Source organism: Streptomyces sp. LaPpAH-108 (genome assembly GCF_000373625.1).
GTDB lineage: Bacteria > Actinomycetota > Actinomycetes > Streptomycetales > Streptomycetaceae > Streptomyces.
Genome location: NZ_KB891999.1, coordinates 282,733 through 336,911 on the forward strand (window position 1 = coordinate 282,733; position 54,179 = coordinate 336,911).

General features: G+C 72.2%; 57 protein-coding genes, 1 tRNA gene and 3 pseudogenes (2 of these 61 only partly in view). 33 read left to right on the plus strand and 28 right to left on the minus strand.

Going from position 1 to position 54,179, the window contains the following annotated elements:
- Positions 1–216, plus strand: partial view of an MDR family MFS transporter gene (locus tag B079_RS0130095; RefSeq protein WP_018549573.1) — the final stretch only. The gene continues 1,260 nt to the left of window position 1, outside the view; 216 of the gene's 1,476 nt are visible here — the last part of the coding sequence; its start codon lies beyond the left edge, outside the window; the stop codon is at positions 214–216.
- A 51-nt stretch (positions 217–267) separates the two neighbouring features.
- Here the strand turns inward: B079_RS0130095 and B079_RS0130100 are convergent, their stop codons facing one another.
- Complete coding sequence (locus B079_RS0130100; RefSeq protein ID WP_018549574.1) at positions 268–1,050, minus strand: cobalt-precorrin-6A reductase; 783 nt, start codon at positions 1,048–1,050, stop codon at positions 268–270.
- Positions 1,051–1,097: 47 nt separating this feature from the next.
- Here B079_RS0130100 and B079_RS0130105 point away from each other — a divergent pair, with 47 nt between their 5' ends.
- Both B079_RS0130105 and B079_RS0130110 read left to right on the plus strand, forming a co-directional pair.
- The gene (locus B079_RS0130105; RefSeq protein ID WP_199779989.1) at positions 1,098–1,895 is read left to right on the plus strand and encodes an HAD-IIA family hydrolase; all 798 of its coding nucleotides are present in this window, start codon (positions 1,098–1,100) and stop codon (positions 1,893–1,895) included.
- Between the two features lie 26 nt (positions 1,896–1,921).
- Positions 1,922–2,212 carry a hypothetical protein gene (locus B079_RS0130110; RefSeq protein ID WP_026249223.1) on the plus strand — a complete coding sequence of 97 codons (291 nt, stop codon included), beginning with the start codon at positions 1,922–1,924 and terminating at the stop codon, positions 2,210–2,212.
- Positions 2,213–2,225: 13 nt separating this feature from the next.
- Here the strand turns inward: B079_RS0130110 and B079_RS0130115 are convergent, their stop codons facing one another.
- Together B079_RS0130115 and B079_RS34490 are read right to left on the minus strand one after the other, a co-directional pair.
- Positions 2,226–3,077, minus strand: a complete 852-nt coding sequence (locus tag B079_RS0130115) for a sulfite exporter TauE/SafE family protein (protein ID WP_026249224.1) — start codon at positions 3,075–3,077, stop codon at positions 2,226–2,228.
- Positions 3,078–3,181: 104 nt separating this feature from the next.
- Positions 3,182–3,541 (minus strand): annotated as a pseudogene (locus tag B079_RS34490) (DUF4291 family protein).
- Positions 3,542–3,609: 68 nt separating this feature from the next.
- Between B079_RS34490 and B079_RS0130120 the strand changes: the two are divergent.
- Positions 3,610–4,122, plus strand: a complete 513-nt coding sequence (locus tag B079_RS0130120) for a DinB family protein (RefSeq protein WP_026249225.1) — start codon at positions 3,610–3,612, stop codon at positions 4,120–4,122.
- Between the two features lie 7 nt (positions 4,123–4,129).
- Here B079_RS0130120 and B079_RS36495 read toward each other — a convergent pair.
- The 3 genes and pseudogenes from B079_RS36495 to B079_RS0130140 all read right to left on the minus strand — a co-directional run bounded on the left by B079_RS36495 (position 4,130) and on the right by B079_RS0130140 (position 7,546).
- Positions 4,130–4,897, minus strand: a pseudogene (locus B079_RS36495) (helix-turn-helix domain-containing protein).
- A gap of 1,252 nt (positions 4,898–6,149) precedes the next feature.
- Positions 6,150–6,338 (minus strand): annotated as a pseudogene (locus tag B079_RS33095) (DUF4291 family protein); the annotation flags it as partial.
- Between the two features lie 20 nt (positions 6,339–6,358).
- Positions 6,359–7,546: a thiolase family protein gene (locus B079_RS0130140; protein ID WP_018549582.1), complete on the minus strand. Its 1,188-nt coding sequence runs from the start codon at positions 7,544–7,546 to the stop codon at positions 6,359–6,361.
- Between the two features lie 123 nt (positions 7,547–7,669).
- Between B079_RS0130140 and B079_RS0130145 the strand changes: the two genes are divergently transcribed.
- Entirely contained in the window at positions 7,670–8,521 is an 852-nt protein-coding gene (locus B079_RS0130145; protein WP_018549583.1) for an alpha/beta hydrolase, read from the plus strand.
- A 72-nt stretch (positions 8,522–8,593) separates the two neighbouring features.
- Here the strand turns inward: B079_RS0130145 and B079_RS0130150 are convergent, their stop codons facing one another.
- A complete protein-coding gene (locus tag B079_RS0130150) occupies positions 8,594–9,484 on the minus strand; it encodes a Cof-type HAD-IIB family hydrolase (RefSeq protein WP_018549584.1) in 891 nt (296 codons plus the stop codon).
- Positions 9,485–9,700: 216 nt separating this feature from the next.
- On the opposite strand from B079_RS0130150, the gene B079_RS0130160 reads away from it, so the two are divergent.
- The 6 genes from B079_RS0130160 to B079_RS0130185 all read left to right on the plus strand — a co-directional run bounded on the left by B079_RS0130160 (position 9,701) and on the right by B079_RS0130185 (position 14,949).
- A complete protein-coding gene (locus B079_RS0130160; RefSeq protein ID WP_018549586.1) occupies positions 9,701–10,510 on the plus strand; it encodes an SAM-dependent methyltransferase in 810 nt (269 codons plus the stop codon).
- Between the two features lie 38 nt (positions 10,511–10,548).
- On the plus strand, positions 10,549–11,952 hold the full coding sequence (locus tag B079_RS0130165) for a glutamine synthetase family protein (protein ID WP_018549587.1): 1,404 nt from the start codon (positions 10,549–10,551) through the stop codon (positions 11,950–11,952).
- A 3-nt stretch (positions 11,953–11,955) separates the two neighbouring features.
- On the plus strand, positions 11,956–13,128 hold the full coding sequence (locus tag B079_RS0130170; RefSeq protein ID WP_018549588.1) for an amidohydrolase family protein: 1,173 nt from the start codon (positions 11,956–11,958) through the stop codon (positions 13,126–13,128).
- A 16-nt stretch (positions 13,129–13,144) separates the two neighbouring features.
- The gene (locus tag B079_RS0130175) at positions 13,145–13,672 is read left to right on the plus strand and encodes an NUDIX hydrolase family protein (protein WP_018549589.1); all 528 of its coding nucleotides are present in this window, start codon (positions 13,145–13,147) and stop codon (positions 13,670–13,672) included.
- 129 nt (positions 13,673–13,801) lie between these two features.
- Positions 13,802–14,257 (plus strand): Crp/Fnr family transcriptional regulator, encoded by a 456-nt coding sequence (locus B079_RS0130180; RefSeq protein WP_018549590.1) that lies wholly within the window; start codon positions 13,802–13,804, stop codon positions 14,255–14,257.
- Positions 14,258–14,331: 74 nt separating this feature from the next.
- Positions 14,332–14,949: a CBS domain-containing protein gene (locus tag B079_RS0130185; RefSeq protein WP_037802362.1), complete on the plus strand. Its 618-nt coding sequence runs from the start codon at positions 14,332–14,334 to the stop codon at positions 14,947–14,949.
- A gap of 85 nt (positions 14,950–15,034) precedes the next feature.
- Here B079_RS0130185 and B079_RS0130190 read toward each other — a convergent pair whose 3' ends face one another.
- Both B079_RS0130190 and B079_RS0130195 read right to left on the minus strand, forming a co-directional pair.
- The gene (locus tag B079_RS0130190; protein ID WP_018549592.1) at positions 15,035–15,736 is read right to left on the minus strand and encodes a response regulator; all 702 of its coding nucleotides are present in this window, start codon (positions 15,734–15,736) and stop codon (positions 15,035–15,037) included.
- Between the two features lie 165 nt (positions 15,737–15,901).
- Positions 15,902–16,570: a CBS domain-containing protein gene (locus B079_RS0130195; protein ID WP_018549593.1), complete on the minus strand. Its 669-nt coding sequence runs from the start codon at positions 16,568–16,570 to the stop codon at positions 15,902–15,904.
- 209 nt (positions 16,571–16,779) lie between these two features.
- On the opposite strand from B079_RS0130195, the gene B079_RS0130200 reads away from it, so the two are divergent.
- The 3 genes from B079_RS0130200 (at position 16,780) to B079_RS0130210 (ending at position 21,071) form a co-directional block, all read left to right on the plus strand.
- Positions 16,780–17,697 (plus strand): universal stress protein, encoded by a 918-nt coding sequence (locus tag B079_RS0130200; RefSeq protein ID WP_018549594.1) that lies wholly within the window; start codon positions 16,780–16,782, stop codon positions 17,695–17,697.
- A gap of 86 nt (positions 17,698–17,783) precedes the next feature.
- Complete coding sequence (locus B079_RS0130205) at positions 17,784–18,641, plus strand: universal stress protein (RefSeq protein ID WP_018549595.1); 858 nt, start codon at positions 17,784–17,786, stop codon at positions 18,639–18,641.
- A gap of 57 nt (positions 18,642–18,698) precedes the next feature.
- Positions 18,699–21,071: a phosphoketolase gene (locus B079_RS0130210; RefSeq protein WP_018549596.1), complete on the plus strand. Its 2,373-nt coding sequence runs from the start codon at positions 18,699–18,701 to the stop codon at positions 21,069–21,071.
- A 138-nt stretch (positions 21,072–21,209) separates the two neighbouring features.
- Here B079_RS0130210 and B079_RS0130215 read toward each other — a convergent pair whose 3' ends face one another.
- On the minus strand, positions 21,210–21,617 hold the full coding sequence (locus B079_RS0130215; protein ID WP_018549597.1) for an STAS domain-containing protein: 408 nt from the start codon (positions 21,615–21,617) through the stop codon (positions 21,210–21,212).
- Positions 21,618–21,904: 287 nt separating this feature from the next.
- Here B079_RS0130215 and B079_RS0130220 point away from each other — a divergent pair, with 287 nt between their 5' ends.
- Together B079_RS0130220 and B079_RS0130225 are read left to right on the plus strand one after the other, a co-directional pair.
- Positions 21,905–22,978, plus strand: coding sequence for a zinc-dependent alcohol dehydrogenase family protein (locus B079_RS0130220; RefSeq protein WP_018549598.1), 1,074 nt, complete (start codon positions 21,905–21,907; stop codon positions 22,976–22,978).
- Positions 22,979–23,044: 66 nt separating this feature from the next.
- The gene (locus B079_RS0130225; protein ID WP_026249227.1) at positions 23,045–23,740 is read left to right on the plus strand and encodes a helix-turn-helix domain-containing protein; all 696 of its coding nucleotides are present in this window, start codon (positions 23,045–23,047) and stop codon (positions 23,738–23,740) included.
- A 31-nt stretch (positions 23,741–23,771) separates the two neighbouring features.
- Here B079_RS0130225 and B079_RS0130230 read toward each other — a convergent pair whose 3' ends face one another.
- Positions 23,772–24,233: a pyridoxamine 5'-phosphate oxidase family protein gene (locus B079_RS0130230; RefSeq protein WP_018549600.1), complete on the minus strand. Its 462-nt coding sequence runs from the start codon at positions 24,231–24,233 to the stop codon at positions 23,772–23,774.
- Positions 24,234–24,601: 368 nt separating this feature from the next.
- Here B079_RS0130230 and B079_RS0130235 point away from each other — a divergent pair, with 368 nt between their 5' ends.
- Positions 24,602–26,296: a GAF domain-containing protein gene (locus B079_RS0130235; RefSeq protein ID WP_018549601.1), complete on the plus strand. Its 1,695-nt coding sequence runs from the start codon at positions 24,602–24,604 to the stop codon at positions 26,294–26,296.
- Positions 26,297–26,335: 39 nt separating this feature from the next.
- On the opposite strand, the gene B079_RS0130240 is transcribed toward B079_RS0130235, so the two are convergent.
- Both B079_RS0130240 and B079_RS0130245 read right to left on the minus strand, forming a co-directional pair.
- Positions 26,336–26,926: a rhodanese-like domain-containing protein gene (locus B079_RS0130240; protein WP_026249230.1), complete on the minus strand. Its 591-nt coding sequence runs from the start codon at positions 26,924–26,926 to the stop codon at positions 26,336–26,338.
- Between the two features lie 85 nt (positions 26,927–27,011).
- Positions 27,012–27,680: an NADPH-dependent F420 reductase gene (locus B079_RS0130245; RefSeq protein WP_026249231.1), complete on the minus strand. Its 669-nt coding sequence runs from the start codon at positions 27,678–27,680 to the stop codon at positions 27,012–27,014.
- 67 nt (positions 27,681–27,747) lie between these two features.
- Between B079_RS0130245 and B079_RS0130250 the strand changes: the two genes are divergently transcribed.
- Both B079_RS0130250 and B079_RS33100 read left to right on the plus strand, forming a co-directional pair.
- Positions 27,748–28,107 (plus strand): winged helix-turn-helix transcriptional regulator, encoded by a 360-nt coding sequence (locus B079_RS0130250; protein WP_018549604.1) that lies wholly within the window; start codon positions 27,748–27,750, stop codon positions 28,105–28,107.
- Between the two features lie 110 nt (positions 28,108–28,217).
- Positions 28,218–29,510 carry a PP2C family protein-serine/threonine phosphatase gene (locus B079_RS33100; protein WP_018549605.1) on the plus strand — a complete coding sequence of 431 codons (1,293 nt, stop codon included), beginning with the start codon at positions 28,218–28,220 and terminating at the stop codon, positions 29,508–29,510.
- A gap of 61 nt (positions 29,511–29,571) precedes the next feature.
- On the opposite strand, the gene B079_RS0130260 is transcribed toward B079_RS33100, so the two are convergent.
- Positions 29,572–30,042, minus strand: a complete 471-nt coding sequence (locus B079_RS0130260; RefSeq protein ID WP_018549606.1) for a hypothetical protein — start codon at positions 30,040–30,042, stop codon at positions 29,572–29,574.
- 33 nt (positions 30,043–30,075) lie between these two features.
- Positions 30,076–30,651: a hypothetical protein gene (locus B079_RS0130265; protein ID WP_018549607.1), complete on the minus strand. Its 576-nt coding sequence runs from the start codon at positions 30,649–30,651 to the stop codon at positions 30,076–30,078.
- Between the two features lie 204 nt (positions 30,652–30,855).
- On the opposite strand from B079_RS0130265, the gene B079_RS33105 reads away from it, so the two are divergent.
- Positions 30,856–31,212: a DUF6343 family protein gene (locus B079_RS33105; protein WP_018549608.1), complete on the plus strand. Its 357-nt coding sequence runs from the start codon at positions 30,856–30,858 to the stop codon at positions 31,210–31,212.
- 30 nt (positions 31,213–31,242) lie between these two features.
- On the opposite strand, the gene B079_RS0130275 is transcribed toward B079_RS33105, so the two are convergent.
- From B079_RS0130275 to B079_RS0130285, 3 genes are all read right to left on the minus strand, one after another.
- Positions 31,243–31,518: a hypothetical protein gene (locus B079_RS0130275; RefSeq protein WP_018549609.1), complete on the minus strand. Its 276-nt coding sequence runs from the start codon at positions 31,516–31,518 to the stop codon at positions 31,243–31,245.
- 139 nt (positions 31,519–31,657) lie between these two features.
- Positions 31,658–32,311, minus strand: a complete 654-nt coding sequence (locus B079_RS0130280) for a hypothetical protein (protein WP_018549610.1) — start codon at positions 32,309–32,311, stop codon at positions 31,658–31,660.
- Positions 32,312–32,419: 108 nt separating this feature from the next.
- A complete protein-coding gene (locus tag B079_RS0130285; RefSeq protein ID WP_018549611.1) occupies positions 32,420–32,860 on the minus strand; it encodes an ATP-binding protein in 441 nt (146 codons plus the stop codon).
- Positions 32,861–33,096: 236 nt separating this feature from the next.
- On the opposite strand from B079_RS0130285, the gene B079_RS0130290 reads away from it, so the two are divergent.
- Genes B079_RS0130290 through B079_RS0130300 form a run of 3 tightly spaced genes read left to right on the plus strand, consistent with a single transcriptional unit; the run spans position 33,097 to position 35,079 of the window.
- Positions 33,097–33,972, plus strand: coding sequence for a helix-turn-helix domain-containing protein (locus B079_RS0130290; protein WP_018549612.1), 876 nt, complete (start codon positions 33,097–33,099; stop codon positions 33,970–33,972).
- On the plus strand, positions 33,969–34,220 hold the full coding sequence (locus B079_RS0130295; RefSeq protein WP_018549613.1) for a DUF397 domain-containing protein: 252 nt from the start codon (positions 33,969–33,971) through the stop codon (positions 34,218–34,220). The genes B079_RS0130290 and B079_RS0130295 overlap by 4 nt, the downstream gene beginning before the upstream one ends.
- 52 nt (positions 34,221–34,272) lie before the next feature.
- Positions 34,273–35,079 carry an SAM-dependent methyltransferase gene (locus tag B079_RS0130300; RefSeq protein ID WP_018549614.1) on the plus strand — a complete coding sequence of 269 codons (807 nt, stop codon included), beginning with the start codon at positions 34,273–34,275 and terminating at the stop codon, positions 35,077–35,079.
- A gap of 9 nt (positions 35,080–35,088) precedes the next feature.
- Here the strand turns inward: B079_RS0130300 and B079_RS0130305 are convergent, their stop codons facing one another.
- The 4 genes from B079_RS0130305 to B079_RS0130325 form a co-directional block, all read right to left on the minus strand.
- On the minus strand, positions 35,089–35,529 hold the full coding sequence (locus B079_RS0130305) for a DUF6221 family protein (RefSeq protein ID WP_018549615.1): 441 nt from the start codon (positions 35,527–35,529) through the stop codon (positions 35,089–35,091).
- A gap of 258 nt (positions 35,530–35,787) precedes the next feature.
- Positions 35,788–36,960, minus strand: a complete 1,173-nt coding sequence (locus tag B079_RS0130315) for an NAD-dependent formate dehydrogenase (protein ID WP_018549617.1) — start codon at positions 36,958–36,960, stop codon at positions 35,788–35,790.
- Between the two features lie 292 nt (positions 36,961–37,252).
- A complete protein-coding gene (locus tag B079_RS0130320; RefSeq protein WP_026249232.1) occupies positions 37,253–38,656 on the minus strand; it encodes an NAD(P)/FAD-dependent oxidoreductase in 1,404 nt (467 codons plus the stop codon).
- A 317-nt stretch (positions 38,657–38,973) separates the two neighbouring features.
- Positions 38,974–39,975 (minus strand): XdhC family protein, encoded by a 1,002-nt coding sequence (locus tag B079_RS0130325; RefSeq protein WP_018549619.1) that lies wholly within the window; start codon positions 39,973–39,975, stop codon positions 38,974–38,976.
- A gap of 222 nt (positions 39,976–40,197) precedes the next feature.
- Between B079_RS0130325 and B079_RS0130330 the strand changes: the two genes are divergently transcribed.
- Entirely contained in the window at positions 40,198–40,809 is a 612-nt protein-coding gene (locus B079_RS0130330) for a TetR/AcrR family transcriptional regulator (RefSeq protein WP_018549620.1), read from the plus strand.
- Between the two features lie 121 nt (positions 40,810–40,930).
- Positions 40,931–41,491, plus strand: coding sequence for a hypothetical protein (locus B079_RS0130335; protein ID WP_018549621.1), 561 nt, complete (start codon positions 40,931–40,933; stop codon positions 41,489–41,491).
- 194 nt (positions 41,492–41,685) lie between these two features.
- Here the strand turns inward: B079_RS0130335 and B079_RS0130340 are convergent, their stop codons facing one another.
- On the minus strand, positions 41,686–42,732 hold the full coding sequence (locus B079_RS0130340; RefSeq protein ID WP_018549622.1) for an amidohydrolase family protein: 1,047 nt from the start codon (positions 42,730–42,732) through the stop codon (positions 41,686–41,688).
- A 151-nt stretch (positions 42,733–42,883) separates the two neighbouring features.
- Entirely contained in the window at positions 42,884–43,516 is a 633-nt protein-coding gene (locus tag B079_RS0130345; protein ID WP_018549623.1) for a TetR/AcrR family transcriptional regulator, read from the minus strand.
- A 129-nt stretch (positions 43,517–43,645) separates the two neighbouring features.
- Here B079_RS0130345 and B079_RS0130350 point away from each other — a divergent pair, with 129 nt between their 5' ends.
- From B079_RS0130350 to dmpG, 6 genes are read left to right on the plus strand one after another with little or no spacing between them, the layout of a single operon-like run.
- On the plus strand, positions 43,646–45,253 hold the full coding sequence (locus tag B079_RS0130350; protein WP_037802272.1) for a bifunctional 3-(3-hydroxy-phenyl)propionate/3-hydroxycinnamic acid hydroxylase: 1,608 nt from the start codon (positions 43,646–43,648) through the stop codon (positions 45,251–45,253).
- Positions 45,254–45,266: 13 nt separating this feature from the next.
- Positions 45,267–46,142 (plus strand): alpha/beta fold hydrolase, encoded by an 876-nt coding sequence (locus tag B079_RS0130355; RefSeq protein WP_037802275.1) that lies wholly within the window; start codon positions 45,267–45,269, stop codon positions 46,140–46,142.
- Positions 46,139–47,194 (plus strand): VOC family protein, encoded by a 1,056-nt coding sequence (locus tag B079_RS0130360; RefSeq protein ID WP_018549626.1) that lies wholly within the window; start codon positions 46,139–46,141, stop codon positions 47,192–47,194. Before B079_RS0130355 ends, B079_RS0130360 begins: the two co-directional genes overlap by 4 nt.
- Positions 47,191–48,012 (plus strand): 2-keto-4-pentenoate hydratase, encoded by an 822-nt coding sequence (gene mhpD / locus B079_RS0130365; RefSeq protein ID WP_018549627.1) that lies wholly within the window; start codon positions 47,191–47,193, stop codon positions 48,010–48,012. Before B079_RS0130360 ends, mhpD begins: the two co-directional genes overlap by 4 nt.
- The gene (locus B079_RS0130370) at positions 48,009–48,956 is read left to right on the plus strand and encodes an acetaldehyde dehydrogenase (acetylating) (protein ID WP_018549628.1); all 948 of its coding nucleotides are present in this window, start codon (positions 48,009–48,011) and stop codon (positions 48,954–48,956) included. Before mhpD ends, B079_RS0130370 begins: the two co-directional genes overlap by 4 nt.
- Positions 48,953–49,999, plus strand: coding sequence for a 4-hydroxy-2-oxovalerate aldolase (gene dmpG, locus B079_RS33110; protein WP_018549629.1), 1,047 nt, complete (start codon positions 48,953–48,955; stop codon positions 49,997–49,999). The genes B079_RS0130370 and dmpG overlap by 4 nt, the downstream gene beginning before the upstream one ends.
- 192 nt (positions 50,000–50,191) lie before the next feature.
- On the opposite strand, the gene B079_RS0130380 is transcribed toward dmpG, so the two are convergent.
- Positions 50,192–50,265 (minus strand) — tRNA-Pro (locus tag B079_RS0130380).
- A 124-nt stretch (positions 50,266–50,389) separates the two neighbouring features.
- Here B079_RS0130380 and B079_RS0130385 point away from each other — a divergent pair.
- Positions 50,390–51,133 (plus strand): transketolase, encoded by a 744-nt coding sequence (locus tag B079_RS0130385; protein ID WP_018549630.1) that lies wholly within the window; start codon positions 50,390–50,392, stop codon positions 51,131–51,133.
- A 51-nt stretch (positions 51,134–51,184) separates the two neighbouring features.
- Positions 51,185–52,099, plus strand: a complete 915-nt coding sequence (locus B079_RS0130390) for a transketolase family protein (protein ID WP_018549631.1) — start codon at positions 51,185–51,187, stop codon at positions 52,097–52,099.
- A gap of 49 nt (positions 52,100–52,148) precedes the next feature.
- On the opposite strand, the gene B079_RS0130395 is transcribed toward B079_RS0130390, so the two are convergent.
- The 3 genes from B079_RS0130395 to B079_RS0130405 all read right to left on the minus strand — a co-directional run.
- Complete coding sequence (locus tag B079_RS0130395) at positions 52,149–52,508, minus strand: MmcQ/YjbR family DNA-binding protein (protein WP_018549632.1); 360 nt, start codon at positions 52,506–52,508, stop codon at positions 52,149–52,151.
- Between the two features lie 78 nt (positions 52,509–52,586).
- Entirely contained in the window at positions 52,587–53,504 is a 918-nt protein-coding gene (locus B079_RS0130400) for a LysR family transcriptional regulator (protein WP_018549633.1), read from the minus strand.
- Positions 53,505–53,682: 178 nt separating this feature from the next.
- Positions 53,683–54,179 carry the final stretch of a glycine C-acetyltransferase gene (locus B079_RS0130405; RefSeq protein WP_018549634.1) on the minus strand. 703 nt of this gene lie beyond the right edge of the window, so 497 of the gene's 1,200 nt are visible here — the last part of the coding sequence; its start codon lies beyond the right edge, outside the window — the gene reads right to left on this strand; its stop codon occupies positions 53,683–53,685.

Consider the following 54,179-nt stretch of genomic DNA (forward strand, 5'->3'; position numbering starts at 1 on the left):
ACCCACCAGCTCAGCGACAGTCCCACGCCCGCCGGGCAGGCCGCCGGATACGCCACCACGTTCTGGTGGGTCCTGGCAATCACGATCGCCGCCGCCATCCCGACCCTCCTGCTCGCCCACACCGAACACCAAGCGCTACGCCGCGCCCACACCTACAGGCCCGAAGGGGACGTCGATGCACGAACTGGCCCGCCGGGCCATGGATGTTGCCACTGATCTCGTTGTCGACGTCCTGCCGGTTGGAGTCATTCCACGATGCCCCGGCTTCTACCTGAGCTGTTTCGGGAGTTGAACCCGAGAACTACGTAGGCCGAGTGCGCTGAGCCAGTCCAGTGCGCCCTGCACGTCCGGGACCGTCATCGCGTTCTCCGGGAGTGGGGGGCGCTGTACGACCACTACGGGCAGGCCGAGTTGGCGGGCTGCGGTCAGTTTCGGGGCTGTTGCTTCGCCTCCGCTGTCCTTGGTCACCAGGACGTCGATTCGGCGGGTGCGGAGGAGGGTCAGTTCGTCGGGGAGGGTGAACGGGCCGCGGGTCAGGAGGAGTTCGGTGTGTGGGGGGAGCGGTGGGGCGGGGGGTTCCACCGAGCGTATGAGGAAGTGGAGGTTCTGGAGGGCGGCGAAGGCGGAGAGGCCGAGGCGGCCGGTGGTGAGGAAGACGTGGGGGCCGAGGGCCGGGAGGGCGGCTGCGGCTGCGGTCAGGGAGGGGACCGGGTGCCAGTCGTCGTCGGGGGACGGGTGCCAGCCGGGGCGGCGGAGGACGATCGAGGGGATGCCCGTGTCCCGTGCGGCCTGGAGGGCGTTCGTGGTGATCTTCCGGGCGAAGGGGTGGGTGGCGTCGATCAGGGCGTCCACGTGGTGTGCGCGGAGCCAGTCGGAGAGGCCCGCTGGGCCGCCGAAGCCGCCGGTGCGGGTGTCTCCCGTCAGGGGGGCAGGTCGGGTCACGCGGCCCGCGAGGGAGGTGGTGACGCGTACGGCGGGGTGGGCGGTGAGCGCGGCGGCCAGTTCTCGGGCCTCCGTCGTGCCGCCGAGGATCAGGAGGTGCGGGGGCATGGAGCGAGCGTAGGCGAGGGGCGGGCCGGGGCGGTTATGGTCCGGGTATGGCTTCCCTTGCGGACGTGCGGGGTGTGTTGGTCGACATCGACGGGGTGCTGACCGTCTCCTGGCGGGCGCTGCCCGGGGCGGTGGAGGCGCTGCGGGCGGTACGGGACGGCGGGTTCGGGGTGGTCCTCGTGACCAACACCACCTCCCGGACGCGGGCCTCGGTCGCCGCCGCGCTCTCGGAGGCGGGCTTCGCCGTGGACGCGGACGACATCCTCACCGCGCCCTCCGCCACCGCCGCCCATCTCGCGGGTGCGCGGTGCGCGCTGCTGAACAGCGGGGACATCGAGGAGGATCTGGCCGGGATCACCCTGGTCGACGTGGACAGCGACGACGACGAGGACGCGCCCGATGTCGTACTGGTCGGGGGCGCGGGCCCCGAGTTCAGCTATTCGGCTGTGAACCGAGCTTTCAGCCATCTTCGCCGTGGCGCCCGTCTCGTCGCCCTGCACCGCAACCTCACGTGGCACACCGACGCCGGGCTCCAGCTGGACGCCGGGGCGTACATCGCCGGGCTGGAGGCGGCGGCCGGAACCGAGGCCGAGGTCACCGGGAAGCCGTCGGCCGCGTTCTTCCGAGCAGCGCTCGACCGGCTGGGCGCGGACGCCACCGAGGCGGTGATGATCGGCGACGACGTGGAGTCGGACGTCCTGGGGGCGCAGCGGCTCGGGATCACCGGAGTACTGGTGCGGACCGGCAAATTCCAGCCCGACACCCTCGACCGGGCGAGCGGCACCCCCGACCACGTGGTCGACTCGTTCGCGGCCCTGCCCGCGCTGCTGGGGCTGACGTTGTAGCCGACGCGAGCTGAAACAATCCCGGAATGACTGATGCCCCTGCTGTCGAAGTGTCGGCCCTGGCGATCAACGTGCGGGTGCCGGAGGAACTGTGCTGGACCGACACCCGGCGGGGGCAGGAGTTCCGGCTGACCACGTTGAATGTACGGCTGCTGCCGGACGGGAGTCTGGCGGCGAAGGCGTACGGGCGGCCGGTCGACGGCGGGCGCGGGGCGTATGTGTCGTTCGCGGTGCCGGACCGGCCGGAGTTGGCGGAACTCATCGAGCGGGCGGCGGGCCGCGCGGCGGAACTGTGGGGTGCGCACCGGGGGTTGTGAGCCCCGGCGTGGGCTAGCTGAGCAGGAGTTCCAGTGCGCCCACGACGGTCGCCGCGACGACCAGTCGATCGAAGAGTTGCTGGTTGATTCGGTTCACAGCCCATTTGCCGATGAACGCGCCGGGCACGACGAACACCAGGAGCGCGGCGTCAAGCAGCAGCGAGTGGCCGTCGATCAGCCCGAGCGCCGCACTGAACGGCACCTTCGACACGTTGACGATCAGGAAGAAGAACGCCGAGGTGCCGAGGAAGCCGAGTTTGCGGAAGCCCGCCGAGAGGAGATACATCGACATCACCGGGCCGCCCGCGTTGGCGACCATGGTGGTGAACCCGCCGAGCACGCCGTAGGCACCCGCCGTCGTCCGCCCGGCGCGCGTGGCCACCGCCGCCCCGTCGGCCACCGGCCCGTTGGCCCTCGCCCAGCCGTCCGCCGGGGCCCCCGCCCCCACCCCACCGTCCGCCGCACCCTCCGGTTCCGGCCGCGCCGCCGCCCGTCGCCGCCACAGCGTGATGCCCGTCATCAGCAGCAGGATCGCGCCGATCGAGGTGCGGACGATGCCGTCCCCCGCGCGGACCAGGAAGAGCGTCCCCGCCACGACGCCGACCCCGACCGCCGGGAACAGCCGCCACAGCGTGGGCCAGTGGGCGTGCCGACGGTAGGTGAGGACGGCGAGGATGTCGCCCGCGATCAGCAGCGGCAGCAGGACGCCGGTGGAGGCGCGGGCGGGGAGTACGGCCGCGAAGACGGCGAGGCTGACCGTGTTGGCCCCGCTCACCGCGGTCTTGGAGAAGCCGACCAGAAGGGCGGCGAGGGCCAGGGCGGCGAACTCCCAGCCGGATATGTGCCAGAGCGTCATCATGTTCATGCGGAGACCGATGCTATGCGCACGCATCCGGCGCCTCGCAGGCCGCCCGGCCTGCGGACTCCCCAAGTTCGGGTGGGCGCCCGCGCGACGAACGCCTTCGGGGCTCAGGGACGCAGGTGATCCAGGAGTCCGTCGGGCACCGGGTAAGGACGTTCAGGCGGAAGAAGTCGCCGAGCGCGACGCGCGGCGGACAAGGGGCCGCAGCCGCACATCGCGCTCGGGATCCCACTGGACGCGAGCCGGGGCCCGCTTCAACTGCCGCTTCCAGGCTGCCCGGTCGGAGTGCGGTCCGCGCTCGTAGGGGACAGGCACGCTCGCCTCAGCGCCCATTCGAAGCCTTCGCGGGTGATCTCGACCGCGAGAACGGCCTCCTGTCCATCGTCGGCCCCCCATCCGCAGCGATACATCACTGTGCATCTGCCCTGGAGCAAGGAGAGTTGACGATCCATTGCCCAGTGCTGCATCAGGCAACGTTCGCCCTGTAGGGAGGCCCCGCCTGTCGACGGCTTCGGCCGCTGGCGATAATCGACCGATGAGCGCCATCGATCGCCCTATGCCGCCACTGAACGCCGACGAGCGCACGACGCTGGAAAGCTGGCTCGACTTTCATCGCACCACACTGGCCATGAAGTGCGAGGGGCTGGACGACAAGCAGGCCGCCGAGGCGTCCGTGCCGCCGTCCGACTTCACTCTGACCGGCCTGGTCCAGCACATGGCGGAGGTGGAGCGGAACTGGTTCCGCCGCGTGCTCGCCGGAGAACAGGCGCCGCCCATCTACGACCCGCAGGCCGACCCGGACGGCCCCGACGGCGGTTTCGACGTGGCTGAGGGCGCCACCCTGAGCGACGCCCTCGCCACCTGGCACGCGGAGATCGCCCGCGCCCGCGAGCACTGCGCCGACCGTGCTCTGACCGATACGGGCCGCTTCATGGAGCAGGACGTCAACCTCCGCTGGATCTACGTCCACATGATCGAGGAGTACGCCCGCCACAACGGCCACGCCGACCTGGTCCGGGAACGCATCGATGGCACCACCGGCGTTTAGCGCCGGATCAGGCAGCGTCAGCCCTGCCGACGACAGTGCGTAGGCGCTGGTCGTCGGCGTGGCGGTTGCGCCAGGAGCTGTTGGTGGGGTGTAGGCGATTTCGACGTTGTTCGCCGCGGCCCAGGTGCCGACGCGTTGGCACTTCTTGGTGGTCAGGTGTGGGGAGAAGTTGTCGCAGACGATCGCGATACGGACCTGGGGCGGGTAGAGGCTGCGCAGGTAGCGGCAGAATTCCAGGAACTGGGTGCGCTTCTTGACCGGTTTGATGTGGCCGTAGAGCTGGTCCTTGGCCAGGTCCAGGGCGCCCGAACTCGTGCATGCAGGCGTTGAAAGGAGACGCCCTCCTCGTGGAGCAGGATGCGCAGGCCCTCGTGGCTGATGTCGTCGACCACCCCCTCGACGACCAGGAAGTCCGCCGGCTTGGTCAGGCTCCAGGTCGAAAAAATGGCAGGTCGTGCTCGGCCGGCTTGCACTTCGCGATCTGCTTGATCTCGCGCCGCTCGGGCAGGGTGAAGGTTCTGGGCCGGCCACCCTTGTACTTCGGATACAGGGAGTCGAAGCCGTCGGTGTTGAAGTTGTGGATCACGCCCCGGACCTGATCCGCGCTCGCGAACGTCACCTCGGCGATCTTCGGCACGGGCATACCCGGCGCGGACAGCAGCACCATCTAGGCGCGCCGCCAGGTCACCACCGACCCCGTGCCTCTGCGGATGGTCCGCAACAGGCGCTGCCCCTCGTCGGCATCGATCTCACGGACACGTACTCGTTCTGCCACCCGGACAGCCTGGGTGCAAGGCGTCGACTACATGGCGGGCTGGCGTACGGCGCTGGACTCCGCCGACCGGCTCGCCCAGCTCCTGGAGGCGCTCACCGATGATGCTGGTGGTGTGCGGTGAGGGGTGCTTCTGCTGGTGGGCGGCGTGGGTGGGCACGTCGTCGGGTTGAGGGACTTTGGGCGGGAGCTGCCATGGGGCGAGTGAACAGGGGCCTTACGCCCGCCCGGCGGATCGGGCAGGTACTCGACCTGCCCGGAGTTGTGCCCGATGGGCCCCCAGCCACCCACGCCCCAGCCTTCGACGGCCAGTCGGCGCTTCGACTGCTCCGGCTGGCTGCGGTGTGGGGGGTCCGGCGTCCGGCCGGGACCGGCGGTCACGCCGCATGCCTGGCCGGGGCACCCGGGCGGCCCGGCGCGCCGCAGGCGCGCCCTTGAGGAAGTGAAGACTGTCTCGACCGATCGTTCTCCGGGTGCGTGGGCATCTGCGCGGCGAGACGTCGAATCACCTCCTCAAGGAACATCCTCAAGGTCGGCGGCCCAGGCCCAAGACGGCGAGTGTGCCAGCGAGGAGACCGCCGAGTGCACCCGCCGTACTTGTGCTGTCCTCGTTGCCGATCACGACAAGGATCACGTACGCGCCTACCGCAATGGCGATCAGCGCGACGACAGCCCACCAAGGGACATGAGGACCACCCGCCGGGGGATGAGGCTCAGAAGGTCCTGGAGTGAGGTCTAACGGCATTGGCAATTACCCCCGGATTCGCCGGAATTGCTCGAATGCGACGTTTGATGTCTGCCATCTTCCCAGAGGCACGGCCAACTAACTAGTACTGCAAGGGGATTTGAGGTCCACATGACTAGTAAGTCTGGGCTATTGACGAAATGCGCATGTCAGGGCCCTCCACGGCGACTCGGCTCAAGATTGAGTCGAGTCGCCCTCCGAATCGACGGTGATCCGGTAGGTAAGTTCGGCACGGGCGGTGAAGGGGATCAGCGTACGGCGCATCGCCCGCGCCCCCAGTCGTCGGGTCGGTGAGCAGCCGGTCACAGCCGAGCAGCGCGTTCTCCACCTTCAACTCCAGATGGTGGGCGCTGGCTTCGGTGACGTGGGTGCGGTAGGTCGAGCGCAGGCCGGCGCGGTGCTTCTTCGTCCGCTCCCTTCCGGCTGCCTGCCTGGCCCGGAGGGCTCGCCGTGATCGGGTGCCCGGCTGCTGGTCGGTGTCGTCTCCAGCCATGGGGAAAGCTATGAGCACGGCTTGATCCACGTCATGCGGTCGCGCTGCCAGGCGGGCGGGAAGCGGCCCTCCCGGGCTGCGGGCAGCCCGAGTTCGGGCGGGTACGCCTGGTAGACGGTGACCGTGGAGTCGGTGTAGCGGGCGCGGATCTGGTGTTTGGGTTCTGCCACGGTGACAGCGTGCGGACACGGCTCGACGCGCGCCATCGAATTACCGGCGGCGCCCCCTACCCCCGCTCCACCAGCACCGCGCTCCCCTGCCCCACCCCCACACACATCGTCGCCAGCCCCCGCCCCGAGTCCTCCCGCCGCATCCGATGCAGCAGCGTCGTAAGGATGCGCGCCCCCGAGCAGCCCAGCGGGTGGCCGAGGGCGATCGCGCCGCCGGTCGGGTTGACCAGGGACGGGTCGATGCCGAGTTGGTCGACGCAGGCCAGCGCCTGGGCGGCGAAGGCTTCGTTGAACTCGGCCGTGGCCACGTCGGAGATGTCCCAGCCGACGCGGGTGAGGGCCTTGCGGGTGGCGGGGACCGGGCCGAGGCCCATCACGTCGGGGTGGACGCCCGCCGAGGCTCCGGCGACGTAGCGGCCGAGGGATTCGAGGCCGAGGTCGTTCAGCGCCTCCTCGCTCACCAGCAGCAGTCCGGCCGCGCCGTCGTTCATCGGGGAGGCGTTGCCCGCGGTGACCGTGCCGCCGGGGCGGAAGACCGGCTTCAGACGGCTCAGCTTCTCCAGCGAGGTGTCCTCGCGCACGCACTCGTCCCGCTCGACCACGACACCGTCCGGCCGCTCCACGGAAAGGAGTTCGTCGTCGAAGTGGCCGTTCTTCCGTGCCACCGCCGCGAGTTGGTGGCTGCGCAGGGCGAACTCGTCCTGCCGCGCACGGGAGATGCCGTACCGCTCGGCGACCTCCTCGGCGGTCTCGCCCATGGAGAGCACACCGTGGAGTTCCTTCATGGCGGGGTTGACCAGGCGCCAGCCGAGCCGGGTGTCGTAGGTCTCGATGCGGGGCGGCAGGGCCTCGTCGGGGCGGGGCAGGACGAAGGGGGCGCGGCTCATGGACTCGGAGCCGCCCGCGATCACGATGTCGGCCTCGCCGGAGGCGATGGTGCGGGCGGCGGCGGTGACGGCTTCGAGGCCGGAGGCGCACAGGCGGTTGACGGTGGCGCCGGGGACGGTGTCGGGCAGGCCCGCGAGCAGGGCGGCCATACGGGCGACGTTGCGGTTGTCCTCGCCGGCCTGGTTGGCGGCGCCCCAGTACACGTCGTCGATCCTGGCCGGGTCGAGGGCGGGCACGTCGGCCACCAGGCGCCGGATCACCGTCGCCGCGAGGTCGTCGGGACGGATGCCCGAGAGGGCGCCGCGCAGCTTGCCGATGGGGGTGCGGCGGGCGGCCGCGAAGTGGACGGGACGCACGACGGGGACTCCTGACCGAGGGACGACAAACCTTTAATTAACACTGCTAGTTTTGGACTATAGACCGCGCACCGACAGCGTGGAAGGATCCTTTCCACCTTCACCGATGCCGCAGGAGGAGACATGCCCCCCACACCGCACGCCACGGAGCAGCCCCTCACCGGCACCCGAGGCGCCCTCTCCCTGCGCGTCTGGCCGAATCCGGCACCACGGCTGCTCGTCCTGCTCGTGCACGGGTACGGCGAGCACACGGGCCGGTACGACGAACTCGCGGACGTCCTCGTGGGCCACGGCGCGGCCGTGTACGCCCCCGACCTCGTCGGCCACGGGAAGTCGGACGGCGAGCGCGTGCTCATCGAGGACTACGAGGACGTCGTCACCGACGTGCACCGCGCCGCCGAAGTCGCCCGCGCCGCGCATCCCGGGCTGCCGCTCGTCCTGATCGGCCACTCCATGGGCGGCATGATCGCGGCGCGCTACGCGCAGCGGTACGGCGACGGACTCGCGGCACTCGTCCTGTCCGGACCGGTGATCAACCGGTGGGAACTGCCCCTGAGCCTGCTCGCGTACGACGAGATCCCGGACACGCCGATCGACCCGGCGACGCTGTCCCGCAAGCCCGCCGTGGGCACCGCGTACGCGGCCGACCCGCTGGTCTGGCACGGGCCGATGAAGCGGCCCACGCTCCAGGCGATCGCCGGGATGCTGGAGACCGTGACCAAGGGCGGCGACATCGGTCCGCTGCCGCTGCTGTGGCTGCACGGCGAGGACGACCGCCTCGTACCGCTGCGCGACAGCCGCCCCGGCGTGGAGCGGCTGAGCGGCGGACGGCTGACCGAGCGGATCTACCCGGGCGCGCAGCACGAGGTGTTCAACGAGACCAACCGGGCGGAGGTCTTCGCCGACGTGCTCCGCTTCCTCGACGAGGTGCTGCCCGCGGGCGGGCCGGGGGCCGGGTCACCTCAGGAAGGGTGACCCGCGGGTCAGGAGGGGTGCCCCGGCACGTCAGGAGCGGCGCCCCTCACCTCAGCGGGAGCGACCGTCGCCTCAGGACGCGTCCCCGTCACACCGCTCGCCCCGCAGCGGCACCCCCAGAACCCGCGCGATCGTCCGCGGCACCCCGTTCTCGTTGTTGGACGGCGCCGTGTGCCGGGCCCGCCGCGCCACCTCCGGGTGGGCGTTGGCCATGGCGAAGGACCACTCCGCGGCGTCCATCATCTCCAGGTCGTTCAGGTAGTCGCCGAAGACCATCGTCTGCGCGGGCGTGATGCCCAGCTCGCGCTGGAGTCCGCGCAGGGCGGCGCCCTTGTTGGCGGTGCGGTTCATGACGTCGACCCAGTGCTCGCCGGAGACGACGACCTGGTGGGTGTCCGCGAAGTCCGCCAGCGCCGGGGCGGTGCCGTGCTCGGCCGAGCCGAAGTCGAAGAACGCGACCTTGATGATCTCGTCGTCGACGGCGGTCAGGTCGGGGACGACGCGGTGCTCGACGTAGTACTTGCGGACCTCGGCGAGGAACGGCTCGTCGGTGCGCTCGACGTACGCGGCGCGCTTGCCGCAGACGACGGCCCCGCTGTCCACGCCCCGCGCGACCAGCCGCCGTGCCCTGCGGGCCAGCTCCGCCGCCACGGCCCCCGCCAGCGGGTCGGAGCTGAGCTCCACCCCGTCGCGGACCACATAGGTGCCGTTCTCCGCGATGAACACCATCCCCTCGGAGACCTCCGCGAACTCCTTGGCCAGCGTGGCGTACTGCCGTCCGCTCGCGGGGCTGAACAGCACGCCCCGGCGGCGCAGTTCGGCGAGGAGGTCCCACATGCCCCCGGGCATCGCCTTGTCGTCGTCCAGCAGGGTGCCGTCCATGTCGGTGACGATCAGACGTATGTCGGCCGGGCCCGTGGGCGGGACGGGGTCGGTGGTCAGGGACGCGGGCGTGGCGGTCATGTCCTTCTTCCGGGTCGGGGCGCGAACCCTCCCAGTGTCCTTCATGCCGCCGAAGGCCCGGTTCCAGGCCCCGGCCCCGCACCTGTCCCCCGCCGACGTACCGTCCCCCCATTCCCAGGACACCGCGCCCCCCGACCCCGCACAATGACGCCAGGCAGCGTGATCACGAAGCGGCACCGGCCGCTCGGGGAAGCGCACGTGGAAAGGGGCGGAACGGTGGGCGGACACGACGCGAGGACGACGGCGGCCCGGCTGGACACCTCCGTCGCGCACAACGCGCGGGTGTGGAACTACTGGATCGGCGGCAAGGACCACTACGAGGTGGACCAGGCGGTCGGCGAGCACGTCGCCGGGATGTTCCCGGTGATCCGGGACGTGGCCCGCGCGGACCGGGACTTCCTGGGGCGGGCGGTGCGGTATCTCGCCGCCGAGCGCGGGATACGCCAGTTCCTGGACGTGGGCACCGGGCTGCCCACGGTGGACAACACCCACGAGATCGCGCAGTCGGTCGCGCCCGAGTCGCGGATCGTCTACGTCGACAACGACCCGATCGTCCTGGCGCACGCCCGCTCGCTGCTCACCAGCTCCCCCGAGGGCGTGACGGACTACATCGACGCGGATGTGCGCGACCCGGAGACCATCATCGAGCGGGCCGCCGACACGCTCGACTTCGCGCAGCCCGTCGCGGTGATGATGCTCGGCATCCTGAACTTCGTCCTGGACGACGACGCGGCCCGGGACGTCGTGCGCCGGATCATGGCGGCCGTGCCCTCCGGCAGCTTCCTGGTGCTGACCCACCCGACCTACGACGGTGACGTGGGCGGCAAGGGCAACGTGGCCGCGATGGAGTTCTGGAACGCCAACGCCACCCCGCCCATCACCGCGCGCGACCGGGCCGGTATCGCCGGGTTCCTGGACGGTCTCGAGCTGGTCGGGCCGGGGCTCGTGCCCTGCTCGCAGTGGGGTGCCGGGTCCGACGCGACCGCCGTCGTACCGCAGTTCGGCGCGGTGGCCGTGAAACCCTGAGCGCGACCACGCGGGAGCCCGACCGTCGAGGAGTACCCATGGCCACCCTTGCCGACCCCGTGCCCGGCGGCCGTCCCGGCGAGACACGGCGGGCCGCCGCCCTGGCCGCCGAGCTGACCGCGCGGGGCGTGCACGGGATCGTGCTCGCGTACGTGGACACGGCGGGCGTCGGGCGGGTCAAGGCGGTCCCGGTGGCGCGGCTGACGGCGGCGGTGACCCGGGGTGTCGGGATGTCGCCGGTCTTCGACACGTTCCTGTCCGACGACTCGATCGTCACCACCGACGTGCTCGGCTCCCCCGACGGCGACCTGCGGCTCTTCCCCGATCTGGACGAGCTGGTGGTGCTGGCCGGGCAGCCCGGCTGGGCGTGGGCGCCGGTGGACCGGATCACCCAGGAGGGCGCGGCGCATCCCGCGTGCTCGCGGACCTTCCTGCGCCGGATCGTCGCGGAGGCCGCCGAGCGGTACGGCCTGGACTTCCGGGCCGCCGTGGAGATCGAGTGGGCGGTGGGCCTGGACTCGGCGCCCGCCGGGGAGTTCGTACCGGCGGTGTCCGGACCGGCGTACGGCGCGATCCGGCAGGTCGAACTGAGCGATCTGGGCGCCGAGTTGCTGGCGGCGCTCGCCGCGCAGGGGGTGGATGCCGAACAGCTGCATCCCGAGTACGCGTCCGGGCAGTTCGAGCTGTCGGTGGGGGCACTGGACCCGGTGGCGGCGGCCGACCGGAGCGTGCTGGTGCGCCAGACGATCCGGGCGCTCGCCCAGCGGCACGGTCTACGCGTGTCCTTCTCCCCTGCCGTGGTGGCGGACGGCGTCGGCAACGGCGGCCATCTCCATCTCTCCTGCCACCGCGACGGGGTGAACCTGCACACCGGGAGCGAGGGCCGGTACGGCATGACGGCCGGGGCGGAGTCCTTCGTGGCCGGAGTGCTGGCCCGTCTGCCCGCGCTGACGGCGGTGACCGCGCCCAGCCCGGCCAGTTACCTGCGCCTGCGGCCGTCCCGGTGGGCCGGGGTGTTCACCGCCTGGGGCCGGGAGACCCGTGAGGCCGCGCTGCGGATCGTCACCGGCACGGCGGGCCACACCGACGAGGGCGCCAACCTGGAGATCAAGCCCGTCGACCTGGCCGCCAACCCGTATCTCGCCCTCGGCTGCGTCATCGCCGCCGGACTCGACGGCCTCGCCACCGGGCTGCCCCTGCCGCAGGAGATCACCGGCGACCCGGTCCGCTACGACGCGGAGGAGGCAGCCGCGCTCGGGGTACGGCGCCTGCCGGAGTCGCTGACCGAGGCCGTCGAGGCGTTCCGCGCCGACCCGGTGCTGCGGTCGGCCCTCGGCCCGGTCCTCGCGGACGCGGTGACCGCCGTACGGCTCGGGGAGGTCGCGGCGGTGGACGGCCTGGACGACGCCGAGGTGGCCGCCGCGCACCGGTGGAGGTACTGACGGATGACCGCACCCGGACCGGCCCTCCAACAGGCCCTGGAAGAGCTGCCGTTGGTGGACCACCACTGCCACGGCGCGAGCACCCGCGACCTCACCCGGGCCGCGTTCGAGTCGCTGATCACCGAGGGCGAGGCATGGCCCGGGATCTCGCCGTTCGACAGCCCGGTCGGCCTCGCCGTACGCCGCCACTGCGCGCCCCTCCTCGATCTGCCCCGGCACGCCTCCCCCGAGAACTACCTGGCCCGGCGCGCGGAGTTGGGCGCGGCCGAGGTCAACCGGCGCTTCCTGACCGCCGCCGGGGCCGAGGCGTTCTGCGTGGACACCGGGTTCGCGCCAGAGCCGGGGACGTCACCGGCCGAACTGGCCGCAGCGGCAGGGGCTTTGGCCTACGAGGTCGTACGGCTCGAACGGGTCGCGGAGGAGGTGGCCGTGCGGGGTGTGGAGCCGGACGGGTATGCGGAAGCGTTCCGTGCGGCGGCCGAGGAGGCGGTACGGCGGCCGGGTGTGGTGGCGGTGAAGTCGGTGGCGGCCTACCGCACCGGCTTCGCGCTGGACCCGGCCCGCCCTTTCGACGCGGAGGTGACACGTGCCGCTGGGGCGTGGTTCGCGCGCGGCGGCCGGCTGAACGACCCTGTGCTGATGCGGCAGTTGCTGTGGACCGCCGTCGATCTCGGGCTGCCGCTCCAGCTGCACACCGGGTTCGGCGACGCCGATGTGACGCTGCACCGCGCCGACCCCACGCTGCTCACCGACTGGCTGCGGCTGACAGCGGGCACGATTCCGGTGGTGCTGCTGCACTGCTGGCCGTATCACCGCCAAGCCGCCTATCTGGCCGCGGTGTTCGAGGGGGTGTACCTGGATGTCGGTCTCGCGCTGCACTACGCGGGTCCGGCCCGCTCCCGCACGATCCTGGAGGAGGCGCTGGAGATCACCCCGTTCCGCAAACTGCTGTACAGCTCCGACGCCTACGGGGTGGCCGAATTCCACCACCTCGGCGCGCTGTGTTTCCGGCGCGGGCTGGCCGATCTGCTCCAATCCCGGCTCGACTCAGACGAGTTGAGCCTGCCGGACGCGCTGCGCATCGCGACCTGGACGGGCCGCGACAATGCCCGCCGCCTGTACGAACTGCCCGAGCCCGCCCGCGATCCCGGCGGGCGCCCCACCCGGAAAGTATGATCAAGCAATGTCTGACATGACCGAGACCACGCCCGGCTGGCTGACCACGGACGAACTGGAAATGGCCAGGGCCCGGATGCCGATCCTGTATGTCGAGGCCGTGCCGGTGCGCGTGGACGACAGCGGCGAAGTCACCAGTATCGGGCTGCTGTTGAGAATCGGACCGGACGGCACGGTCAACCGGACCCTGGTCTCCGGACGGGTGCTGCACCACGAGCGGGTGCGCGACGCGCTGCTGCGCCATCTGGAGAAGGACCTCGGCCCGGTCGCGCTCCCCCGGGTGCCCGCCTCCATGCAACCGTTCACGGTCGCGGAGTACTTCCCGACGGCCGGGGTCACGCCGTACCACGACCCGCGTCAGCACGCGGTGTCGCTGGCCTACGTGGTGCCGGTCTCGGGCGACTGCCGGCCGCGCCAGGACGCGCTGGACCTGGTGTGGTTCTCGCCGCAGGAGGCCGCGTCGGCCGCCCTGCAGAGCGAGATGCCGGGCGGGCACGGGGTGCTGCTGAAGCAGGCGCTGGCGCATCTGGGCCTGGTGTTCTGAGACGGGAGACCCCGGGCCACCGGATTCGGACGGGACCGAACGGCCCCGGCCGGGTCCGAGTGGCCCGTGGCGGGCTCGGGGTGACCGCGCGAACCTGGAGGGAGAGCAGTCCCGAAGGGAGCCGGTGCGATGACCACGACCACCATGACCACGGCGCTCGAACCCGTGTACCGCGAGCGGCTGATGCGGTTCGCCCGCGAGGTCTCCTTCCCGGCCGGTGCCCGGCTCTTCGAGGAGGGCGGACGCGCCGACCGCTTCTGGATCGTGCGCACCGGCACGGTCACCCTGGATCTGCGGGTGCCCGGCCGCCGTCCCGCCGTCGTCGAATCGCTCGGCCACGGTGAACTGGTCGGCTGGTCCTGGTACTTCGGACCGGGCGTCTGGCATCTGGGCGGCGAGGCGATGAGCCCCGTACGCGCCTGGGAGTTCGACGCGGCCCCGGTACGGGCGCTGTGCGCGGCGGACCCCGAGTTCGGCCGCGCGGTGGCCACCTGGGTCGGCCGAGTGGTGGCCCACCGGTTGCACGCCTCCCGGGTCAGACTGCTCGACCTGTACGCCCCGTACGGCAGCGGGGACCTGCTGTGACCTCGGCGGCGGCGCCCGGGCCGCGTCCGGTGGAGCCGGTGCCGGGAGACGGGCCGTACCGGGTGGGCGACGTGATGACGCGGGCCGTGGTCGCGGTGGGCACCGGCACGCTGTTCCGGGACATGGTCGAGCGGATGGAGCAGTGGCGGGTCGGCGCGCTGCCCGTCCTGGAGGGCGACGGCCGGGTGGTCGGGGTGGTCTCGGAGGCCGATCTGCTGCCCAAGGAGGAGTTCCGCGAGGGCGAACCCGACCGGCTGACCCAGCTGCGCCGGATGGCCGACCTGGCGAAGGCCGGGGCGGTGACCGCCGGGGAGCTGATGAGCACCCCCGCCGTCACCGTGCACGCGGACGCGACCCTTCCGGAGGCGGCCCGGATCATGGCCGTCAAGGGCGTCAAGCGGCTGCCCGTCATCGACGCCCAGGGCGCGCTCGTGGGCGTCGTCAGCCGGGGCGACCTGCTGAAGATGTTCCTGCGCTCGGACGGCGAACTGGCCGACGAGATACGGCGGTCCGTGGTCGACGTGCTCTTCCCCGCGCCGGTCGAACCGGTGCACGTCGTGGTCGCCGACGGGGTCGCGACGCTCACCGGGTGCGTGCGGGACGCGGAGCGGATCGAGCTGGCGGCCCGGATGACGCGGGGTGTGGAGGGCGTGGTGGACGTGGACTGCCGGCTCACGGCCGCACCGGGCTGAACACGCCGAGTCACGCCGTCACACCGAGCCACGCCGCGTCACGTCACGTCGTGTCACGCCGAACCGCCCCGGCCCGCACCGCGGTTCAGTGCGCCGGGCGCTCCTCCGTGCCCTGCTCCAGCTGCGAGGCGATCACGGCCGCCTGGACCCGGCGCTGGACGCCGAGCTTGGCGAGCAGCCGGGAGATGTGGTTCTTGACCGTCTTCTCCGACAGATACAGCCGCTGCCCGATCTCCCGGTTGGTCAGACCGTCCCCGATCAGCGCGAGGATGTCCCGCTCCCTCGGCGACAGCGCCTCCAGCTCCGGCGGCAGCGCGGGCGCGGTCTCGGCGGGGTCGGAGCGCAGCGAGCGCATCAGCCGGGCGGTGGTGGCGGGGTCCAGCATGGACTGGCCCGAGGCGACGGTGCGGACCGCCGAGATCAGGTCGGAGCCCTTGATCTGCTTGAGGACGTACCCGGCGGCGCCTGCCATGATCGCGTCGAGCAGCGCGTCCTCGTCGTCGAACGAGGTCAGCATGAGGCAGGCCAACTCGGGCATGCGGTCGCGCAGTTCGCGGCAGACGGTGATGCCGTCGCCGTCCGGGAGGCGGACGTCGAGCACGGCGACGTGCGGGCGCAGGGCCGGGCCGCGGGCGAGGGCCTGCTGCGCGGAGTCGGCCTCGCCGACGACGGAGATGTCCGGTTCGGAGTCGAGCAGATCGGCCACGCCCCGGCGGACGACCTCGTGGTCGTCCAGCAGGAACACCCGGATCGGGTGCTGCTCGGTGAAGACGCGTGTCTCGGGCATGACGACCTCTCGTTTCCCGGGGCCGGACGGACAGGACCGGCCCACCAGCCGGATCATGACCCGCCGGTCTCGTACAGACTAGGGCCGAACGGTCCCACCTCGCCCCTCACCTGGGGAATCGGGTCCGCTCACCTGAGGAATCGGGTCCGCGCGTCCCCCACGGGTTCAGGTCCGCGCGCCGTCGGTGCGGCCGGGCGCGGGGGCCAGGTCGAACTCGACGTCCACCACCCCCTCGACCGCGCGCACCAGCCGGGCGGCCACCGGGACCAGGGCCGTGTCGCGCAGCGAGCCGGTGAGGGTGACCACGCCGTCGTGCACCTCCACGTGGATCACGGAGTCGGGCGGCGGGAAGATCCAGGAGACGATGTCGTGCCGTACCTCGTGCTCGATGTCCTGGTCGCCGCGCAGGAAGACCTTGAGCAGGTCGGCGCGGCTGACGACGCCCTCCAGGGCGCCCTTGTCGTCCACCACGGGCAGCATCCGCACCCCGGACCGTGCCATGCGCCGGGCCGCCTCCGCGAGCGTGGCCCCGGAGTGGACGGTGACGGCGGGCGCGGACATCAGCTCGGCCGCCGTGGCGCCCTCGGCCTTCGCCAGGTCGGCCGGGCGGCGGCGCCCGGTGTACGCCTCGCCGGGCGCGTCGCGCAGTTCCTCCTTGGGCAGCAGATCGGACTCGGAGACGACGCCGGCCACCTTGCCGCCGACGAGCACGGGCAGGCTGCCGACCTGGCGGTCCCGCAGCGTCCGCGCGATCTCCTTGAAGGACGTCTCCGGGCCGACGACCGCCACGGTGCGGGTCATGACGTCGCCGACGCTGCGCGGGGTTGCGTACATGGTGACTCCGTAGGTTCACGGGGACGGATGCGGACGCCGGGTCCACGGGGACGGTCGCGTACATCGCCTTCCTGTTCCAGCGTGCGCCGTGTCTCCAGCGTGCGCCGGGCCAGGGAAGCCGCCTAGGGCCGGTCGGTCCCGGGCAGGGACCTGCGGCCCCTGATCCGGCGGGCGGGGGCGCCGCGAGGCTGGGGGCGGAGGTGGAGACCATGTCCCGAACCGTCACCGTGGGCTTCGACGGCTCGCCCGAGAGCAGGCGGGCCGCCGACTGGGCGGCCCGCGAGGCCAGGCTGCGCGCCCTGCCGCTGCGGGTCGTGCACGTCTGGGAGCCGGTGCCCGAACCGATGGCCCAGGCACCGCTGCTCGGCACCGAGACCCGGCAGCACTGGAGCGAACGGGTGCCCCGCGAGAGCGCGGAGCGCCTGCGGCTGCGCCACCCGGGCATCGAGGTGGTCGTCGAGCAGTACACCGGGAACCCGGTGGAGATCCTGTGCGAGGCCGCCGCCTCCGCCGAGCCGCTGGTGCTCGGCTCGCGGGGGCTGGGCGGGATCGGCGGCTTCGTCGCCGGGTCGGTCGGCCTGGCCGTCCTGGCCCGTACCGACCGCCCCGTGGTGGTCGTCCGGGCGGACGAGCCGACCGTGGGCCGGCACGGCCCCGGACCGGCGGCGGGCGAGACGCCCACCGCGCCCGTCGTGCTCGGGCTGGACACCGGCGAGCCGGACGAGACGCTGCTGGGGTTCGCCTTCGAGGCGGCCGTCCGCTACGGCGTCCCGCTGCGGGTGGTGCACGCCTGGCGACCGCCGCCCGCGTACGCCTACGAGCTGTCCGCCTACGCCTACGACCTGGCCGGACCCGGCGACGGCCCCGGTTCCGTCGGGGAGCTGGAGTCGGCGGGCCTGACCAAGGTGCTCCAGCCCTGGCGGCAGTCGTTCCCCGGCGTCGAGGTGGTGGAGGAGAGCCGCCCGGGCAGCGCCGCGCGGGTGCTGGTCGAGGCGGCGCGGGAGGCCGCGCTGGTGGTGGTCGGCAAGCGGCTGCGCACCGGACGGCTGGGCACGCACCTCGGGCATGTGACGCACGCGGTGCTGCACCACGTCGCCGCTCCGGTTGCCGTCGTGCCGCACAGCTGACCGGATGGTGACGAGGGACGCCCGGCCGGAGGACGGCGAGGGCCGGGGCCGTGAGCGGCCGTGAGCGGAGGGAGAGGGCGAACACCATGGACCAGCCGATCGTCGTCGGCGTGGACGGCTCGGAGCAGAGCCTGCGCGCCGTGGACTGGGGAGCCGACGAGGCCGCTCTGCGCGGGGCACCGCTCCGCCTGGTGTACGCGTCGCTGTGGGAGCGGTACGAGGGCGCGCTGATCGCCCAGGAACTCCACCGGCCGGTGGACGAGGTGATGGCGCGGGACGTGGTCGGCACCGCCGAGGAGCGGGCGCGGCGCCGTCGGCCGGGGGTGCCGGTCACCACCGACGTGCTGCCCGACGAGCCGGAGTACGGTCTGGTGCGCGAGAGCCGTACGGCCCGTGCCGTGGTGCTCGGCTGCCGGGGGCGCAGCGGGCTCACCGAGGCGCTGCTCGGGTCGGTGAGCCTGACGGTCGCCGGGCACGCGCACTGCCCGGTGATCGTGCTGCGCGGCGGCCACGACGACCCGGAGCGGGCCGGGACCGGGCGGATCGTGCTGGCCGTCGGCGAGAAACCGGCGGGCACGGCCGCCGTGCGGTTCGCGGCCGAGGAGGCCGCGCTGCGCGGGCTACCCCTGGAGGCGGTGCGCGCCTGGCGGCGCCCCTCGGGCCCGCTGCCCGGCCATGTCCCGCACGACGGCGATCCGGAGCGGGCCGCGCGGGACACGGTGGAGGAGGCGCTGCGGGACCTGCCCGCCGGTGTCGTACCGGTACGGCACGTCCTGGAGGGCCCCACCCGGGACGCGCTGCTCGACGCCTCGCAGGGCGCGGTCCTGCTCGTCGTGGGCGCCCGGCGCCGGCACGGCCGTTTCGGCCTCCAGCTCGGCCGGGTCGCGCACGGGGTGCTGCACCGGGCGGACTGTGCGGTGGCCGTCGTACCGGAGCCGGACTGAGGAGCGACGAGCGACGCCCATGCCCGGACCCACGACCGTCGATCCCACGGAGCTTCCATGACCGACATCGCTGAACACCCGCTCACCGACGAGGAGTTGGACACGCTCCTGGCCCACTGGCGGGCCGCCAACTACCTCTCGGCGGGCCAGATCTATCTGATGGCCAACCCGCTGCTGGACGAGCCGCTGCGCCCGGAGCACATCAAGCCCCGGCTGCTCGGGCACTGGGGCACCACGCCAGGGCTGAACCTGGTGTACACGCACCTCAACCGGGTGATCCGGCAGCGCGGGCTCGACGCGCTGTGCGTGTGGGGGCCGGGACACGGCGGCCCGGCGGTCCTCGCCAACTCCTGGCTGGAGGGCAGCTACGCGGAGGTCTACCCGGACGTGAGCCGGGACGGGGAGGGCATGGAGCGGCTGTTCCGGCAGTTCTCCTTCCCCGGCGGGGTGCCCAGTCATGTGGCCCCGGAGACGCCGGGCTCGATCCACGAGGGCGGTGAGCTGGGCTATTCGCTCGCGCACGCCTACGGTGCCGCGTTCGACAACCCGGAGCTGCTGGTCGCGTGTGTGATCGGGGACGGCGAGGCGGAGACCGGGCCGCTGGCCGCGTCCTGGCACTCCGACAAGTTCCTCGACCCGGTGCACGACGGCGCGGTCCTGCCGATCCTTCACCTCAACGGCTACAAGATCGCCAACCCGACGGTCCTCTCCCGCCTCCCGCAGGCCGAACTCGACGCGCTGCTGCGGGGATACGGCCACGAGCCGCTGTACGTCTCGGGCGACGACCCGGCCGAGGTGCACCGCGCGATGGCGGCGGCCTTCGACGAGGCCCTTGACCGGATCAAGCTGATGCAGGACAGCGCGCGCGAGGAGGGCGTCACCGGGCGCGTGCACTGGCCGATGATCGTGCTGCGCACCCCGAAGGGCTGGACCGGCCCGGCCGAGGTCGACGGGCTGCCGGTGGAGGGGACCTGGCGCGCGCATCAGGTGCCGCTGGCCGGGGTACGCGAAAACCCGGAGCATCTGGCGCAGTTGGAGCGCTGGCTGCGCTCGTACCGGCCCGAGGAGCTGTTCGACGCGGACGGACGCCCGGTCGCGGACGTGCTCGCCTGCGTCCCGGAGGGCACCCGGCGGCTCGGGGCGAACCCGCACGCCAACGGCGGCCTGCTCACCCGTGAACTCCCGCTCCCGGCACTGGACTTGTTCGGTGTCCCGGTGGACAAACCGGGGACGACGCTGCACGAACCCACCCGTGTCTTGGGCGACTTGCTGGAGCGGGTCATGCAGGACACGCGCACCCGGCGGGACTTCCGGCTGGTCGGACCGGACGAGACCGCCTCCAACCGGCTCCAGGCGGTGTTCGACGCGAGCGGCAAGGCGTGGCAGGCCGAGGTGCTGCCCGTGGACGAGCACCTGGACCGGCACGGCAGGGTCCTGGAGGTGCTGTCCGAACACCTCTGCCAGGGCTGGCTGGAGGGATATCTGCTCACCGGGCGGCACGGGCTGTTCTCCTGCTACGAGGCGTTCGTGCACATCGTGGACTCGATGGTGAACCAGCACATCAAGTGGCTCAGGATCTCCCGGGAGTTGCCCTGGCGGGCGCCGATCCCCTCCCTCAACTACCTGCTGACCTCGCATGTGTGGCGCCAGGACCACAACGGCTTCTCCCACCAGGACCCCGGCTTCGTGGACCATGTGCTCAACAAGAGCCCCGAGGTGGTCCGCGTCTATCTGCCGCCGGACGCCAACACCCTGCTGTGCGTGGCCGATCACGTGCTGCGCAGCCGTGACTATGTGAACGTGGTCGTCGCGGGCAAGCAGCCCTGTTTCGACTGGCTCTCCCTGGAGGAGGCCCGGGTGCACTGTGCGCGCGGGGCCGGGATCTGGGAGTGGGCCGGGACCGAGAACGGTGGCGAACCGGACGTGGTCCTCGCCTGCGCGGGCGATGTGCCGACCCAGGAGGTGCTGGCCGCCGCCCAGTTGCTGCGCCGCCACCTTCCGGAGCTGGCGGTGCGGGTGGTGAACGTGGTCGACATGACCCGGCTGCTGCCGCACGAGGAACACCCGCACGGGATGAGCGACTTCACCTACGACGGGCTCTTCACCACCGACAAGCCGGTGATCTTCGCCTACCACGGGTACCCCTGGCTGGTGCACCGGCTCGCCTACCGCAGGGCCGGGCACGCCAATCTCCATGTGCGCGGCTACAAGGAGTCCGGGACCACGACCACGCCGTTCGACATGGTCGTCCGCAACGACCTGGACCGCTACCGGCTCGTCATGGACGTCATCGACCGGGTGCCGGGCCTCGCCGTGCGCGCGGCCGACGTGCGCCAGAGGATGGCCGACGCACGCACCCGGCACCACGACTGGATCCGCGTCCACGGCACCGATCTGCCGGAGATCGCGGAGTGGAGCTGGGACAGCTGAGCGGCAGGCGAAGGGGGGGCCGGGATGATCCCGGCCCCCCCTTCGGCGGCAGTTCTCAGTCCAGGTCCGCCCGCCGCAGCAGCCGGTAACCCCGTCCGCGCCACCGGCACAGCCAGTGCCGCAGCCGTCGTCCGGCGTTCATCGCACGGCCCCCTCGCCCGGGGCGCCCGCCGGGACCAGCGCCTCCACGGCGGGCGCGGGCAGTCCCGGCTGTACCTCGAAGGCGCCGCCGAGCCCGGTGGTGCGCAGCAGCCGCAGGAACTCCTCGCTGTCCGCGACCAGCCGCAGCCTGCCCTGCCGGTCCCGGGTGCGGTTGCGGGTCCGGCACAGCACACCGAGCCCGGTGCAGTCGATGAACTCCACGGGCCGCAGGTCCAGCACCAGGTCGGGGTGCTCACGTGCGGTGAGGGTGTCGAGCCGGGCCGTCAGCTCGGGCGCGGTCAGCAGGTCTATCTCGCCGCGCAGGGCCACGACGGTGGCGGGACGGTCCTCCGCTCCCGCTCGGCCGGGCCGGTGTTCCTCGGGCTTCGTGTGGTTCTCGGGCATACGACGAGCGAACCGGATGCACCGGCCCGGGCGGAAGGGCTGTTCGGCCCCTGCTCGCCGTCCGTCCGGGGAACCGCGGGACCACGTCCGGGAAACCGCGGAACCGGGCGGGCGCGAGCCGCCGCGTGGCCGCCCGCCCGGAATGCCGTACGCGCAGGCCGGACCCCGTACAGCCACCCGCGTGGGCCGGACGGCCCAAGCGCGTCGGCCCGTCTCGCGCGAAGGTGGAAGGGCGGGGCCGTTTCCCGGCACCGCGCACCGGGCGACGACGGTGAGGAGCGAGTGGCATGAAGGGCTATGTCTTCGAGGGGCCGGGCCAGGCGTCCTGGCAGGACGTGCCGGACCCCGCGATCAAGGAGCCGACCGACGCGATCGTGAAGGTCGGCGTGGTCACCATCTGCGGCACCGACCTGCACATTCTCAAGGGTGACGTGCCCGAGGTGCGCCCCGGCACGGTCCTCGGGCACGAGGCGGTCGGGGAGGTCGTCGACATCGGCGGCGACGTGCGCACCGTACGGCCCGGCGACCGTGTGCTGATGTCCTGCATCTCCTCCTGCGGGCGCTGCCGCTTCTGCCGCGAGAGCCGGTACGGCCAGTGCCAGGGCGGGGGCGGCTGGGTCCTGGGCCATCTGATCGACGGCACCCAGGCCGAGTACGTCCGCGTCCCGTACGCCGACCTCTCCGTGCATCCGCTGCCCGCCACCGTGCGGGGCGAGGACGCCGTGCTGCTCGCGGACATCTTCCCCACCTCCTACGAGGTCGGCGTGCTCAACGGGCAGGTCCGGCCCGGTGACACCGTGGTGATCGTCGGCGCCGGTCCCATCGGGCTCGCGGCGGTCGTCACCGCGCGGCTGTTCAGCCCCGAGCGGATCATCGTCGTCGACCTGGCCCAGTCCCGCCTGGACGCGGCCCGGCGGCTCGGCGCCGACGCGGTCGTGCTGGCCGACGAGGACCCCGCCCAGCTCGTGGACGACCTCACCGGCGGCCTCGGCACGGACGTGGTCATGGAGGCGGTCGGCGTGCCGGAGACCTTCGAGCTGTGCACCCGGCTGGTACGGCCCGGCGGCCATGTCGCCAACATCGGCGTCCACGGCGCCCCCGCCACCCTGCACCTGGAGGACCTGTGGAGCAGGGACGTGACGCTCACGACCGGCCTGGTGGACACCTACTCCACCCCGACCCTGCTGCGGATGACGGCGGCCGGCGGTCTGCCCACCGGTGAGCTGGTCACCCACACCTTCCCGCTGGACGACATGGCGGAGGCGTACGACGTCTTCGCGCACGCCGCCGAGACGGCCGCGCTGAAGGTGGTACTCGGCGCGGAGCGGTACGAGGTGGTCCCCACGGACTCCGCGGCCTGAGCCGGGACCGAGCGGCCCCGAAGCGGCCACCGCACACACGACCAGGCGAGAGCAGAGGTGACGGACGTGACCGAGCCGACCGGACGGACGAGCACACCCCCGGACACGGCGGCCGTGCCCGAAAAGCCGCAGGGCGATCTGGGCCGCCGCCTCGCGGCCCGGCGCGCGCAGCTCGGGCTGACGCGGGAGGAGGCGGCGGAGCGCGCGGGGATGGTGCCCGGCTATCTCCGCTATCTGGAGGGCCATCCCGAGGCCGCGCCGGGTGCCGAGGTGCTGCTCAGGCTGGCCGACGCGCTGGAGACGACGGTGCCAGACCTGACCGGCGGCACCGTCGACCAGCCGCCGGGCCCGGGACAGGCGGCGCGCGGCGCCCGGTTCGAGCCGATCGGCACCGAGGAGTGCCGGGCGCTGCTCGGCGACCACGGGGTGGGCCGTCTCGCGGTCGTCCCGGAGGACGGCCCCGTGGTCGTGCCCGTGAACTACACCGTGGTGGACAACGCGATCGTCTTCCGGACCGCGGCCGGGGCGACGCCCTCCCTCGCCGACGGCGAGCGGGTGGCCTTCGAGGTGGACCGGATCGACGACGCGTTCAGCCGGGGCTGGAGCGTGCTGGTCCGGGGCGACGCCCGGATCGTGACCGACCCCGGGGAGCGGGACGCGCTGGCCGAGCGCGCGTACTCCGGGCCGTGGGCGGGCGGCACGCGGGACGTGTGGGTACGGCTCGACCCGGACGCGGTGACAGGACGGCGGATCACGGCCTGAGGGGCCGGGCCCGTCGGGCCCGGCCCGCCGCTCAGTCCTCCAGGTCCGGGTCGTCCAGGAGGACCCCGGTGACCAGACCCGGCCGGATCCGCACCGCGTAGTCCATCCCGTGCTGCGGCGCCCACGGCACGAGGAGCGCCCGGATGCGGGCGAGTTCCGCCGGGTCGGTGATCAGATGGGCGTACCCGGTGACCACCACGCTCCAGCCGAGGTGGGTCGCCGGGTCGATGGCGTCGGCCTCGTAGGCGACGACCACCCCGCCCCCGCCGTCCCGCAGCGCCTGCGAGGTGAGCGCGGCGCCCTCGTGGGTGCGGATGACGATGTCGCCGCCGTCCAGCACATGGTTGACCGGGCGGACGGTGGGCAGCGCGTCCTGCGTAAAAACGATTCTGCCGAGGGACACGCTGCCCAGCAGCCGCAGTGCCTCGGCCCGGTCGAGATCGACACGGTGGCGCGCCGGGCGCTGCTCGCAGGGCACGGGTTGCTTCTTCATGGGCACGGCTCTCCGGTCGGCCGTCGGCGCCCGGCGAAAGTGGGGCGGCGCCTCGTGGGCGGAGCGGCACCGCGGGGGATCGGTGCCGCTCCTGGGTCCACTGTGGTCCACCCGCTGCCGCCCTTCCAGTGCCGTTCGGCCCTAGGTTGACGGGCCGGACGATCCTCCCCCTCCCCCACCTGGCGGAGGCCGGGTGCCCTGTCGCACGCGTGCGTCCGCGCGGGGGCGCCGGGTGGTCGCCGGGTGGCCGGTTCCGCGTACCCGGGGCCACCGGGGACCGATACGGTGGAGACGACGACCTGGACGGTGCCGGGTTCGCGCGCCGAGGGACGTGGAGGAACGTGGTGGCAAGCTCCAAGGAGCCCCGCGTGCTGCTGCCGCAACTGAAGCTCGACGAGCTGCTGGAGGAGTTGCAGGCCCGGATCGACGCGGCCAGGGGCACCCGGGACCGCGTGCACAGCCTGCTGGAGGCGGTGCTCAGCGTCGGGCGCGAACTGGACCTGGAGCAGGCGCTGCACTCCATCGTGGAGGCGGCGGCGGTCCTGGTCGACGCCAAGTACGCGGCGCTCGGCGTCATCGGTCCCGACGGCCGTACGCTCTCCGCCTTCCACACCGTCGGCGTCTCCGACGAGAAGATCACCGAGATCGGGCCGTATCCGCAGGGCCACGGCATCCTCGGCGAGCTGATCCGGCACCCCGAGCCGCTGCGCCTGTCGAAGATCTCCGAGCACCCTGCGTCGTACGGCTTCCCGCCCAACCATCCGCCGATGCGGAGCTTCCTCGGGGTGCCGATCCGGGTCCGCGAGCAGGTCTTCGGCAATCTGTATCTCACCGAGAAGCGCGGCGGGGCGGAGTTCGACGAGGAGGACGAGTCGGTCCTGTCCACGCTGGCCGTCGCGGCCGGGGTGGCCATCGACAACGCCCGGCTGTACGAGGACTCCCGGCTGCGCGAGCGCTGGCTGCTGGCGAACGCGGAGATCACCCACCGGCTGATGCTCGGCAGCGAGCGCGCCGAGGCGCTGGACCTGATCGCGGAGCGGGCCCGGGACATCACGGGTTCGGCCCTCGCCGCCGTCGCCATGCCGGTGCAGGACACCGCCTCGCTCACCGTGGAGATCGCCGTGGGCGCGGGCGCGGAGGCGCACCGGGGGCTCGTCCAGCCGCTCGACGAGGGTCTGATGGGGCTCGCGTACTCCTCGGCCGAGCCGGTGACCAGCGACGACATCACGCGGGACGACCGGATAGACACCGATCCGCAGCGTTTCAAGGGGCTCGGCCCCGCGGTCGCCGTGCCCATCGGCACCGGCGAGGGCGGGATGCGCGGTGTGGTGCTGCTGGCCCGCGAGGCGGGGGCGACGCCGTTCTCGGAGAAGGAGACCGAGCTGCTGCAGGGCTTCGCCGGGCAGGCCGCGCTCGCGATGGAGCTGGCCGAACGCCGTCAAGACGCGCAGCAGCTCGCCGTCCTCGAGGACCGCGACCGGATCGCACGGGACCTGCACGACCTGGCCATCCAGCGGCTGTTCGCCACCGGGATGACCCTGCAGAGCGCGGGCCGCTTCATCGAGCATCCCAAGGCCGCCGAGCGGGTGCTGCGCGCGGTGGACGACCTGGACGAGACCATCAAGATCATCCGCTCGACCATCTTCGGCCTGCGCACCCGCGACGGCGCGACCGGCAGCGGACTGCGCGCCCGGGTCGTCCGGGTGGCCGGGGAGGCGGCCCCGGTGCTCGGTTTCGCGCCCGGGGTGCGCATGGAGGGGCTGATCGACACCGAGGTGCCGCCGGGGATCGCCGACGACGTGGTGGCCGTCGTGTCCGAGGCCCTGACCAACATCGCCCGGCATGCCCGCGCCGACCGCGCCGATGTGCTGCTCACCACCGACGGCAGCGAGGTCCGGCTGCGGGTCGTGGACAACGGGGTCGGCCTCCCGGCCGAGGGCCGCCGCAGCGGGCTGCGCAACATGGCCGAGCGGGCGGAGCGGTCGGGCGGACGGCTGGAGACGGCGACGCCGGAGGGCGGCGGGACCGCACTGGACTGGCGGGTGCCGCTCCCCGCGAGCTGACGCCCGCAGCCGAGCGCGGCTCCCGTCAGGGCACGGCGCTCACGCCCGCGCGCGCAGCGCGGCCAGGGCCGTGTCGAGGTCGCCGGTGCGGGGGCGGTTGTACGGCAGCTTGCCCAGGACGACGGCCATGCCGCAGGTGTCGGTGAGCGCGGAGAAGACCAGCCCGCCCGCGATGGCGGCCGACAGCAGCTGGAAGGCGGGGTGCACGAGCCACCCGAGGACCAGCCCGAGCAGCACCAGGGTGCCCGCGGTGAAGCGGACCTGCCGCTCCATGCCCCACACCGCCCTGGTCCTGGCGGCGGGCGGGGTGCTCAGCTCGTACCCCTGCGCGGCCCAGGCCCCGGTGCCGCCCTCCAGGGTCGCGGTCACGATCCCCTGCTCGGCCAGCAGCCTGCTCGCGCTCTCCGCCCGCGCCCCCGAGGCACACACCACCAGCACCTCACCGCTGCGCGCGGCCTGCTCGATCTCGGGCAGCGCCCGCCGCACCTGGTCCAGCGGGATGTTGAGGGCCCCGGGCAGATGCCCCGAGCCGTACTCGCCCGCCGTGCGCACGTCGATCACGATGAACTCGTCCAGCCGCGCACGGACCTGCTCGGTGCCCAGAACGACCGGGGTGGGGAAATTGGCCATGGCCGGAATGTACGGTACGGCGGGCGGGAAAGCGCCCTGGGGCGGGTGCGGTTTCATGGAGCGTTCATGGTCCGGACCTCCGGGGTCACACGGGCGCCGCCCCTTCGGGCACCCCCGCCGCGTACGCCAGCGGTGGCGCGATCGCCTGGGCGTCCGCGCCCTGTCCCACCCATAGCCCGATGAACAGCGCGGCGGTCGCCTCGAGCAGCCCGGCCCGCTCCAGCCCTCCGGCGGGAAACGGCGTGCAGCCGACGTCCCGTACGAGGGTGTGGACCAGGGCGAGAGCGGCCGGGTCGTCGCCGCAGACCGGGACGGCGAGCGGGCGCCCCGCGAAGACGGGCGGGGTCATGCGCCACACGTCCTCGTGGCAGAGGTTGAACGCCTTGACGACCCGGGCACCCGGCGCGGCGCGGGCCAGCCGCCGCGCGGCCGGGGGACCATCACCGGTCAGCAGCCGGAAGCCGGGCGGCCCGACCGGGTTGGAGCAGTCGAGCAGCACCCTGCCGTCGAGGGCGGTACGCAGCCCCCGCGCGACCTCCTCCCCCGCGCCGTAGGGCAGCGCGGCGAGGACCACCTCCCCCGCCCCGGCCGCCGCGGCCAGATCTCCGTGCCGTACGCCCTCCCCCAGACGCTCCGCGAGCCGCCGCGCGCGGCCCGCGTCCCGTCCGCCGACGGTCACCTCGTGGCCCGCCCCAACCCAGTGCGCGGCGAGCGCGTCCGCCATGTTCCCCGTGCCAAGGACCCCGATCCGCACCGGACTTCCCCTTCCCGCAGGTGATTTCAGGGCCACGCTAGCGAGGCCGTCGGGCACCATTCGGTACGTGACGACCGAGCCCTTCCTCGCGGACTGCCGCGCCCGCCTCGCCTTCGACCTGCTGTCGAACACCTGGAACGCGGTGGTGCTCCGGGCCCTGCGCGACGGCCCCCTGCGCCCCCGCGAACTGCGCGCCCGCATCGGCGGGATCAGCCCCAAGGTCCTCACCGAGACCCTGCGACGGCTGCGGTTCAACGGCCTGGTGGACCGGCAGGCGTACGCCGAGGCGCCACCCCGCGTCGACTACCGGCTCACCCCGCTGGGCCGCACCCTCCTGGCACCCCTCGACACCATCGGCGCCTGGGCCTTCGCGCACGGCGACGAGGTGCTGGAGGCGCAGGCACGGGCTGTCGGCGACACCCCCTAGGGCGCGGCACGCCACGCACCACGCGCCCGGGCGCCGTACCCACCCCCGATGAGGCGTTTCCTCCCGGTTCGGGATGAGCTGATGCGCTCGGACCGGGTAGGGGGGAAGCCATGGACAGCTTCGAGGTGGACGCGGCACTGCAGGAGGCGCTCGACCGCCTCACCCTGTTGAACCAGACCGGTGCCGTCCTGGCGAGCACCCTGGACGCGGTCGAGGGACTGCGCCGGGTGTGCCGGGTCCTCGTCCCGGCGCTGGCCGACTGGTGCGTCGCCGACGTCATGGACGAGGCGGGCAGGCTGGAGCGGGTCTGCGTCACCCACCACGACCCGGACACCCCGGTCGCGGGGCTCACGGGCGTGCTGCCCGCCGTACGCGAGGACTCCGCCGGGCCGTGGGCGCGGGTGCTGCGCGGTGCGGACGCGCTGCTGCTGTCCCCCGAGGAGTTCGCCCCCGAGAGCACCCCGAGCGACCCCTTGCACGCGGTCAACTCCGCCCTGTTCCGGCGCATGGGCGGGGCCTCCGGCGTCGTGGCGCCGCTGCGCGCCCGGCGTCGTATTCTCGGCGCGCTGGCCCTGGGCCGCGGCCCGGAACGGCAGCCCCTGGGCGAAGAGGACCTGGATCTCGTGGAGGGCCTGGCGCACCGCGCCGCGCTGTACGTCGACAACGCGCGCCTGCACGCCGAGGTGCAGAACATCGCCGAGCGGCTGCAGCGCTCCCTGCTGCCCACCCTGCCCGTGGTGGACGGCCTCCGGATCGCCGCGCGCTACTCCCCCGCCACCGCCACCGCGCAGATCGGCGGGGACTGGTACGACAGTTTCGTGCTGCCCGGCGGCGACACCGCGCTGATCATCGGTGATGTGACGGGCCATGACCTCCAGGCCGCGGTGACGATGAGCCAGATCCGCAACATGCTCCGGGGCATCGCCTGCGACCGCCAGGAGCCGCCCGGACACATCCTGCGCCGCCTGGACCTCGCCATCGCCGCCCTGAACCCCCACCAGACGGCGACCTGTGTGTACGCCCTGCTCAAGGGCCCCGGCCCCGACGGCCACTACACCCTGGACTGGGCCCGGGCCGGACATCTGCCCCCGCTGCTGGTGACCGCCGCCGGTGACACCCGGTATCTGGAGGCCGCTCACGGGATGGTCCTCGGCGTCGACCCCGAGGCGCTGCGGACGAGCGCCACGAGCGCCCTGCCGCCCGGCGGCACCCTGCTGCTCTACACGGACGGTCTGGTGGAGCGGCGCGGCGAGCCCCTGGACCACAGCCTCACCCGGCTGCGCCAGCACGCGGCGGCCCTGGTCGGCCAGAGCCTGGACGTGCTGTGCGACGAGCTGATGGCGGGGATGGCACCGCACGGCAGCGACGACGTCGCGCTGATCGCCCTCCGCCTGCCGGTGTGAGGCGGAGGGCGACCGGCGGACCGCGCGGACGGACCGTCAGGCGTGGCGCGGCTTGTCACCGTCAGGCGTGGAGCAGCTTGTTGAAGAAGGTGCGGTACTGCTGGAGCGCCACGCGCAGGCCCTCCGTCTCGACCTCCTGGCCCCGGCTCCACTGGGACTCGAGTTCCTTCTTGTGGTCGGCGAAGGTCTCGGCCAGGGACTGGATGACCTCGGCCACCAGCGCGTCGGCGGAATGGACCGCGTCCTTCGGGTCGTCCACGAACGTGCCCTGGATGCGCGTCCAGCGCTCGCGGTAGTCCTCCGCCTCCTTGGGCTCGATCAGCGGCTCGGCGTCGGGCTCGGGCGTCCGCTCGGCCTGCCCGCCGGGCGCCTGTCCCTCGGTCGTCCCGCGTCCGTCCCGTCCGTCCCGCGTGGCGGTGCCCTCGCCGGGATAGGCGGGCGGTGACTCGGGCGCGGCGCGCCGCTCGGGATGCGCCAGGTCCTCGGTGGTCAGTCCGGTGTCGGTGGGGTCGGTGTGGGTGTCGTGCGACATGGCGGGTTCCCTTCCTTGTCCTGGGGCGTGCGGTCAGGCCGCGTGCGGCGATCCCCCGCGCCGGTGCGTGCCGCCCGTGCCGCCGAGCAGTTCCTGGAACAGGGCGCGGTAGTGCACCATGGCGCCGCGCAGTTCCTCGGTGGTCGCATCGCCCTGCTCGTTGCGCCGGCTGATGTCGTGGGCGGCGCGGTACTGCTCCAGGGTGTGCGCGTGGTCCACGGAGAGGTCCTTGAGCCGCTGCTCGAACCCTTCCGTCGGATAGCCGCGGTCCCGCATCAGCTGGGTGACCAGCCGGTCGGCGTCCGTGACGCTGCGGTCCGGGTGGTCCACGAACTCCTGCTGGGCCTTGTCCCAGTCCTCGGCGTACCGCTCACGGGCGCCCGGGGGCAGCTCGCGGATGTCGAGATCCCGGTGCCGCTTCTCCCGGGAGTGCAGCTCGCGCTCGGCCGACAGCCTGCCGTCCCCGGAGCGTACGGCCCTGTCGTACTCGGGCCCGAAGCGCTCACGCAGCCTGCGGCGGCGCATCACGAATCCGACGATCAAGGCGATCAGCGCGAGGATGATCACGAGGGGGACGATGATGGCGATCAGCGTTTCAGTGGTGGACATGGGACCTCCCCATGAGTCCTTCGACTGAGTCCTTCGACGAGTCCGGTCCGGTGACGGGGTTCCTCGTTCTCCCTCCGCCTGCCCCCGGCCTGTCGACACACACCTGCGGGCGGCGAGGTGCGGCGCGGGGGTGATTGCGCGAGGTCCATCCGGGTACGCGGGGCGCGACGGGGCTCCGTCCCACCGCGACCGCGGGAGACTCTCATGCGGCAACGGCATTCCCCCGAGAACCCGGCAGGCGTTCCGCGCTCGCGTTCCGGGCTGGTCGGCCGCCGCTGGGAGCGCACCGGCACCGAGCCGGTCAGGGCGCGCAGCGCGCTCAAGCTGCGGCTGGTGCTCAGCGCGATCGGCGTCCTCGCCTTCCTGTTCGGCACGGTCGTCTTCGCCGTGTGGGCGAGCAAGTCCACACCGCTCAGCAATCCGAGCGCGCTGGAGCTGAGCGTGCTGGCCGCCATCTGCGCCTTCTTCGCCCTGCTCGGACTCGTGGACCTCGTGGTCGTCCTGCGGCGCCGCGCGCGGGAGCGGGACAGTTGGCCCCCGGAGGAGGACGAGCCGCTGTGACCGGGGCGCGGCGGGCGCACGCGACGGCCCTCAGAACCTGAAGGCCGTCGCCAGCGCCGCGACGACGGTGACCAGGGACGCGAAGGGCACCATCACGAGCCGCACCAGCTCCGCCAGACGCGTGAGGCCGCACCGGCGGCAGCCCGGATGCGGCGCGGGCGGTGGCGGTCCGACGTCCCACCCGTGCCCCGGGAGCAGGAGCACCCGGCACCAGGGGCAGTCGTCGTCACGGTCGTCGAGCCGGAACCAGTGGACCTCGCCGGGCGGTCGGCGGTCGCTTCCCTGTCTGTGCGCGCCGTCCCTCATACCTCACGTAACGGCAATGCCCTGGGGAAAGGTTGCGGTTCCTGTCAACTCGGTGCTGGAGGCCCACCGCAGCAGCACCGCCCCCACCCGTGGCGGCGAGTCCCCTCGACGGCCCGCCAGGCGCTGTCGTCGACGGGGCTCATGAGGGCCACTGGTCGCAGTACTCGATGTGGATCTCGCGGGCGTCACCGAGGATGCCGTCGTTCGAGTGCAGTTCCGTGCAGAAGTGCGGGTGGCCGGGGTGGACCGGGATGTGTCCCGGCCCCTTGCGGGCGACGTCGAGGAAGTGCCGCGCGGTCTCCCGGAAGACCTTCGCGCTGCCGGTCATGAACAGCGTCTCGGCATGGAGGTGCTGGTGGAACAGGTCGCGGTTCTCCCGGTGGTGACGGGTCGCGGGGTCGGTCACCTCGCCGTCGCCCTGTTCCGCCTCGGGCAGGCTCACGGTCTGGGGACGACCGGGACCGAGCCGACCGCGCACCCGCTTCCAGTGCGAGGGCGCGAACTGGAGCGAATGGTGCAGGAGCACGAGATCGAGCCGGGAGCCCGCGTCGTCCGGCACCTCCCGGACCGGCATGCGGTTGGCCCGCAGGGGCACATGGATCAGCGAACGCGGCGAGCGCGCCGCGAGCATCCACAGCCCGGCGATGCCCCGGGCGGCGTCCTGGTCGACGTAGGCGTCCAGATGCCGGTCGTGATCGATGAGCACCGCACGGGACAACGGCCCGGCAGGCCGGACGACTCTGAACTCGTCGGCTCCCAGACGCGCCCGGTGGACGACGACGGGCAGCTTCATGACTTCTCCGTAGCGGTGCGGCGGCCGGCTTCGTGCCCGCTCAGGATGACCCACCGCCGGTGAGCCACGGACGCGACCGCCGGGCCGACCGCGCGGACCGACCCCCCGTCAGGCCCGCAGCGTCGCCCACACCGCGTTCCCACCAGTCAGCCGCGAGCGGTCCACCCCCCAGGCGTCCGCCAGCTGCTCGACAAGGAGCAGTCCCCGTCCGCTCTCGTCGTCGGCGCCCGGCTCGCAGCGGCTCAGGCGCTGCCCTGAGTAGTCATGGTCGTGCACCTCGACGCGGAGACACCCCGCGGAGACGAGCCCCAGGCCGCACAGGATGCGCACGCTCGGCGTGTGCCGCACGGCGTTGGTGGTCAGCTCGGAGACGAGCAGTACCGCGTCCGCGCACAGCTCGTCGGACAGCCCCCAGCCGTCGATCCGCGTCCTCACACAGCGCCGGGCGACCCGGACGCTGGAGCGGTGCGAGGGTAATTCGATCCAGTGCGCCTGGTCCGGGTCGGCGACGTCCAACAGATCGGGAGAGGAAGTCGTGTGGGGGGACACGGTGGTTGCCTTCCGTCGGACGGACTCGGTCGGCAGAGGGCAAGGTGATCAACTTGCCTTCGGGGATGCGACGTTGACCGTGATCGAGACTGCGATTCACTCAAATAACTATGCTCGCATCGGAGTTCACCCTGCAACCGGCTCCCTGATAATTTCAGAAAGCCGGGTATCCCTCTGGTTGCATCATCAAGTGCCTGTCACACTCATGCTGGTGACAGAGCGTCAGGAGGTTGGGCGTGAGTGAAGGGCGTGCGAACGCGGGCGGCACCAGTGCGCCCACCGTCCTGCGCATGATCCTGGGACGGCAGCTCCAGGACCGGCGCCAGGAGGCGGGCGTGTCCCTGGAGGACGCCGCGCGGGCGCTCAGGGTCACGCCCCTGACCATCCGCCGCCTGGAGAAGGCGGACGTGGCGCTCAAGCCGCTCTACGTCGAGAAACTGCTGGAGACGTACGGCGCCGACGCGCAGGAGATCGCCGAGTTCGTCGCCTTCGCCGACCGCGCCAACCAGCCCGGCTGGTGGCACACCTACCGCGACGTGCTGCCCAGCTGGTTCAGCGCGTACGTGAGCCTGGAGACCGGCGCGCGAACCCTGCGCACCTACGAGCCGCACTACGTCACGGGCCTGCTGCAGACCCACCGCTACGCACGCGCCGTACTCGCGGGCGGCTTCCCCAACGACAACGACGAGGACCTGGAGCGCCGTGTGGGGCTCCGGCTGCGCCGCCAGGCCCTGCTGGAGAAGCCCGAGGCGCCCACGCTGTGGGTCGTCATGGAGGAGGCCGTACTGCACCGGGTGGTCGGCGGCGCCGAGGTGATGCGCGAGCAGATAGACCGGCTCCTGGAGGTCTCGGAGCTGGACCACGTCAGCGTGGACATCGTGCCGTTCACCGCCGGGGCCCACGTGGGCGCGTGCGCCCCGTTCACCTACTTCCGCTTCGAGGAACCCGAGCTTCCGGACGTCGTGTACAGCGAGATCCTCTCCGGCGCGATGTACCTCGACCAGCGTGCCGAGGTCGTCGCCCATCTGGAGGCGCACAACCGCATGTCCCTGCTGACCTCCGACACGCAGAGCAGGGCGCTCCTGAACCGCATGCGCAAGGAGTACTCATGACCGCCAGCAACGCCAGTTTCTACAACGGAATGCCCGCGTCGGACCTCGGTGAGCAGGGCTGGGAGTCCCCCTGGAGCGGCCCCAACGGAGGTCAGTGCGTGCAGACGAAGCAGCTCGCGGACGGCCGGGTCGCGCTGCGGCAGTCGACCGATCCCGCAGGACCCGCCCTCATCTACACCCCCGAGGAGATCACCGCGTTCGTCGCGGGGGTCAAGCGGGGCCTGGCCGACCATCTGACCACCGGCTGACTTCATCCCCCCACGCACACGCACGTACCGGAACTGATCGAAAAGGAAGAGGATGACCAACTCACACGCGGCGCGGGACATCGACACCAGCAGGCCCCACTCTGCCCGCATGTACGACTACTACCTCGGCGGCAAGGACCACTTCGAGGTGGACAAGCAGGCCGCCGAGAACGTGGCGTCGGCCTACCCGGGCATCTTCACCTGCGCTCGCGAGAACCGCGCCTTCATGCACCGCGCCACCCGTGTCCTCGCCCGCGAGCACGGCATCCGGCAGTGGCTCGACATCGGCACCGGCATCCCCACCGAGCCCAACCTGCACCAGGTGGCCCAGTCCGTGGTCCCCGACGCGCGGGTGGCGTACGCCGACAACGACCCGCTGGTCCTGAAGTACGCCGAGCGTCTGATGCGCAGCACGGCGGAGGGCCGTACCACCTACATCGAGGCGGACGTCAACGACCCGCAGTCGCTGCTGGACGCGCCCGAGCTGGCCGACGTGCTGGACTTCGGCCGCCCGATCGCGCTGTCCCTCAACGCCCTGATGCACTTCGTCCCGGACGCCCAGGACCCGTACGGCATCGTCGGCCGCCTCCTGGACGTGCTCCCCTCCGGCAGCGCGCTCGCCCTGAGCCACTGCACCCCCGACTTCGACCCGGAGACCTGGCAGAAGGTCACCGACATCTACAACAACGCGGGAACCCCGGTCCAGTTCCGCTCCCGCGAGGCCGTCGCCCGCTTCTTCGACGGCCTCGACCTCCTCGACCCGGGCATCACCGTCGGCCACCGCTGGCGCCCCGACACGGAGCCCACGTCCACCGACGCGGAGGTCAGCCTGTGGACCGGGGTGGGCATCAAGCGGTGACCCGGGCGCTCACAGCGCCCACTCCGCCCGGTATCCGGGGCGGTCCGCGTAGACGGCGGCCGTGCGCAGCAGGGCGCGGTGCAGGCCGTGGGCGCGGTTGTCCCACTGCTGGAAGGCGAGGGTGCCGGGCGGGTGTTCGTCGCGTTTGCGCAGGGCCCGGGCGAGGTCGCCGATGACGGCGCGCACGGAGCGGATGTGGCGCAGGACGCGGTCGGGGTCGTGGCGGGCGATGTGCGGGGCGACGCCGGGGCCGTGCGGGGCGATCATGATGCCGCGGCGGGAGGTGCGGGGGACCTCCTCGGACGCGGAGGGGCCGGGGGCCCAGCCGAGGACGGCGCCGCCGAACTCCTCGTCCACGTACCAGGTCGCCGAGACATGGGCGCAGGCGCGGCAGGCGGCGCGCTCGTCCTCGTCGAGCCGGTCGGCCAGCCACCGTACGAGGTCATCCATCACAGGCGTCCAACGGCCTGTGTCCAAGCGGCACTTCGCCACCGCCCCGCTCATGCGCGAGGGGCTGCCGGGCCGTCCACACGGCGGCGGCGCCGGGTGCCGTCCTGCCCTTGTGGAGGGCGGGCACGTCCTCGAAGGCGGACGACAACAGCTCGGTGAGGGGGGATTCCTCCGCGGCCACAACGCCTCCCGTGGTGATGCCCGTCGCGGCGGTGCCACGGCCGTGGTGCTGCGCCGTGGCACCGCCCGAGCGCGGTCTCAGCTCTTCTGGTCGTCCTCGTCCGCGGTATAGGACGCGGCTCCGGTGCCGGCGAGCCCGCCGCCCTGGACGATCAGGTACTCGTCCCGGATCGGCTTGCCGTCGAAGAAGCACTCCAGGATCTCGCGGGTACCGGCCGAGTACCGCGCCTGCGCGGTCAGCGTGGTGCCGGAGATGTGCGGGGTCATGCCGTTGAACGGCATGGTGCGCCACGGGTGGTTGGGCGGCGCGGGCTGCGGGTACCACACGTCACCCGCGTACCCCGCCAACTGCCCGGTCTGCAGGGCCCGTACGATCGCGTCGCGGTCCACGATCTGGGCGCGCGCGGTGTTCACGATGTACGACCCCTTGCGCATGCTGTTCAGCAGCTCGGTGTTGAACAGACCGCGGGTCTCGGGGTGCAGCGGGGCGTGGATGGAGACCACGTCCACGTTCCGGGCGAGGTCCTGGGCCGTCTCGTAGAAGGTGAGGCCCAGCTCCTCCTCGATCTCCTTGGGCAGGCGCCGCTTGTCGGTGTAGTGCAGCCGCACGTCGAACGGCTTGAGCCGGCGCAGCACCGCCTGGCCGATGCGTCCGGCGGCGATGACGCCCACGTCCATGCCTTCGAGGTCGTAGGCGTGGGAGACACAGTCCGCGATGTTCCAGCCGCCGTCCTCGGAGAACTTGTGCGACGGCAGGTAGTTGCGGACCAGGGACAGGATCATCATCACCGCGTGCTCGGCGACGCTGATGCTGTTGGAGTAGGTGACCTCGGCGACCGTGATGCCCCGCTTGATGGCGGCGTCCAGGTCGACGTGGTCGGAGCCGATGCCCGCGGTGAGCGCCAGCTTCAGCTTGGGGGCGTTCGCGATGCGCTCGGCGGTGAGATACGCCGGCCAGAACGGCTGGGATATCACCACGTCGGCGTCGGGCAGTTCGCGGTCCAGGACCGATTCGGGGCCCTCCTTGTCGGAGGTGACGACCAGGGTGTGGCCGCGCGACTCCAGGAACTGACGCAGCCCCAGTTCACCGGAGACGCTGCCCAGCAGCTCACCGGCCTCGAAGTCCTGGCCCTCCGGAGTCGGCAGGGTCTGGCCGCCCGGATAGACCTCGATCTCGGGCAGGTGTCCCCGTGCGTATCGCGGCGGGTACCCGTCCACCGGGTCCGGGTAGAGAACGCACACGACTTTCATGTCTTCCTCCTTGCGGCAGGTGACCGGAAGTCATTTCCCCACGCACATGACTCACCGGCCTTTCCACTATCACCTGCCCACCCAAAACAGTCAAAACGGGCGCATTTGCGACCCGCAGACGCTCCTTCAGCGGTATCTGCGGAAGCAACATGTCCGCCCGGAGGGCCAGTTGGCGGATGCCACAAGGACCGGTGTCCGGGCATATCGAACGGCCCTTGCCGTTCCGTCGCGTGCCGAGGACGAGTCCGGCACGCGACGGAACGGCAAAGGCCGTACGGCGGAGCGGAAATGCTCAGGAGGCCGCCCCGGACCCCTTCCCCTCGATCTTCCCGGCGGACTCCGCCTGCCCCACCTCCGCACGGACCTGGTCCGGCGTGAGATAGGCGTCGGTGTACTCAAAGTCCCGTAGCCGGGCCGGGCGTCCGCGCTGGAAGCCGGTGCGGACGAAATCGTCGCCCGCGACGGCGTTGAGGAACCAGTTGACCAGGACGCGGACCTTGGCGACGCCGGTGCGCAGCGCGGACCAGTGGTACCCGCGGGCCACGATCTGGGCGAGGATTCCGTGCAGTTCGATGCCGAGCGGCCGCGAGACGGCGTCCTTGCCGCCGAGGTCGACGACGAGCCCGAGATCGTGGTGGACGTACGGCTTCAGCGGCTCGCCGCGCAGCGAGGCGATGACGTTGTGCGCGACCACCTTGCCCTGCCGCATGGCGTGCTGGGCGGTGGGCGGGCAGATCGCGTCGCCGCCCTTCGCGACGTCCGGCACCGCGGCGGCGTCACCGAGGGCGAACATGCCGTCCTGGCCGGGCACGGTCATCTCGGCGGTCGCCCTGAGCCGCCCCCGGACCTTCTCCGCGTCGAAGGTGTCGATCAGCGGGCTGCCGACCACACCGGCCGTCCAGATCAGCGTGTACGTCGGGATGACCCGGCCGTCGGTGAAGGTGACCTCGTCCTCCGTGACCTTCGCGACCGACACCCCCAGCGAGACGTCGACGCCCCGGTGGCGCAGGATCTTCATCGCCTGTTTCCCGAGCCGGTCGCCGAGTTCGGGCATGAGCTTGGGGGCGATGTCGATCAGGTGCCAGCGGATCAGGCCCGGATCGAGGCGCGGGTAGCGCTCCACGGCGGCGTGGGTGAGGCGTTGCAGACAGGCCGCGGTCTCGGTGCCCGCGTAACCACCGCCCACGACCACGAACTGGAGCCGCGCGGCACGCTCGTCGGGGTCGTCACTGGCGTCCGCGAGGTCGAGCTGGGAGATGACGTGGTCGCGGATGTACGCGGCCTCGGCGAGGGTCTTCATCCCGACGGCGTACTCAGTGAGACCGGGGATGTCGAAGGTGCGGGTCACACTGCCCGGGGTGAGCACGATGTAGTCGTAGGACTCGTTGAGAATCCGGCCGGTGAGGGTCTTGACCACGCACACCTTCGCCACCGGGTCCACGCCGATCGCCCGGCCCGGCACGATGCGCGTGCGGTACTTCCTGCTCCGCCGCAGCGAGATCGCGATCGACTGCGGGGTGAGCACCCCGGCGGCCACCTGGGGCAGCAGCGGGAGGTAGAGCTGGTACGAGAACGGCGTCACCAGGGTGACGTCCGCTTCCCCCCGCTCCAGCTCACGCTCCAGATGACGGACACAACCGACTCCGGCGAAACCCGCCCCCACCACCAGGATCCTGGGTCGAGACACGGAGATCACCCCTTTCCACGGGTCAGGCAGGACGCATCCACGGATCAGGCGGCTCGAACCGTACGCGGGCACGGGAGCACGGCCGACCCTTTGATCCCAACACGTCGGGAAGGGGTGCGCGACTGGTGCGCGGGCAGCGAAAGGGCCTGCTCAGCCCCGGTGTCCGGGCAAAGCCGCAGGCCCCGGAGAGGGGTTTGTACGATCGCCCAACGAACGACATTTGTCGATATGGGCATTTATCCCGAAGTTCACTTCCGAGGTCGGTTCATCGACATCGACCAAGGTGTCGTCCGGCCGGACGGTCCACCGCCGCTCCGGACACCGGTTCAGACGTTGACCGGACCAGGCCGCTCACGGAGCACCCGCGCCTCCCGGCCGTCCAGCGCGGCCAGCACCTCCGCGCAGATGGCCAGGGCCGTCTCCGCCGGGCTCCGGGCGCCGAGGTCGAGCCCGATGGGACCGTGGACGCGCCGGAGCAGCTTCTCGTCCAGCCCGGCGCCGATCAGCTCGGCGTGGCGGCGCTCCTGGGTACGGCGGGAGCCCAGCGCGCCGACGTAGGAGACACCGGCGGTCAGCGCCGCCGACAGGACCGGGACGTCGATGTCCGGATCACGGCTGAGCATGACCAGACAGGCACCGTCGGGCCGTTCGGCGAGCAGCCGCAGGGCGTCGCGCGCCGTGGTCACGACGGTGGCGGGCCAGCCCAGCAGCCGGGCCTGCGCGAGAAGGAGCTGCGCCAGCTCTCCCCCGCCGACGATGCCCAGATGGGGCGGGGCGGGGGCGATCTCGATGAGGACGAGCCCGTCCTCCGCCGGGAGGGTGTCGCGGCCGGGCCTGCGCCGCGAGAGCAGTTCCTCGGCGCGCTCGACGGCCTGGACCGGGACGTACGCACCGGCGTCACTCCTCCGGCCCGGCGCCACGACACTGCTCACCGCCCGGGTCAGGCTCTCGTCCAGCCACGTGACCAGGGCCGCGTCGGCACCGTCGGCCAGCAGGTCCCACCAGAGGGCGGGCAGGGTGTGCAGCGGCTGCAACAGCACCTCGGCCTGTCCGCCCCGGGTCAGACCCGCGCTCGCCACTTCCTCGTGATGGACGGACACCTCGCGCACGCAGGCGGTGTGCCCGGCCGGGAGGACGGCGGCCTCGGACACCAGGTACTCGTCGCACGCCCCGCGATAGAGCGAGCCATGACACTGGCCGTCCCCGCCGATCAGCACGGCGTCGGCGGGATTGCGGGGTCCGAACCCCCACTCCACGATGGGCCGCCCGAGCACCCCCGCACGCCCCTGCGCCGCCCACCGCCGTGCCACGTCCGCCAGCTCACGCATGTTCGCGCATCTCCTCGCTCCGTGCGGCGGCCGTCGTTCCGTGCGGCGGTCACCGGCGCACGGGCAGGTTAGCCGCGCCGGGGGCGGCGCCGGTGAGGACACGCACGGGGTCCGCCCGGATGCGCGGACCCACCGGACCGGGGCCACAGCCCCCGCCGTCGTCGCCGTCGCCGTCGCCGTCGAGACCGACCGTTCTCTCTCCCTGTTCGCTAACCTGGGCGCATGAGCCAGGGCACGAAGCGAAGCGGCACGTCGGAGGCGCGCGAGCGGCTGCTCTCCACGGCGACGAGGATCTTCTACACGGAGGGCATCCACTCCGTCGGCGTCGACCGGATCGTCGCGGAGGCGCAGGTCACCCGGGCCACGCTGTACCGGCACTTCACGGGCAAGGAAGATCTCGTCCTGGCCTATCTCACCCAGGCCGACCGGGAACTGCGGGCGCAGGCCGCGTCCGCCCGGGCGGGCGAGGAGTCGGCGGCCGACAAGGTCCGTGCCGTCTGCCGGACCATCACGGCGGGCATCCGGTCCCCCGGGTTCCGGGGGTGCGCCTTCCTCAACGCGGCGGCGGAGTACCCGGATCCGGACCACCCGGTCCACCGGGCCGTCCTGGCCCACCGGCAGTGGTTCCTGGACACCGTCACGGAACTTCTGACCGGGACCGGCGACAGTTCCGCCGAAGCCGCTGCCCGGCACCTCGTCATGCTCCGGGACGGCGCCATGGTCTCCGGCTGCCTGTCCGACCCCGAACTGGTCTCCGAGACCTTCCTGCGAGGCGTCGAGGGGATTCTCCGGGCGCGCTCCGCCGAGGAGACGGCGGGCGCAGCCGTCAGGTAGGCCACCGGCGCCCGTCCCGGGCGACACCCCGAAGAGGTAGAACGTTCGGTCTTGACAAGCCGGGGCACCCTTGCCAGCCTGAAGAGACAGAACGTTCGTTCTTTTTCGGAAAGGGATCACCATGAGCACCCTCACCGCGCCGACCGGTATCACCGGGACGGCCTCCGCCCTGCGACGGCTGTACTTCGTCCGGTTCGCGTTCGCCATCGTCTGGGCCCTCGTGATGTTCCCGATGGCGGCCCGGCTCGGCCCGGTCGCGAGCGTGCTGCTCGTGCTGTATCCGCTGTTCGACGTGGGAGCGGCCGTCGTCGACGCGCGCTCGTCGCGCACCACGGGATCCCCTGTCCTGCTCTACGTGAACATGGCGATCAGCCTGGTCGCGGCCCTCGGCGTGGCCCTCGCCTGTACGTCCGGCATTCCGGCGGTGCTGCGTGTGTGGGGCGCCTGGGCGATCGCGGCCGGGGCGGTCCAGCTGATCGTGGCCGTCCCCCGCCGCTCGCTGGGCGGCCAGTGGCCGATGATCCTCAGCGGCGGCATCTCGGTCCTGGCCGGTGCGTCGTTCATCGCGTCGGCCGGGGCGAGCGAGCCCACGCTCACCAGCGCGATCGGCTACGCCGTCCCGGGCGGCATCTTCTTCCTCGTCTCGGCCCTGCGCCTGGGCCGCACCGCCAAGGGGAACTGACCCCGCCGCTCGACGGTGGGCGCTCCCGGGAACCCCCGGTTCCCCCGCTGGTCCCCAAGAACGACTCAGGGCCGGTCTCGGACCTCTCCGAAACCGGCCCTGTGTGGTTCACAGCTTCACGGAAACCTTGCCAGGGCCGAGGAGCGCGCCGTGGTGACCGGTCCGGTCTGTCACGCGGCGGTGTCGTCATCTTTTCAGTCGGTGCCGGGCTGGACGAGCTTGAACGCCAGGCGTGCCGCCTTGCGTTGGGCAGCCTGCCGCAGGCGTGTCGAGGCCGCCTCGGGGGCCGGCGGGCGCGCGCCGGACGCGAGCCGGGGGAAGAGCAGTCCGGCGTTGAGGTGGTTGACGGCTTCCAGCGTGGTGGCGTCGACGCCGGTGTCGAGGCCGTTGGCGAAGTACTGTCCGGCCGGGGCGGGCGCGAAGGGCCAGTCGCTGCCGAAGAGGACGTGTCCCTCCCGTGCGAAGGCGAGCAGGGTGGGGAGGGCGGCGGGGCTGGAGGACAGGGCGGTGTCGAAGTAGAAGGAGCGGAAGTCGTCCAGGACATCCAGCGGGCTGCGTCCGGTGTCGCTGGCGATGGTGAGGGCCATGCGGTGGGAGGCGTAGGGGACGAACCCTCCGGCGTGGCCGAGGATGAACCGGATGTCCGGGTAACGGCGGACGACACCGTTGCGTACGAGGAGGTAGGCGGCGCGGGTGGTGTCGAGGAGGAAGTCGGCCGCGAAGGGCGGAATGCCGTCGACCGGCGGAGCGGGCAGCTCGGCGGGGTGGACGAAGGCGACGGCGCGGCGATCGTTCAGCACCTGCCAGAGCGGCTCCTGTCCTTCGGTGCCGAGGTAGGTGCCGTGGTTGTTGGCCAGCAACGTCACCCCGTCGGCCCCGAGTTCGTCCAGCGCGCGTGCGGCCTCGGCGGCGGAGGACTTGACGTCGGGCAGGGGCAGCGTCGCGAACTGCCCGAAGCGGCCAGGGTGTTCGGCGACGAGGGAGGCCGTGTGGTCGTTGAGCCGCCGGGCGAACCCGGTGGCTTCCTCAGGGTCCGTGAGGAAGCCGACTCCGGGTGTCGAGACCGACAGCACTGCCGTGGCGATACCCATCAGGTCCATGAACTCCAGGGCCGACTCCGCGCTCCAGTCGGGCAGGGCACGCCCGCCCGCTTCGCCGATGCCCGATGCGGCGAGCGCGTCGCGGTAGAAGGCGGGTACGAGGTGCTGGTGAACGTCGATGCGGTGGGTCGAGTGAGCCATGACGCGGCCTTCCGTGCGGGAGCGGGGGTGCGACGCTGGACGTCTGGGGGTGCGGTGCCGGACAGGGGCGCGTGTCGGGGCAGGACTGCGCGTCCGGGCAGCAGTCCGGTGCCGATGCGGCCGGCCTAGGCGGCGGTCTCGTCGGCGCCGGTCACTCACCACTCCTCGCGGCCAGCCGCGTCGCCGCCTCGAACACCAGACGTGCGTGCAGCTCGAACAGGGCCACCAGGTCGACCGCGTCCCCGTCGATCTCCCGCTGCACGAACAGCCCGTCAGCACCCGCGACGGCATAGGTCGTCACGGTGGAGACGGCGTTCTCGTCGAGCGTGGGGAAGAGTTTCGAGACCGTCTCGGCGATCTTGGCGCGGGCGACCTCGCGGACCTGGAGGAAGACGGTCCGGCCCCGAGGCTCCTCGGGGCGTCGCTCCAGGGCGAGCATGAGGCCCAGGCGCAGGAAGTCGGGGGCGTCCACGAGGGACTTGGCGACCTTGGCCGCCATGGCGACCACCTGCTCCAGCGGTGTGCCCAGGTCCTCGTCCGGCAGGGCGACCTCCGCGAGCCAGGTGTCGAAGCTGCGCTCGATGACGGCGGCGATCAGGTCGTCCTTGTCGGCGAAGTGCCAGTAGATGGAGCTGGCGGGCAGGCCGCACTTGGCACTGACCGCGGCGATCGAGGTGCCCTGGTAACCCCGCTCCCCGGCGATCTCCACGGTCGCGTCGAGGATGCGCTGCCGTGACTCCACGCCGTTCGCGCGCTTCTTCCGTGCCGTCTGCGCCTTTGTCATCTGCCCGGCCCTCCCGTGTGGCGTGTCCCAGCCCTTGACCGTATCGCTGAGCCATGCCTACCGTAGCACTCGTTCCAATTGGAGTGGGCGCTACATTAAGAGTGCCGTGATCGGCAGTGAGGTGGCCTGGTGAGCGAGATCAGGGCCGGGAGAGCAGCCCCGGACGGGTCCTACGACGTGGCGGTGATCGGCTACGGGCCCACCGGAGTGACCGCCGCCAACCTCCTGGGGGCGGCGGGACTGAAGGTGCTCGTGCTGGAGCGCGACGGCGAGATCTACTCCCGTGCCCGGGCGATCTCCACCGACGAGGAGGTCGTCCGCATCTGGCAGCGCGCCGGTCTCGCCGAGCGGCTCAAGCAGGACATGCTGACGGAGCGGCCCGTGGACTTCGTGGACGCGTCCGGCCGGTCCTTCATCAGCGCGCGCCCCACGTCGCGCGGCCACGGGCATCCCCCGCAGATGTTCATCTACCAGCCCGCCCTGGAGCAGGTCCTGCGGGACGGGGTGCGGCGTTACCCCAACGTCGAGATCCTGCTGCGGCACGAGTGTCTGCGCGTGCGTCAGGACGCCGACGGGGTGGAACTCACCGTCGCCGGGACGGCCGACGACACCGTCCGCCGGCTCCGGGCCTCGTACGTCATCGCCGCCGACGGCGGGTCCAGCCTCACCAGGGCGCAGCTGAACATCGGCTATGAGGGCCGGACGTACGAGGACCGCTGGGTCGTCGTCGACACCAAGATGCTCAAACCCTGGCCGGACCACGACAAGCTGCGCTTCCACTGCGACCCCGTCCGTCCCGCCGTGGACTGCCCCACTCCCCTGGGCCACCACCGCTACGAGTTCCCACTGCTGCCCGGCGACGACGAGAAGCAGCTGACCACCGAGGAGGCCGTCTACCGGCTGGTCTCCCGGTACGGCATCGGCCGGGACAGCATCGAGGTGCTGCGGGCCACCGTCTACAGCCACCATGTCCGCTTCGCCACCCGCTTCCGCGTGGGCCGGATCTTCCTCGCGGGGGACGCCGCCCACGCCATGCCGCCGTGGATCGGCCAGGGCATGGCCGCAGGCGTACGCGACGTGGCGAACCTGAGCTGGAAGCTGGACGCGGTCCTGCGCGGCGAACTGCCCGAGAGCGTCCTCGACAGCTACGAGGCCGAGCGCAAGCCGCACGTCAAAGAGGTCACCAAACGGGCGGTCCTGGTCGGCCGTGTCATCACCGAACGCCGCCCGCCCGTCACGCGCGTCCGCAACACCGTGCTGCGCGCCCTGGGCCGCTTCCCCGGCTTCAGCGCCCGGATGCAGGACGCGAACTGGATCCCCGTCGCCCGGTACGACACCGGTCTCCAGGCACCTTCCCGCGCCAAGGCGACCGGTCACCAGGTCCCCCAGCCCTGGGTCACCGACGCCGACGGCGAACGGGTCCGCCTCGACGACGCCCTCGGCGGCCGGTGGCTCGTGCTGCACGCTCGTACGGCCGCGCCCGCGCCCGCCTGGGACATCCCCGGCGTCCCCGCGCTGACGGTCACCCCGGCCGGTTCCGAACCGGCGGCGGACACGCTCGTCGACTGCGACGACGTCCTGCTGCCGTGGATGGCCAGGCACGGAGCGGCCACGCTCGCCCTGCGCCCCGACGCCTATGTCTACGCGTCGGCCCCCGCGGGCCTCCCGCTCCCGCCCCCGCCGCCCGGCTTCGCTCCCTCCCTCGTCCGCCGCCCGACCGCGGCCACCACCCAGTGAGGACACCGGCACCATGACAACGACACCGACTTCCCCGCCGACGATGCGGGAGACGACGTACGACGTCGGCGGACGGAAGATCTTCGCCGCCGAGACCGGCGAGGGTCCGGCGGTCCTGCTGCTGCACGGCGGCGGCCCCGGCGCCTCGGGCGTCTCCAACTACGCTCGCAACATCGCCGAGTTGGCCAAGGAGTACCGGGTCGTCGTGCCCGACCTCCCCGGCTACGGACGCAGCACCAAGGGCGTAGACGCCGCCGACCCCTTCGGCGACCTGGCGACCGGTATCCGCGGTCTCCTGGACGAACTCGGCCTGGAGAAGGCGCACTTGGTGGGCAACTCCTACGGTGGCGCCTGCGCCCTGCGGCTGGCCCTGGACACCCCCGACCGCGTCGGCCGGATGGTGCTGATGGGGCCCGGCGGTGTCGGCACCACCCGGGCCCTGCCCACGCCGGGTCTCAACAGCCTGCTGAACTACTACGGCGGCGAGGGGCCTTCGCGGCTGAAGCTGGAGAAGTTCATCCGTAACTACCTGGTCTTCAACGCGGCGGACGTTCCCGACTCCGCCATCGAGGAGCGTTACCGGGCCAGCATCGACCCCGAGGTGATCGCCGCCCCGCCCCTGCGGCGGCCCTCCGGGCCGGGCGCCGTACGCACCCTGATGAAGATGGACTTCACCCGCGACCGGCGGCTCTCCCGGCTGCCGGTGCCCACCCTGGTGTTGTGGGGTGCGCGGGACAAGGTCAACCGGCCCTCCGGCGCCCGGATGCTGGCCGAGCGCATGCCCAACTGCGATCTCTACATGGTCGCGAACACCGGGCACTGGGTCCAGTTCGAGCGGGCGCAACTGTTCAACCGGCTCTGCGCCGACTTCCTGGCAGGCCGCCGATGAGCACCCAACCGCTCGCCACCGCCTCGGTCTTCGGTGCCGTCCACCTCGGCTACATCGTCATCGAGACCGACCGCTTCGCCGACTGGCGCCGCTTCGGCACCGATGCCATCGGCATGCATCACGACGCCCTCTCCCCCGACTTGATGCGCTTCCGCCTGGACGACCAGGAGTGCCGTTTCCTGCTGCGGCGCGGTCCCGCCGAGGACGTCGTCACGACCGGCTGGCACATCGACGACCACACCGCCTTCGAGCGGATCGAGGCACGGGTACGGGCCCACGGTGTCCCGCTCATCACGGGCACCGACGAGGAGGCCGAACTGCGCGGCGTGGAACGGCTGTTGCGCTTCCCCGGCCCCAAGGGCATCACCCAGGAGATCTACACGACACCCCGCACCTCCGCCGCACCCCTGCGCATGCTGGCCTCGGGCTTCGTCACCGGTGACTCCGGCATGGGCCACGTGGCGCTCACCTCGACCCAACCCGCGCGGATCCGGGGCTACTTCAACACCGTCTTCGACGCCCGCCTCACGGACCTCATCGAGGAGACGATCAGCGGCGTCAAGCTCAAGATCCGCTTCCTGCGCGTCAACGAACGGCACCACTCCATCGCCGTGGCCGCGACCGCCCGCCTTCCGCTCGACCCGGTCCGCACCCGGGTCCAGCACCTCAACATCCAGGCCGCGACCCTGGACGATGTCGCGCAGAGCTACCAGCGCGTGCACGAACTCGGCTTCGACATGGCCCTGTCGGTGGGGCAGCACACCAACGACCGCGAACTGTCGTACTACGCGCGCACCCCCTCGGGCTTCGAGTGGGAGGTCGGCTGGAACCCCCTGGTCGTCGACGAGAGCACCTGGGAACCCACCACACACCAGGGGATCAGCGTCTGGGGCCATCTCCCCGTCGGCCGGACCATCGTGGACAAGCTCGCCCAGTTCCGGGCCGGAGCCCGCTCCCTCACGCGCTCCGAGGGCACCGTTCCGGCGCTGAGCGGCGCCGGGACCGCCGACATCCGCGTGTCCGCTCCGCAGCGTCGCCGGGGGCGGGCGTGACCGCCCGGGAGCCCGGCGACGCCGTCGTCAAGGCGGCAGCCGTCCTTGAGGAAGCCACCCGCAGCGGGGTGCCGTGTGCCCCCGTGCGCTCGCTGCTGCCCGAGGCCGACATCGAAGCCGCCTACGCGGTACAGCGCCTGCACGTCGAGCGTGCCGTCGCCGAAGGGCGCCGTCCGGTGGGTCGCAAGATCGGTCTCACCTCGCCCGCGGTCCAGCATCAACTCGGCGTCGACCAGCCCGACTTCGGCGCGCTGTTCGCCGACATGGCCGTCCCCGAGGGGCAGCCGATCGCCCCGGGACGGCTGCTCCAGCCCAAGGTCGAGGCCGAGGTCGCCCTGGTGCTGGGCGCGGACCTGCCGTACCGCGATCCCACCGTCGCCGACCTGTTGCGGGCGACGGCCTTCGCGCTGCCCGCCCTGGAGATCGTCGACAGCCGCATCGCGGACTGGGACATCACCCTCGTGGACACGGTGGCCGACAACGCCTCCTGCGGACTGTTCGTCCTCGGCGGCACCCCCGTACCCCTGGACCGGGTCGACCTGCGCGCGGTCACGATGCACCTGACCAGGAACGGCGCGTCCGCTTCCTCGGGGACCGGCGCCGACTGTCTGGGCAGCCCGCTCACCGCCGCCCTCTGGCTCGCCGCCACCCTCGCGCGGCTGGGCGATCCGCTGAAGGCGGGCGACATCCTGCTGACCGGTGCGCTCGGGCCCATGGTCGTCGCAGGCGAGGGCGACGCATTCACCGCACACATCGAGGGACTCGGCACGGTCACGGCCGCGTTCGCCTCCGCCGTCTCGGAAGGAGCCGGAGCATGAGCACCAAGGTCGCCGTCATCGGGTCGGGCAACATCGGCACCGACCTGATGATCAAGATCCTGCGCCTGTCGGAGTCGCTGGAGATCGCCGCGATGGCCGGTATCGACCCGGACTCCGACGGCCTGGCCCGCGCCCGCCGCCTGAAGGTCGCCACCACCCACGAAGGGGTGGACGGTCTCATCGAGCTGGACGAGTTCGCGGACGTGGAGATCGTCTTCGACGCCACCTCGGCCGGAGCGCACCGCCGCCACGACGAGATCCTGCGCTCCCTTGGGCGCACGGTCGTGGACCTGACGCCCGCCGCGCTGGGACCGTACGTCGTTCCGCCGGTCAACGGCGACGCACACCTCGACGCGCCCAACGTCAACATGGTCACCTGCGGCGGCCAGGCCACCATCCCGGTCGTGGCGGCCGTGAACGCCGTCACGCCCGTGCACTACGGGGAGATCGTCGCCTCGATCTCCTCCCGGTCGGCGGGCCCCGGCACCCGGGCCAACATCGACGAGTTCACCGAGACCACCTCGGCGGCCGTCGAGCAGGTCGGCGGGGCGGCGCGCGGCAAGGCGATCATCATCCTGAACCCCGCGGAGCCCCCGCTGATCATGCGGGACACCGTGCACTGCCTGGTCGGCGACTGCGACGACAGCGCCGTGACCGCCTCGGTGGAGGAGATGGTGGCCCGCGTCCAGGCGTACGTGCCGGGCTATCGTCTGAAGCAGAAGGTGCAGTTCGACCGCGTTTCTGCGGACGACCCCCTGCGCGGCCTGCTGCCGGGTGGATCGCGCGGTGCGGAGGCGGCTCAGGTGTCCGTCTTCCTCGAAGTCGAAGGCGCCGCCCACTACTTGCCCGCCTACGCAGGCAACCTCGACATCATGACCTCGGCCGCCCTGCGCACCGCCGAGCGCATGGCCGCCCACCGCGCCACGGAGGTGGCAGCCCGATGACCTCCCTGTACGTCCAGGACGTCACCCTCAGGGACGGCATGCACGCCGTCCGCCACCGCTACACCCTGGAGCAGGCCCGCACCATCGCCGCCGCCCTCGACGCGGCCGGGGTCGCGGCCGTCGAGATCGCCCACGGGGACGGCCTGTCCGGCTCCGGCATCACCTACGGCGTCGGGGCCCACACCGACTGGGAGTGGATCGAGGCGGTCGTGGACGCGGTGTCGTATGCCATACCCACCACGCTGCTGCTGCCGGGCATCGGGACCGTGCGCGACCTGAAGCAGGCGCACTCCCTCGGCATCCGCTCGGTCCGCGTGGCCACCCACTGCACCGAGGCCGACATCTCCGCCCAGCACATCGACGCCGCCCGCGACCTGGGCATGGACGTCGCGGGCTTCCTGATGATGTCCCACATGGCCGAACCGGCGGAACTGGCCCGCCAGGCGAAGCTGATGGAGTCCTACGGCGCCCAGTGCGTGTACGTCACCGATTCCGGCGGTCGGCTCACCATGGACGGAGTGCGCGACCGGGTCCGCGCCTACCGCGAGGTACTGAGCCCGGACACCGCCCTCGGCATCCACGCCCACCACAACCTCGGTCTGGGAGTGGCCAATTCGGTGGTCGCCGTCGAGAACGGTGTCACCCGTGTCGACGCCTCACTGGCGGGCCAGGGCGCGGGCGCGGGCAACTGCCCTCTCGAAGCCTTCGTCGCGGTCGCCGACCTGATGGACTGGCAGCACGGCTGCGACCTGTTCCCGCTGATGGACGCGGCCGACGACCTCGTCCGCCCCTTGCAGGACCGCGAGGTCCGCGTCGACCGCGAAACGCTCACCCTCGGCTACGCCGGTGTCTACTCCAGCTTCCTGCGCCACGCCGAGACGGCGGCCCGCCGCTACGGCGTCGACACCCGCGACATCCTCGTCGAGGTGGGCCGACGCGGGTTGGTGGGCGGCCAGGAGGACATGATCACGGACATCGCTCTCGACCTCGCCCAGGCCAGCCCGCCGGTGCTGTGCCTGTGGGGAAGTGGCCCAGATCGGTGACGCCCAGGCGCGGCGCCGGGTTCGCCACGTTTACGCCTCCAAGGTGAACGCCTGCGGGCAGTCGTGAGCCGCCGCCGCATACGGGAGGAACCACTTGGCGTCGCAAGATCCCGAGCAGTCTCGCCTCACCGGACGACGCAGGGCCGGTCTCGGATTTCTCCGAAACCGGCCCTGAACTGCGACTCTCACGAGTCGGGACGACAGGATTTGAACCTGCGACCCCTTGACCCCCAGTCAAGTGCGCTACCAAGCTGCGCCACGTCCCGATGCCGTTTGACCTGGGGTTTCCCCGGTCGCAACGTGCAGGGAAACAATACCGCACTCGGGTCGGTGGTCGCGCATCCGTCAACGGTTGACCTCAAGTCCGGTCGAGGTTGCACGATCGACGGTATGACGATCACCGCGCACGACCACCGTCCCGACCGGCTCCCCGACACCGCCCCCGGCGAGACCCCCGGCACCTATGCCGACCTGGGCAGATTGATGGGGCTCATGACCGGCGACGAGAAGCACGGCCCGGCCGCCACCTCCACGCTGGACGTGCTGTGGGTGCTCTACGACCGGGTGCTGCGGGTCACGCCCGAGCGACAGGACGACCCGGGGCGGGACCGGTTCCTGCTGAGCAAGGGGCACGGGCCGATGGCGTACTACGCCGTCCTCGCCGCGAAGGGCTTCGTCCCCGTGGAGTGGCTGCCCGGGTTCGGCGGCTACGACTCGCCGCTCGGGCACCACCCCGACCGGGTGCTGGTGCCGGGCGCCGAGATCGGCAGCGGATCGCTCGGGCACGGGCTGCCGATCGCCGTCGGGAGCGCGCTCGGGCTGCGCGCCCAGGGGCTGCACGACCCGGCCGTATGGGTGCTGATCGGGGACGCCGAGCTGGACGAGGGCAGCAACCACGAGGCCATCGCCTTCGCCGGGCCCGCCGGGCTCGACCGGCTGCACACGGTCGTCGTGGACAACTCCTCCGCCCGTCACGCGCGGCCCGGTGGGATCGCCGCCCGCTTCGAGGCGGCGGGCTGGTCCGCCGTGACCGTGGACGGGCGGGACCACGAGGCCCTGTACGCCGCCTTCACCGCCCCGCACCCCGGCTGCCCCCATGTGGTCGTGGCCCGTGTCGAGCCGAAGAACGCCTGATCTCCCACCCACCCTCTCCCCCTCGCGCACCTCAGTGAAAGGCCCCTCCTCATGGAAACCATGCGTGACCGGTTCGCCCCCGTCGCCTCCCGGCTGCTGGAGGAGAACCCCCGTGTCGCGGTCGTGCTCGCCGAGATCGGCAGGGACGGCTTCAGCGAGGCCGAGCGCGCGCACCCGGACCGGGTGATCAACGTCGGCATCCGCGAACAGCTGCTGATCGGCGCCGCCGCCGGGCTCGCGCTCACCGGACTCCGGCCGATCGTGCACACCTTCGCCAGCTTCCTCGTGGAGCGGCCCTTCGAGCAGGTCAAGCTGGACCTGGGCCACCAGAACGCCGGAGCGGTGCTGGTCAGCGCGGCGGCCTCCTTCGACTGGCCGGCCGGGGGCGTGACCCACATGGCGCCCGGCGACATCGCCCTCCTCGACACCCTGGACGGCTGGACCCTGCACGTGCCCGGCCACCCCGACGAGGCGGAGACCCTGCTGCGGCACGCGGTCGCCGCCGGGGACGACAAGGTGTACGTCCGCCTCTCCCTCCAGGCCAACCGCGACGCACTTCCCGTCGACGGCGAGCACTTCCTCACGGTGCGCGAGGGGCGTGCCGGGGTCGTGATCGCGGTCGGTCCGATGCTGGACGCCGTCCTCGCGGCGACGGAGGGGCTGGACGTGACCGTGCTCTACGCCACGACCGTGCGGCCCTTCGACGCCGCGTCGCTGCGGCGGGCGACCGAGGACGGGGCGGCCCGCCCGAACGTGGTCCTCGTCGAGCCGTACCTCGCCGGGACCTCGACAGGGGCCGTCGGCGAGGCACTGGCGGACGTGCCGCACCGGGTGCTCGGTCTCGGCGTGGCCCGCCGGGAGCTGCGGCGGTACGGCACGATCGAGGAGCATGTGGCCGCGCACGGGCTGGACGCGGGGAGCCTGCGGGAGCGGATCGGGGCGTTCCTGGCGCCCGCTCGGGTGTGAGCGGAGGCTGTTCGAGCGGAGCGGCGCGGCCGGGTGCGGTGCGCGGGGGTCAGCCCGCCTCGGGCGCCCCCAGCTCCGGGTGGGCCTCCAGCAGCCGGGGCGGGGCCGCCTGGCGCCAGGAGTCGGTGAGGATGGCGCGCAGCTCCGCCTCGTCGTCCAGCGCGGCTATCCGGGCGCGGACCCAGGCGAACTGGGCCTCGTGACCGGCGATCCAGAACTTCTCCGGCTCGGCCAGGACCAGCTCGTCGCGCTCCTCCTTGGGGCAGCGCACGGCCAGCGAGGTCTCCTCCTCGGGCAGCGTGGCGAACATCTTCCCGGCCACCCGGAACGTGGGCATGCTCCAGGCGATCTTCTCCGTCACCTCCGGCAGGGACAGGGCGATCCGGCGTACGTCGTCTGCGTCCGTCATGCCACGCACGGTAACTCCTGCCACTGACAGTCATCCGGCGAGCGGTCCGGGGCGCTGGTCAGGGTCGGGATCGTCGTGTCACGCGGCCGAGTCGGCGGCACGGGCCGCGCAGCCCAGCGCGTCCAGTACCGGGCGGATCAGCGGATGGTCCTCGGCGCCGCGTCGTACGGCAGCGAAGACGCGGCGGGTGGGGGCCACGCCGTCCACGGGGCGGACGACCACGCCCGAGAGGTCCATGCCGCGCAGCGCCGAGCGGGGTACGAGGGCCACGCCCGCGTCCGCCGAGGCCAGGGCGACGACGGCGCGGAAGTCGTCGGAGGAGTGTTCCAGACGGGGCTGGAAACCGGCGCTCTCGCAGGCGAGGACGACCACGTCGTGGCAGGGGTTGCCGGGGTACGGGCCGATCCACGGGTCCTTGGCCAGGTCGGCGAGGGGGATGACAGCGGCGTCCGCGAGGCGGTGAGTGACGGGGACGACCGCGTCGAACGGCTCGGCGTACAGCGGGACATGGGTGAGCCGCAGGTCGTCGGCGGGCGGGGCGCCCCGGTACTCGACCGTCACCGCCACGTCCACCCGCCGGTCCAGGAGCATCCGCAGGCTCTCGTCGCCCTCGGCGTCCTGGACCCGGATGCCGATGCCGGGCGCGGAGCGGGCGAGCCGGGTCACGGCGGGGGCCACCACCCCGGCGATGCCGGTCGCGAACGCGGCCAGGGTGACGGTGCCGGCCTCCCCCTTGCCGTAGGCGGCCAGCTCCGCCTCGGCCCGCTCCAGCTGGGCGAGGACCAGGTTGGTGTGGCCGAGCAGGATCTCCCCGGCCTGGGTGAGCCGTACGCCCTTCGCGCCCCGTTCGACCAGCCGGTGGCCGGTCTCCTGCTCCAGCGCGGTGAGCTGCTGGGAGACGGCGGAGGGAGTGAGGTACAGCGCGGCGGCGGCTGCCGTGACCGTCCGGTGGTCGGCGACCGCACGGAGGATGTGGAGCCGCCGAGCCTCGATCATGGGGCCCATTATCGCAAGGGGCCGCATGTTTTCGGCCGCGCCCGGGAGGCGGCCCACATGTCCCGGACCGACATCCCCGCACGGCACACCATGTGCGGTTGAGACAGGTGGCCGCCCCACTGTGTGCGGGGCGGCCACCTGTCTCGTTCAGGCCCTCTTCGGGCCGTCAGCCGTCGGATCAGCCCTTCAGCGCGGCGCGGGCCGCGACGAAGGCGTCCACCGCGCGGTCGACGTCCTCCGTGGAGTGCGCGGCCGAGAGCTGGACGCGGATGCGGGCCTGGCCCTGCGGGACGACCGGGTAGGAGAAGCCGATCACGTAGACGCCGCGCTCCAGGAGCAGCTCGGCCATGCGGCCCGCCTCGGACGCGTCGCCGATCATGACGGGCGCGATGGCGTGGTCGCCGGGGAGGATGTCGAAGCCCTCCTCGGTCATCCGGCGTCGGAACAGGGCGGTGTTCTCGGCCAGGCGGACGCGCAGGTCGTCGGCGGACTCCAGCAGGTCGAGGACCTTCAGGGAGGCGGCGGCGATGACCGGGGCGAGGGTGTTGGAGAACAGGTACGGGCGCGAGCGCTGGCGCAGCAGGGCGACGATCTCGGCGCGGGCGGCGACATAGCCGCCGGAGGCGCCGCCGAGGGCCTTGCCGAGGGTGCCGGTGATGATGTCGACGCGGTCCA

What these genes read in the sequence shown, in the direction of transcription:
- B079_RS0130345 (WP_018549623.1), bottom strand. Translation starts at nt 43,516, where the DNA reads ATGACAAAGGCGCAGACGGCACGGAAGAAGCGCGCGAACGGCGTGGAG.
- B079_RS0130400 (WP_018549633.1), bottom strand. Translation starts at nt 53,504, where the DNA reads ATGATCGAGGCTCGGCGGCTCCACATCCTCCGTGCGGTCGCCGACCAC.
- B079_RS0130100 (WP_018549574.1), bottom strand. Translation starts at nt 1,050, where the DNA reads ATGCCCCCGCACCTCCTGATCCTCGGCGGCACGACGGAGGCCCGAGAA.
- B079_RS0130280 (WP_018549610.1), bottom strand. Translation starts at nt 32,311, where the DNA reads ATGAAGCTGCCCGTCGTCGTCCACCGGGCGCGTCTGGGAGCCGACGAG.
- B079_RS0130330 (WP_018549620.1), top strand. Translation starts at nt 40,198, where the DNA reads ATGAGCCAGGGCACGAAGCGAAGCGGCACGTCGGAGGCGCGCGAGCGG.
- B079_RS0130215 (WP_018549597.1), bottom strand. Translation starts at nt 21,617, where the DNA reads ATGCCCGAGAACCACACGAAGCCCGAGGAACACCGGCCCGGCCGAGCG.
- B079_RS0130360 (WP_018549626.1), top strand. Translation starts at nt 46,139, where the DNA reads ATGAGCACCCAACCGCTCGCCACCGCCTCGGTCTTCGGTGCCGTCCAC.
- B079_RS0130165 (WP_018549587.1), top strand. Translation starts at nt 10,549, where the DNA reads ATGGCCACCCTTGCCGACCCCGTGCCCGGCGGCCGTCCCGGCGAGACA.
- B079_RS0130145 (WP_018549583.1), top strand. Translation starts at nt 7,670, where the DNA reads ATGCCCCCCACACCGCACGCCACGGAGCAGCCCCTCACCGGCACCCGA.
- B079_RS0130265 (WP_018549607.1), bottom strand. Translation starts at nt 30,651, where the DNA reads ATGTCCACCACTGAAACGCTGATCGCCATCATCGTCCCCCTCGTGATC.
- B079_RS0130190 (WP_018549592.1), bottom strand. Translation starts at nt 15,736, where the DNA reads ATGCCCGAGACACGCGTCTTCACCGAGCAGCACCCGATCCGGGTGTTC.
- B079_RS0130220 (WP_018549598.1), top strand. Translation starts at nt 21,905, where the DNA reads ATGAAGGGCTATGTCTTCGAGGGGCCGGGCCAGGCGTCCTGGCAGGAC.
- B079_RS0130370 (WP_018549628.1), top strand. Translation starts at nt 48,009, where the DNA reads ATGAGCACCAAGGTCGCCGTCATCGGGTCGGGCAACATCGGCACCGAC.
- B079_RS0130260 (WP_018549606.1), bottom strand. Translation starts at nt 30,042, where the DNA reads ATGTCGCACGACACCCACACCGACCCCACCGACACCGGACTGACCACC.
- B079_RS0130325 (WP_018549619.1), bottom strand. Translation starts at nt 39,975, where the DNA reads ATGCGTGAGCTGGCGGACGTGGCACGGCGGTGGGCGGCGCAGGGGCGT.
- B079_RS0130300 (WP_018549614.1), top strand. Translation starts at nt 34,273, where the DNA reads ATGACCAACTCACACGCGGCGCGGGACATCGACACCAGCAGGCCCCAC.
- B079_RS0130170 (WP_018549588.1), top strand. Translation starts at nt 11,956, where the DNA reads ATGACCGCACCCGGACCGGCCCTCCAACAGGCCCTGGAAGAGCTGCCG.
- B079_RS33100 (WP_018549605.1), top strand. Translation starts at nt 28,218, where the DNA reads ATGGACAGCTTCGAGGTGGACGCGGCACTGCAGGAGGCGCTCGACCGC.
- B079_RS0130275 (WP_018549609.1), bottom strand. Translation starts at nt 31,518, where the DNA reads ATGAGGGACGGCGCGCACAGACAGGGAAGCGACCGCCGACCGCCCGGC.
- B079_RS0130120 (WP_026249225.1), top strand. Translation starts at nt 3,610, where the DNA reads ATGAGCGCCATCGATCGCCCTATGCCGCCACTGAACGCCGACGAGCGC.
- B079_RS0130230 (WP_018549600.1), bottom strand. Translation starts at nt 24,233, where the DNA reads ATGAAGAAGCAACCCGTGCCCTGCGAGCAGCGCCCGGCGCGCCACCGT.
- B079_RS0130205 (WP_018549595.1), top strand. Translation starts at nt 17,784, where the DNA reads ATGGACCAGCCGATCGTCGTCGGCGTGGACGGCTCGGAGCAGAGCCTG.
- B079_RS0130115 (WP_026249224.1), bottom strand. Translation starts at nt 3,077, where the DNA reads ATGAACATGATGACGCTCTGGCACATATCCGGCTGGGAGTTCGCCGCC.
- B079_RS0130200 (WP_018549594.1), top strand. Translation starts at nt 16,780, where the DNA reads ATGTCCCGAACCGTCACCGTGGGCTTCGACGGCTCGCCCGAGAGCAGG.
- B079_RS0130195 (WP_018549593.1), bottom strand. Translation starts at nt 16,570, where the DNA reads ATGTACGCAACCCCGCGCAGCGTCGGCGACGTCATGACCCGCACCGTG.
- B079_RS0130180 (WP_018549590.1), top strand. Translation starts at nt 13,802, where the DNA reads ATGACCACGACCACCATGACCACGGCGCTCGAACCCGTGTACCGCGAG.
- B079_RS0130355 (WP_037802275.1), top strand. Translation starts at nt 45,267, where the DNA reads ATGACAACGACACCGACTTCCCCGCCGACGATGCGGGAGACGACGTAC.
- B079_RS0130210 (WP_018549596.1), top strand. Translation starts at nt 18,699, where the DNA reads ATGACCGACATCGCTGAACACCCGCTCACCGACGAGGAGTTGGACACG.
- B079_RS0130340 (WP_018549622.1), bottom strand. Translation starts at nt 42,732, where the DNA reads ATGGCTCACTCGACCCACCGCATCGACGTTCACCAGCACCTCGTACCC.
- B079_RS0130385 (WP_018549630.1), top strand. Translation starts at nt 50,390, where the DNA reads ATGACGATCACCGCGCACGACCACCGTCCCGACCGGCTCCCCGACACC.
- B079_RS0130185 (WP_037802362.1), top strand. Translation starts at nt 14,332, where the DNA reads ATGACGCGGGCCGTGGTCGCGGTGGGCACCGGCACGCTGTTCCGGGAC.
- B079_RS0130390 (WP_018549631.1), top strand. Translation starts at nt 51,185, where the DNA reads ATGGAAACCATGCGTGACCGGTTCGCCCCCGTCGCCTCCCGGCTGCTG.
- B079_RS0130105 (WP_199779989.1), top strand. Translation starts at nt 1,098, where the DNA reads ATGGCTTCCCTTGCGGACGTGCGGGGTGTGTTGGTCGACATCGACGGG.
- B079_RS0130305 (WP_018549615.1), bottom strand. Translation starts at nt 35,529, where the DNA reads ATGGATGACCTCGTACGGTGGCTGGCCGACCGGCTCGACGAGGACGAG.
- B079_RS0130395 (WP_018549632.1), bottom strand. Translation starts at nt 52,508, where the DNA reads ATGACGGACGCAGACGACGTACGCCGGATCGCCCTGTCCCTGCCGGAG.
- B079_RS0130240 (WP_026249230.1), bottom strand. Translation starts at nt 26,926, where the DNA reads ATGGCCAATTTCCCCACCCCGGTCGTTCTGGGCACCGAGCAGGTCCGT.
- B079_RS33105 (WP_018549608.1), top strand. Translation starts at nt 30,856, where the DNA reads ATGCGGCAACGGCATTCCCCCGAGAACCCGGCAGGCGTTCCGCGCTCG.
- B079_RS0130175 (WP_018549589.1), top strand. Translation starts at nt 13,145, where the DNA reads ATGACCGAGACCACGCCCGGCTGGCTGACCACGGACGAACTGGAAATG.
- B079_RS0130335 (WP_018549621.1), top strand. Translation starts at nt 40,931, where the DNA reads ATGAGCACCCTCACCGCGCCGACCGGTATCACCGGGACGGCCTCCGCC.
- B079_RS0130110 (WP_026249223.1), top strand. Translation starts at nt 1,922, where the DNA reads ATGACTGATGCCCCTGCTGTCGAAGTGTCGGCCCTGGCGATCAACGTG.
- dmpG (WP_018549629.1), top strand. Translation starts at nt 48,953, where the DNA reads ATGACCTCCCTGTACGTCCAGGACGTCACCCTCAGGGACGGCATGCAC.
- B079_RS0130150 (WP_018549584.1), bottom strand. Translation starts at nt 9,484, where the DNA reads ATGACCGCCACGCCCGCGTCCCTGACCACCGACCCCGTCCCGCCCACG.
- B079_RS0130315 (WP_018549617.1), bottom strand. Translation starts at nt 36,960, where the DNA reads ATGAAAGTCGTGTGCGTTCTCTACCCGGACCCGGTGGACGGGTACCCG.
- B079_RS0130295 (WP_018549613.1), top strand. Translation starts at nt 33,969, where the DNA reads ATGACCGCCAGCAACGCCAGTTTCTACAACGGAATGCCCGCGTCGGAC.